This is a genomic window from Lentzea sp. NBRC 105346 (genome assembly GCF_030269605.1).
Taxonomy (GTDB): domain Bacteria; phylum Actinomycetota; class Actinomycetes; order Mycobacteriales; family Pseudonocardiaceae; genus Lentzea.
The window spans coordinates 283,265-340,935 of record NZ_BSTQ01000009.1 but is presented as its reverse complement, the minus strand read 5'-3'; the positions used below and the strand labels follow the sequence as shown (position 1 = coordinate 340,935).

The following is a 57,671-nucleotide window of genomic DNA, read 5'->3' as shown; positions in this document are numbered from 1 at the left end:
CGGGGTGCCTGCGCAGCGCCCGATACCCGAAGATCGGCGCGACGAGCGTGCACAACCCCACCAGGATGATCGTGATACGCGGGTTGATCACACTGGTCGCGATCACGCCGGTGATCGCGACGGCGCCGATGGTTCCCCAGCGAGCGAGCACGGTGCGGTCGGTCAGCGGACGCGCCGCCACGCGTCCGGCGTCACCGAACTGCTTGGTGCTCAGGCTCAGTTGCGTGATACCGATGGCCATCGCGACCGCCGCCGCGGCGAACCCGGCATGCCAGTTCACCCGCTCGCCGAGGTAGCCGGTGATGAGCGGGGCGGTGAGCGCGCTGAGCTGGATTCCCACGTATATCAGGGAGATCCCGGCCTCGCGGTGTTTGCGCGCGCCGAGCAGCATGGTGAGCAACGCCTGGTGGTTCGGCTTGAACAGCCCTGTGCCCGCGGACACCAGCAGCAACCCGACCGGCGTCGTGAACGTGACCGGCAACGCCAGCCCGACGTACCCGAGCGTGATCAGCGCCCCGCCGATCTGCAACGCGGGCCGGGTGCCCAGGACGCGGTCCGCGAGCCAGCCGCCGGGCAGCGACAGCATGAACGTCAGGCCCATCCAGGCGCCGAACAACGCCGCCGCGTCGGCCGCCGGCAGCCCCAGGCCGCCGTCGGTGGTGGGCGCGGCCGCGTACAGGACGAGGATCGCCTGCATGCCGTAGAAGCCGAACCTCTCCCAGAGGTCCGACATGAAGAGCGTGACGTACCAACGGTTCCGGATGGGGAGAGCCGTGGCCTTCGCGGGCAGGGTGGCGGTCATGCCGCCACGGTCGCGGTCCGCGCTCGACAAGCGCTGGTGACGCAAGCAAGAGGTCGTGAGTGGTTTCCGTCGCCATGGCGACGGAAACCACTCACGACCCCACAGAAGCGGGAGGGCCTTCCAGCCAGGGTGCTGGAAGGCCCTCCGGGAAAGCTGATCCGGCCCAGGAAGCCGTAACTCAGGCGGTCCGCGCCGCCGGTTCGCACAACTGCTCGGTGAAGCCGGCCGAGTTGCTGATCGACCGAGCGACCTCCCTCATCGGTCGCCGGAAGCGATAGCTGAAGTCGTGATCGGAGTTGATGTCGACCTCGGCCAGCTGGAACTGCACCAGGTCCTCGAGCACGGACTCGGCCGAGCACTCGTCCGTCCCCAGCATGTGCGACACGTGCCGCCCGGACACGGGACGCCCGAGCGGAGCGACCATGCGGAACACGGTCTGCGCGGTCTCCGGCATCAGCTGGTAGGTGCGCCAGACCGAGGCGTACATGTCCGGGTCGCACTCCTCGAGCCGGCCACCCGAGTGCGCCTGGCTGCGCATCCGGCTGACCTGCCTGCTGATCGGCCAGTGCGGCCGCAGCTCGAGCTGGCTGGCGGCGGTGTTGAGGGCCAACGGCAGCCCGTCGCACAGTTCGACCAGTTCGTCGACGGCCTGCTGGTCCGAGGTGACGCGATAGTCGCCGAGGCTGTCCGTGAGCAGCCTCAGTCCCTCGGCACCCTGGAACGGCTCCAGCGCGATCGTCGCGGCGATCTTCGGGTCGGCCAGCTTGCGGCGGCTGCCGATCACCGTCGCGCAGCCGACGCCCGTGGGCAGGAGCGGCGCGATCTGGCCCATGCTCACCGCGTCGTCCAGCACGACGAGCACCTTGCGGTCCGCGGTCCAGCTGCGGAACACCCGCGCCTGTTCCACCACGGTGTCCGGGATCCGGTTGCCCGGAACCCCGACCGCCCGCAGGAAACCCGCGAGCACGACAGCGGGCTCGACCGGCGTGCCGTGCGGCGTCGTCAGCTCCGCGTACAACTGTCCGTCCGGATAGGACGAACGGATCTGGTGCGCCACCCGCATGCAGAACGTCGACTTGCCGGAACCCGGTGCGCCGGCCGCGACCACCACCGGCGGGGCGAGGCGGTCGAAGTCGGTCAGCACCTCGGTCGCCACGGCGAGTTCCTTGGTGCGGCCGATGAACCGCGGCGCCTCGGGCGGCAGCTGGCTCGGGCTCGCCACGACGGTGGGGCTCACCTGCACGGCCTCCTGCGCCGGCAGGTCGAGCGCGGTGTCCGCCGCGAGCACGCACTGCTGCAGCCGCTGGAGGTCCGGCGACGGCTCGAGACCGAGCTCGTCGGCGAGTGCGTCGCGGGCCTTCTGGTACACGCGCAACGCCTCGGACCGGCGGCCACACCGGTACAGCGCGAGCATCAGCTTGCCCTGGAAGCCTTCGTGCGTCGGCTGTTCGGCGACGATGCCGGTGAGCTCACCGATCAGCTCGTGGTGCCGGCCGAGCCGCAGATCGGCGTCGATCCGCTGCTCCATCACGCTCTTGCGCAGCTCCTCGAACCACACGACGGACGCCCCGAGCACGGGACCGACGGTGACGTCCGCGAGTGCCGGACCCCGCCAGAGATCCAGCGCCTCACGAAGGGTGGCCGACGCGAGCGTCAGGTCGCCCAGGTCGAGCTCGGCTCGCCCGCGTTCGGCGAGGCGGACGAACTCGTCGACGTCGAGCGAGCCCTCGGGCATCCGCAGCACGTAACCGTTGGGCGAGGTGCCGAGCGCGGGCAGGCCGTCAGTCCCGTTTCCCGCGAGGTCGTGCAGCTTGCGCAACTGGTAGACGTAGGTCTGCAGGGTGGTGGTGGCACTGATCGGCGGACGGTCGTCCCACAGCTCGTCTATCAGCTGGTCGATCCGGACCACCTTGTTCGCGTTGATCGCCAGCAAGGCGAGCACCCGGCGAAGCTTCGGCGCCGTCGGCGTCGTTGCGCTGCCGGAGCGCAGCACCTCGAACGGGCCCAGCAGGCGGATCCTCATCGGGACCACCGTCCGAGCGCGCGGCGCGCCGGCAGCGACCGTAATACAGATGTTCTGAAATCGCTTTCCATGTTGATCCCCCAACAAAGTCGCCCGATGCGTGGGACTTCCATAGTTCTTCCGCACGAACGCTCGGCAAATAGAGCCACGAACCTGCAGTGGCTAATTGAACGCATGCCGAGAATTCGACCGGAAACCGCAGAGAACCTTCGCCCCCCTGATCGCCCACACCCTCTCCGAGAACCCTCAGAAGCGGCCGATCAAGCGAACCTTTCCATGCATCGAAGTATCATGATAGGCGCTCGTGATGTCAAGCACACACATCCTGGGGGGTCATAGGTATCAGCTATACGGCATATTTCATGATCGGGTAGGCAGCCGCCAAAGCCGCTACCTGCGCGGAGACTTCTCGCTGGACAGAGGCCGAAAGCTCGTACTCGACATCGGTCAGAGGCCGGACCGCACGCAGGATCCGGTCGACTAGTTCGGCGCATTCGTTCATGCCCGAAGGATCAAACCCGCGCTGGGCCAGCATGTTGGTGCCGAACCGTAGTCCACTGGTCACCATCGGTGACTTGGTGTCGTTGGCGATGCGGTTCTTGTTCGCGAGCACACCGCATTCCTGAAGCGCGGCTTCGGCCACCACGCCGGTCAACCCCTGTTGAAAAGTGTCGACAAGGACGATGTGGTTGTCCGTTCCTCCGGTGAGCACCCGCCAGCCGCGTTCCGTCAATGCGGCGGCCAAGGCACGTGCATCGAGTGCAATCCGTCGTGTCATCTCCGCGAACTTCGGACGTGCTACCAGATCCAATGCGCGCGCCTTCGCGGCAATAGCAGCGGGACTGGGCGTTCCCTGGAACTTGGGGAAAATTCCGCGTTGCACGAGTGCCGCCAGGCCGAGTTTGTGCCCCGGCGGCACGACGTCATGGTCATCCCCAAGCAGGATGATCCCACCTCGCGGTCCGCCGAGTTGCTTATAAGTACTGCACGTTGTGATGTGCGCTACATCCACCGGGCTGGCGAGCTCACCGGTCGCGACCAATCCGGCGATATGCGAAATGTCGGCGAGCAAAAGGGCGGCGACCGAATCGGCGATTCGGCGGAACCGGACGTAGTCGATGGCGCGTGGATACGCGCTGGCCCCCGCGATGATGAGCTTCGGCCGGTACTCCTTCGCGAGCCGCTCGGCGGCGTCGTAGTCGATGAACCCGTGCTCGTCGAGCCCGTAGTGCACCGCGTTGTAGTAGCGACCGGTCACCGACGCCTTGGCGCCGTGCGTGAGGTGCCCGCCGGAGTCCAGGTCGAGGCTCAGCATCGTGTCGCCGGGGTTGAGCAGCGTCATCAGAATCGCGAGGTTGGCCGACGAGCACGAATGCGGCTGCACGTTGGCGTACTTCGCGCCGAACGCGGCCTTGGCCCGTTCGATCGCAAGCCGTTCGACACCATCGAACTGCCCCGCGCCGGGGTGGTACCGCGCGCCGGGGTAGCCCTCGGCGGTCACATTGGCGAGCGCAGACCCCGCCGCGCTCAGCACCGACGGGTCGGCGAGGCTCGCGTACGCGACCATCGGCAACGTGGCGCGCTCGTAGGCGATCTCCGCGCTGAGCAGCCCGTACAGCTCGGGGTCGTCCTGGCGCAGCCGCGCGCTGCCCCGTGCGAGCAGGTCACCGTGGTCGGCGGTCAGGGTCGCCGGCCGGTAGTCGAGATCGGTCACAGTGGCTCCTCCATCCGAAGGTGGCCGTCGGCTGCCCGGATTTCGGCCCACGGCCTGGAGTTCGGAACCGTGCTCAGCGCGGGTGGAACATCGGTCTCAATTCACTGGGGACCACCGTTACGTTGATCGCATGACGTTACGAGTGCTGGCGGCCGCCCTCGTGCTGGCCCTGCTTCCCGCAACCGCCCACGCCACCCCGTCCCGCGGCGTGACGGGCAAGATCCTCGCGCAGAAGACGGTGGGAGATAAGGACTACGTACTGCGCGAGATCACCATCACGCCCGGCGGCAGCACCGGGTGGCACTACCACGACGGGACCCTCTACGCCCTGGTGAAGAAGGGCACCATCACCCGCACGTTCTCCGACTGCACGACCACCGAGGTGCACCACGCGGGCCAGTCGCTGCGCGAGCCCAGCGGCGCCGACCACGTCCACATCGGACGCAACCTCGGCTCGTCCGACATCGTGCTCGAGGTGCTCTACGTCCTGCCGACCGGCAGCCCGCTCGCCCGCGATGCCGCCAATCCGGGGTGCGACTTCGACTGACCGTCTTACTGTGGAGGCATGTGCCGAAACATCCGGGTGCTCCACAACTTCGAACCGCCCGCGACTTCCGCGGAGGTGCAGGCGGCCGCGCTGCAGTACGTGCGCAAGGTCAGCGGATCCACCAAGCCTTCGGCGGTGAACGCCGAGGCGTTCGACCGGGCGGTCCAGGAGGTGGCCTTGGCGACGCAGCGGCTGCTCGACGCGCTGGTCACCACGGCTCCGCCGAAGGATCGGGAGGTCGAGGCCGCCAAGGCCAAGGCGCGGGCGGAGCAGCGCTACGGCACCTGAGGTGCACCTGGCTCGCGAAAGGGCCTCACTCGGGTTAGAGGCTCTAACAGTGAGGGCGGGTCACGGGAGTTAGAGGCTCTAACAGCATGGGCGAGTCGCAGAGGTTAGAGGCTCTAACTGTGAGGGTGAGTCCCAGAGGTAGAGCCTCTAACAGCAGCGAGGCCGCCTCACCATGGTTAGAGCCGCTAACAGCAAGAGCGAATCACGACAGTTAGAGCCTCTAACAGCCGATACGCCCCCTAACGCGCGCTAGTGGCTTAGTGGCTGGGACGCCGCGGTGCGGGTCCAGCGAATCGCGCGCTACTGGCCTAGTGGCTGGGACGCCGGGGATGCGCGTCCAGCACCATCGCCCGCAACTGGCTCTAGTGACGGGAACGCTGCGGATACGCGTCGAGCGCCATGCAGATGAGCTTCGCGGCCGTGCCCGCCGCGCCGATGATGAACGCCTGGTCGGGTCCCAGCAGCACGGCGATCGCCCACAACAGCAGGCCGATCAGCACGAGCAGCACGGTGACCTGCACGGCGTGCGGCCACTGCGACGGATGCGTGGGCAGCTGCGAGGGCTTGCGGGGTTGCGGCACGCTGATCTCGTCCTCACCACGTTCGGGTGAGTGCCGCTTCCGCAGCCCGGCGGTCTTCATCCTGCTCCTTGATGCCTAAGACATCTGTCCTGGTCGCCACCATTGTGATCAGTTGATCTTGTACGGACAGTTACCCGACCCCTCTGTGCGGTGAGCGTTCAGTGAGCGTCGGTGAGCGGCAGACGAACGGTCGTCGAGGTGATCGGCTACTGGCTCGTCACCTTCCGTCTACCGACTGAGGCCGACGCCACGCCTACGCGCATCCTCTAACGGGTGATTCGCCCACTCTCCGTGGTATGGCCCGGTACGGCCGTTCGGAGCAGTCCCGAAATTGTCAGACCCAACGGATAACGTCACATACAGCTGGGAGTACGAGGGGAGATTCCGTTGCTGGACAACGTGTGTGTGACGGCGCTGTCGTTCACCGAATACGTCATGAGCGGTCAGCGGGGGCGCATCAACATCGTGACGGAACAACGCGGCATGTACCTGGCCGAGGACCCACGCGTGTGCGGGTTCTACAACCCGGTCCGGTCCGCGATGCGCCGCGCCGCGAACTCGACCGAGCCGGAGATCGAGCTGAAGCGGGCGGTCCAGGAAGCCAACCGCAACGGGCAGCCGCGGGCGTTCGAGGAGATCGCGGACGGCTTCCTGCCGTGGCTGGAGAAGCTGCGCGCGACCGGTGTGCCGGTCGAGTCGGCGCAGTGGCGCACCGGCGACCTCACGTTGCGGGTCAGGCCGCACCTGGGTCTGCGCAAGCGGGACGGCAGCACGTTCGCCGTGCTCGTGCACACCAAGGAGGTGCCGCTCACGCGGGAGGCGGCGAACGTCGGCCTGCGGATCCTGCAGCACACCGTCGAGGAGACGCTGCCCGGCGCGACCCCGATGATCCTGGACGCGCGGCGCGGCCGGTCCTACACGATGTCCAGCCGCACGAACCTGGCCAAGCTCGATGTCCTCATCACGGCCGAGGCGGTCGGTTACGTCACGCACTGGCGGATGAGCGCATGACGGGAGAGCCCGCCGCTCCTGTCTGTGCCAACGGGGGGTCAGGAGCGGCGGGCCCACTCGCCACCGACGATGGTGGCTACGACCGGAATGTCAGCGATGGACGGTGAAGATCGTGGATCCTCGCCCAGCACCGCGAAGTCGGCGAGCTTGCCGGGTGTGATGCTGCCCAGCCGGTCCTCGAGACGGCACGCGTAGGCGCCGCCGAGCGTGTACGCGGCCAGGGCCTCCTCGACCGACACGGCTTCGTCCGGCCCGACCGAACGCCCACCGGAAGACCGCCGCGACACCATGAACTCGATGGCACGCAACGGCGCGCCGTCAGCAACGGGCCGGTCCGAGCTACCGGCGATGGTGATCCCGTGCTCAAGGAACGACCGGCCGCGGTACATCCACGGCGCGCGCGTCGCACCCATGATCTCCGAGTAGTCGTCGCCGTAGGCCCACAGGAAGGTCGGCTGGAGCACCGGGACCAGCCCCAACGAGGCGATCCGGGACAGCTGATCCGGCCGCACGAGCCCGCAGTGCTCGATCCGGTGCCGCGCGTCGGCACGTGGCCGCAAAGCCAAAGCCTCCGCGACGGCGTCCAAAGCGAAGTCGATCGCCCGATCGCCGATGGCGTGGATCGCCATCTGCCACCCGGCCGCGTGGCCGTCGAGGATGGCGGCACGCATCAGCGACGGTGAGTCCGCCAGCTCCCCGATGTTCGACGTGCCCTCGTAGGGCGCGGTGAGCGCGGCGGTGCGCGCGATCATCCCGCCGTCCGTCCACAGCTTCAACGCGCCGATCGACAGCCGCGACGAGCCGAACCCGGTGTGCAGGCCAAGATCGATGGACCGCGTGATCCCGTCGTCAGCATGCGCCCCAACAGGGTGCAACACATCAGCGGACACCATGAGCTGCACCCGGATCGGCAGCGAAGCGCGTTGGTAGGCGGCGACCTCGACCGGCGTGCTGGCGATCAGCCCGGCGCCCACCCCGGCCTCGGCGCACGTCGTGACGCCCTCGGCGAGCACCTCATCGGCGCTGATCCGCAGCTCCGCCACGACCTCGTCGATCGAGTACGGCAGCCGCAGCGACCGGGCGGCCAGCTGAGAGCCCTCGGTCAGCCAGCCGTCCGACTCGACAACAGGTAGTTCCTTCAGCACCGCGGAGTTCACCACGCACGCGTGCCCGGACACGTCGGCGACATACACCTTGCGACCGCGGCTGATCGAGTCCAGGTCTGCGGCGTTCAACGGCACCGCCCGCCGGTCGTACCCGGACGCCTCCAGCCACTCCCCCGAATCCGGGGCCGCGCCCAGCCGGCTCAGGATCTCCGCGGTCGACGAACACCCCGACAGGGAGACCGTCCGCCGGTTGCGGCCGTTCCATGCGAGGTGCGTGTGCGCGTCGATGAACCCCGGCAGCACGACGGCTCCGTCGAGATCAACGGTTTCCAGTGCGGGCAGCGACTCCACCCAGGAGTCGAGACCGACGATGCGGCCCTGCCAGATGCCGATCGTGTGCGCGGCCGGGTGCACCGGGTCCATCGTGATGGCCCGGCAGCCGGTCAGCTTGAGATCGAGGATCACCTGGTCGCCAGCACGGGCGACTTCGTGTTGGTCAGCACGGAGTCGAGGATCTCACCTGAACGCACGGCCACGTTGGACAACAGCGAGGACGTGATGCCGTGCGTGTGCTCGGTGCCGCCCTGCAGGTAGAGGCTGCCGGCGAACGACGAGGCCACGCGGTAGTCGCGCCCGACGACCAGCCGTCCCGCCGCATCACGGGAGCACGGCAGCGAGCCGATCAGCGGCGACGGGTCGGCCTCGCGGTAGCCGGTGGCGAGCACGACGAGGTCGGCGTCGATCACCTGCTGTTCACCGGTGGTGAGCGACTGCACGACAGCACGCGCACCCGTTCCGGTCTCGGCCGCCGCGACCAGCCGGGACACGTTGAGGAAGCGCAGCCGTTCGCGGCCGAGGACCTTCTCCTGGTACGCGCTTCGGTAGAGCTGGTCGATCAGGTCGGTGTCCACCACGGAGTAGTTGGTGTTGCGGTGGTACGCCATCAGCCGGTCCTTGGTCGCGTCCGGCGCACAGAAGTAGGTGTCGACCGCCTCCGGGTCGAAGATCCGGTTCGCGAACGAGCTGTCGTCGGCCGGGCTGAAGCCGTAGCGGGAGAACACCGAGCACACCTCGGCGTCGGGGAACTCGCGGTGGCAGAAAGCCACGACTTCCGCGGCGCTTTGCCCCGCGCCGACAACGACGACGCGTGACGGCGAGGTCAGCTCGGGCATCCGATGCAGCAGGGAACTGTTGTGCCAAACGTGGTCCGACAGCTCGACGCCGTCCGGCACCAACGGGGTCAGGCCGGTCGCGAACACGAGGTTGCGGGCGCGGTACGAACGGCCGTCCGCCGTCGTGACGGCGAACAGGTCGTCCGCCGCGACGACCGACACCACGTCCGACTCGTAGGCGACGAGGTCGTCGACCTGCGCCGCCGCCCACTCGAAGTAGTCGTGGAACTCGACGCGCAGCGGGAACAGGTTCTTGTGGTTGACGAAGTCGACGAGCCGGCCGCGTTCCTTGAGGTAGCACAGGAAGCTGAAGCGGCTGACCGGGTTCCGCAACGTGACGAGGTCCTTGAGGAACGAGACCTGCATCGTCGCGTCCTCGAGCAACATGCCGCGGTGCCAGCCGAACGCGCCCTGGCGTTCGAGGAAGACCGCGGTCAGCGGGATCTCGGCCTGCTCGTTGTGCTCGGTCAGCGCGATCGCGAGCCCGAGGTTCGAGGGGCCGAACCCGATGCCGACGACGTCGTAGATCGGAACCATGATCCGTGAACTTAGGGCAGCCTAAGCTTACACGCAAGGCCGCATCGGGTTAGCCCAGCCACAACGCTGGCATCCGGGCGAAGGGCTTGAACTGCCTGCCGCTGGGGCTAGAGTGCGCCGCGTGAAATTCGGGGTTCTCGGTCCCCTCGAAGTGACCGATGACGAGGGAAGACCGATCGCGCTGCGCGGACGCCACCAGCGGACGCTGCTCGCCGTCCTGCTCATGCGCGCGGGACGTCAGGTGTCGGTCGACCACCTCATCGACGCCTTGTGGGAGGGCACGCCGCCCAAGTCCTGCCTGTCGAACCTGCACACCTACCTCTCGCGGCTGCGGGAACGCCTGGACGTGCAGATCTCCCACCACGACGGGCGCTACCAGCTCGACGTCGACAACGTTGACGATCTCGACCTGCACGCGTTCCACGAGCACGCGCGGGCCGGCCGCGAGGCCGCCCGGCAGCACGACGCCCCGCGCGCCATCGCGCACTTCCGCGCCGCGCTGGCGTTGTGGCGCGGACGGCCGCTGTCCGACCTGAGCGTCCCGGCGCTGGAACCGGAGATCGTGCAGCTCGAGGGCGTGCGGCTGAACCTCGTCGAGGAGCGCGTCGACCTGGAGCTCGCGGCCGGGCATCACGCCGACGTCGTCGACGAGCTCGGCCTGCTCGCCGCACAGCACCCGTTGCGGGAACGGCTGGCGGGCCAGCTCATGCTCGCGCTGACCGCGACCGGCAGGCAGGCCGACGCGCTCGCCGTCTACCGGTCCACGCGCAACACGCTGGTCGACTCACTCGGCGTCGAGCCGGGTGCCGACCTGCAGCGTGTGCACGAACAGGTGCTGCGCGGCGACGACACGTTCCCGGTGTGCCAGCTGCCGCCGGACACCCCGGACTTCACCGGTCGGGCGGCCGAGATCGAGGCGGCTGTCTCGGAACTGCGGTCGCCGCACACGGTTCCGATCGTCGTGCTGAGCGGTGAGCCGGGCGTCGGCAAGTCGGCGCTCGCCGTGCATGTGGCCCACCAGGTGCGCGGGCACTTCCCGGACGGGCAGCTCTTCGCGCACCTCGCGGGCAAGGAGCCGGGTGAGGTGCTCGCGGGGTTGCTGCGCGCCGCCGGGTGTTCCGGCGCCGCGATCCCCGAGCGCATCGAGGAACGCACGGCCGTGCTGCGGTCGCGGCTCGCGGACCGGCGGGTGCTGGTCGTGCTGGACGACGCGTCGAGCGTCGCGCAGGTGCGCCACCTGCTGCCAGGCACGCCGGGATGTGCGGTGCTCTTGACCAGTCGCAAGCGGCTGAGCGGCCTGCCCGGCGCCCGTGTGTTCCGCGTCGCGCCGTTGTCCGATATGGACGCACGCGACCTGCTCGCGCGCGTCACGTCCACCAGCCGGGTCGCGTCGGAAGCTGTTGCGGCGGACCGGATCGCGACGATGTGCGGCAACCTGCCGCTCGCGTTGCGCATCGCGGCGACGCGCCTGTCCGCGCGGCCGCACCTCAGCCTGCGGTACCTCGCGGACCGGATGGACGACGAGCGCAAGCGGCTCGACGAGCTGTCGGTCGGCGAGCTGCAGGTGCGTGCGTCGCTGTCGCTGAGCTACGACGCGCTGAGCCCGTTGGCGCGCAAGGCGTTCCGCCGCCTGGGCATGCTGTGGCCGTGCACCATCTCGACGTGGATGGTCGCCGCGCTGCTCGGGGTCGACGACGCGGACGGCGTGGTCGAGGAGCTGGTCGAGGCGTCGCTGCTGGAGGCGACCGGCGAGGTCCACCACCGGATGCACGACCTGCTGCGCCTCTACGGCCGCGAGCGTGCCTCGGAGGAGGACCAGACCGCCGAGCAGTCGCTGGTGCACGTCGCGCTCGGGCTCGTGGACGCCGCCGCGCGCCGGGTGCCGCGCACGCTGCTGATCGCGCGGCTCGCGGACGTGATGGACCCGATGCCGTTCGAGCTCGACCTGCCCGCGGACCAGGCGAACCTGATCGCGATCACGCAGCTCGCCCGGCGCAACGGCTGGCCGCAGGCGCCGCTGCTGGTGGAACGCGTGAGCGTCCTGTTGTGGCACGACAGCGCGTGGAACGAGCTCGCCGCCCTGCACGAGGGCGTCGACGACCCGCACTCGCGGTACGTCATCGCGTTGATCCACTACGCCCGCGGCCGGTACGACGAGGCGGAGGCGGGTTTCGCCGCGTGCGCCACGTCGCTGGACGAGCAGGGCAAGGCGTGCGCGCTGCTGGGTCTCGCCCAGGTCGCCGCGGTGCGCGGCGACCACGAGCAGGCGTTCACGCTGGCCGACTCCTCGACCGTCCACTTCGGAGCGACGGACGACCGGCACGGCCAGGCCTCGGCGTTGCGCATGGCCGCGATCGCGGCCGGCCGCCTCGGTCTCGCCGAGGAGTCCCTGGAACGCAGCCGCGCGGCGCTCGAACTGGCCCGCGACCTCGAACCGGGCCACACCGCGCTGGCGTTCGCGGAGGTCGCGCTGAGCCACCTGTTCCGCTTCGACCTGGACAACGCGCGCACGGCCCGCACCGAGGCCGTCGCCATGCTCGGCGGCCACGCGAACCCGTTGCACGACCTGGGAATCGTCGCCGAGCCCGGCGACTCGGACGATCCGGAGACCACGGTGACCAAGCGCATCCTGCTCGGTCTCGCGGGCGGGGGCTGGCACGGCATCGAAGACCCGTGACGCCCCCGCCCTGCGACGCTTCACCGCTTGAGCGCCTTGCGGGCCTCGTTGTACTTGTTGACCGCGGGCAGCCAGATCAGCACGACCGCGATGAGCCCGGCCGTGATGCCGGCGTACCCGGCGATCTTGGTGCCCATCGGCGCCATGTCGCGCAGCACGACCCACCAGGCGAACACCGTCAACGGGAACACCACGGTGAAGAACACCCGGCCGCCGAGGCCACCGTTGCGCAGCAACAGGGTCGCGATCAGCGCGAGCACACAGAAGAACACGACCAGGCCCGCGCGGAACGCCAGCTTGTCGTACGCCTCGGCGAAGACCTCCGCGTACATCGCGCTGCCGAGCGCGTTCTCGGAGATGCCGAGCTCGGCGCCGAAGTAGTCCTTCGCCAGTTCGGCGACCATCTCCTTGCCACCGATGAAGATGACGAGCGCACCCGCGACCCCGGCGAGCACCGAGAGCAGTGCGCTGAAGAAGCCGGCCGTCAGGACACCCGGCTTCTTGACGGCGGCCGGGGCGGTCTGGGTATATGGAATTGCGGACACGAACTGTCTCCTCGTAGTTGGTGGTAGGCGCTGAATCCTCCGGATCGCCGCCACACCGCCACCACACGGAAGGGACCTGGTGATCGTCCCGTGATCGCCATCGCTGATCATTGGGCGCATGAATCGTGCCGCGGTGACGAGCTTGGTCGTGTTCCTGCTGCTCGCCGGCCTCGCCTGGTACCTCAGCGACCTCAAGCCTTCCACGCCGAAGCCCCCATCGGGTAGCGCCGATCTGTCGGCGTTGAAGATCGCGCCCGAGGGGAAGATGGCGGGGTACAGCCGCGACCGGTTCCCGCACTGGAGCTCGCAGGGCAACAACTGCGACACCAGGGAGATCGTGCTGCAGCGCCAGGGAACCGACGTCAAGTCGGACAAGTCGTGCAAGGCGACGAGTGGGAAGTGGACCAGCCCGTACGACGACGTCGTGATCACAGACGGCGGTGACGTCGACATCGACCACACCGTGCCGCTCGCCGAGGCCTGGCGGTCCGGGGCGGACAAGTGGACCGACGATGAACGGTCGAAGTTCGCCAACGACCTGGGCGGGATCCAGTTGATCGCCACGTCGGCGGCGTCGAACCGGTCCAAAGGGGACCAGGACCCGGCCAAGTGGAAGCCGCCCGTCAAGGGCTACTGGTGCACCTACGCCACGCACTGGGTGCAGGTGAAGGTCACCTACCAGCTGACCGCGGACCAGGCCGAGCACGACGCGCTGGCGACCATGCTCGCATCGTGCTGAGGTTGTGAGTGGTTTCCGTCGCCCTGGCGACGGAAACCACTCACGACCTCACTGGAGTCGGAACGTCGCGTTCAACTCCGCCAGCTGACCCGCGATGTCGGTGTGCACGTTGGTCCGCCGCACCCAGGCCTCCGACCCGGACGCCGCGCTCGGCGGCGCCCCCATCGGTGCGACGGAGTCGTCGATCCCGTACTCGAGCCGGTAGGCCACGAGCGCGGTGGCGGCGGCGAGCCAGGCCGAGGGGTCGGGTGACACGATCTCCCCGAGCCCCACCCGGAACCACACCGGCATCCGCGCCCCGGAGGCCATGGCCGACCGCACCCGCGCGGCGGCGAAGTCCTGCATCTCGGCCCGCGCCTTCTCCCCCGCGACGACGGCCTCCTGCCGCCAGTTCTCGGCGGTGGCGGCCGCGTCCGACTCCAGCCGGGCGACGGCGGCCTCGTAGTCGGCCTGGTTGGCGTTGATCTGCCACTCCAGCTGCCGCGCCTCGTGGTCCAGCGCGTCGCGGTCGTACCGCGGCACGCGGCCGTCGAGCTTCGCGCGCAAGGACGCCAGGCGGCTCCTCATGTCCTCGAAATCGGCGACGCCCTGGCGCAGCGCGACCCGTTTGTTGTCGGCCAGGATCTCCTGTTCGGCGTCCCATGCCTGCCGCAGCGCGTCGACCAGGTCGGCGCAGCCGTCGACCGAGTCGAGGTTGATCAGCTCGCCGTCGGCGGCTCCGGACAGGCGCCGCTCCAGCACGACGAGGCGGGCGGTCACGCGGGCGAGCTCGTCGTTGAGCTGCGCGACGTGACTGATCAGGGTGGCGACCTTTGGCTCGATCGCGTCGAGCCGCTCCTTCTCAGTGGGAGGCACGCGAACAAGCGAACCCCATGTGCACGCCGGAAAATGGCCTTGTCCCGCGAATGCACGCGCCAGTGATTGAAGGTTTGCCTGGCCGGGGTAACCCGTGATCACACACGGTCACGGCCCCGTGTGAACTGCGACGAAACAAGGTATGAATAGCTGATGACGACCTCAGTGACTGAAACAGAGCGCAAATATGAGGCCGCCTCCGGAAGTAGCCTCCCCGCGCTGGGCGACGTGCCGGGCGTCGCGGCCGAGGCCGGTCCGGAACAACTAGATCTCGAAGCCACCTACTTCGACACCGCCGATCTCCGGCTGGCGAAGGCCGGTCTGACGTTGCGCAGGCGCACCGGCGGCGACGACGCGGGCTGGCACCTCAAGCTGCCCAAGGGCACCGACAGCCGCGAGGAACTGCGCCTGCCGCTCGGCCGCGCGACCAAGAAGCCGCCGAAGGATCTCGCCAGCCTCGTCCGCGTCCACACCCGTGGCGCCGAACTGGGTCCCGTCGCGCAGATCAAGACCAGCAGGCAGCGCTGGCAGCTCGTCGACGACGCGGGACAGCTGCTCGTCGAGGTCGTCGACGACGTGGTCACCGCGCAGACCATGGGTGAGTCGACGACCACCAACTCGTGGCGCGAGATCGAGGTCGAGCTCGGCGAGAACGGCACGCCGGAGCTGCTCGACACGGTCGAGGAACGGCTCGGCGACGCGGGCATCCACCGATCGGAAGCGACCTCCAAGCTCGCCCAGCTGCTGGGCGACCGCCTCGGTGACAAAACGAGGAAACCCAAGGCGCACAAGAAGTCCACGGCGGGCGACGTGGTGCTGGCGTATCTGCACGAGCAGGCCGCGGCGCTGAAGGCACAGGACCCGATGGTCCGGCGCCAGGAGGACGACGCCGTGCACCAGCTGCGGGTCGCCACGCGGCGGATGCGCAGCGCGCTGCAGGCGTACGGGACGATCCTCGAGCGCGAAGAGACGCAGGACCTGATCGACGAGCTCAAGTGGGTCGCCGGCGTGCTCGGCCGGCAACGTGACCTCGAGGTGCTGCGGATGCGGTTCGAGGACGCGTTGCACGCGCTCGAACCGGAGCTGGTGCTCGGTGACGTCGCCGCACGGCTCACCCGCCACTTCGCCCCGCTGGAGGCCCAGGCGCACAACGACTCCGTTGAGACGCTGGACAGCGACCGGTACTTCGCGCTGCTGGACTCGATCGACCGGCTGCTCGCCGACCCGCCGATCACGGCGCTCGCCGCCGAACCCGCGCGCAAGGTGTTGCCGGAGCTGATCACCAAGACGTACCGGAAGCTGAAGAAACGAGCCGAGCGCGCGCTGTCCGAGGAGGACCCGCACCAGCGCGACCTCGCGATGCACGACTCCCGCAAGGCCGCCAAGCGCCTGCGGTACGCGACGGAGATCGCCGAGCCGGTGTTCGGCAAGCCCGCGAAGTCCTACCGCAAGCAGGCCAAGGACCTGCAGACGCTGCTCGGCGAGCACCAGGACGCCGTCGTGGCGCGGCCCGTGCTGCGTCAGCTGGGCATCGGTGACGAGAACGGTTTCACGTTCGGCCTGCTGCACGGCCGCGAGACCGCCATCGTGGAGAACACGGCCGCGGAGTTCCGGGACCGCTGGAAAGGTGTCGGCAAGCCGAAGTTCTGAGCGATTGGTTCAGACCTTGACAGTCCTCCGGCCGACTGAAACCGTGACCTTTCCGCCGCCCCCGTTGGTTCCCCCCTGGCCAGGAGGATGGCAGTGGTAACTCAGAGAGTGCGGACCGCACTCGTCGCCTTCGTGCTCGGAGCAAGCGGAATGGTCGTCGGTTCGGCGGATGCCGCCGTCAAGTCGTCTCTGCAGGAGCTCGTCCCCGCCCCCGTCCAGGTGGAGGCGCACAACGACATCACGTTCACCCTCGCCGCCGACGCCAAGATCGGAATCGGCTCGCCCGAGGCGACCAAGCCCGCGGAGTACCTCGCGGGCGTCCTCCGTCCCTCGACCGGTTTCGCCCTGCCGATCGAGCACGGCGTCTCCGGCACCGGCATCGCCCTGCTGATCGGCGCGGACGCGCGGGTGGGCGACCACGGCTACCAGCTCGACGTCACGCCCAAGAACGTCGTGATCCGCGCGAAGACCGCGTCGGGCCTGTTCGCCGGCGTCAACACGCTGCGCCAGCTGCTGCCGCCGAAGGTCGAGGCGAAGACCAAGCAGGCCGGGCCGTGGACCGTGCCGGGCGCGAGCATCCTCGACTACCCGCGGTTCGCCCACCGCGGCGCGATGCTCGACGTCGCGCGGCACTTCTTCACCGTCGACCAGGTCAAGCGCTACATCGACCAGATCGCCGCGTTCAAGATCAACTACTTCCACTGGCACCTGTCCGACGACCAGGGCTGGCGGGTTGAGATCAAGAGCTGGCCGGACCTCACCAAGATCGGCGGCAGCACCGAGGTCGGCGGCCGCAAGGGCCAGCTGTTCTACACGCAGGCGCAGTACTCCGACGTCGTGAAGTACGCGGCCGACCGCAACATCACCGTGATCCCCGAGTTCGACATGCCGGGCCACACCAACGCCGCGCTGGCGTCGTACGGCGAGCTCAACTGCGACGGCAAGAAGCGCCCGCTCTACACCGGCACGGACGTCGGCTTCAGCTCGCTGTGCATCGCGAAGGACGTCACCTACAAGTTCATCGACGACGTCGTGCGCGAGATCTCCGCGCTCACGCCCGGCCCGTACTTCCACATCGGCGGCGACGAGGCACTCTCGACGCCGGACGCCGACTACGTGAAGTTCATGAACAAGGTGCTGCCGATCGTCAAGAAGCACGGCAAGACGACGACCGGCTGGCACGAGTTCATCAAGACCTCCACCGACACCGCGCTCGTGCCGCAGTACTGGGGCACGGAGAAGTCCAACGCCGCGGTCGCCGACGCGGCCAAGCGCGGCAACAAGGTGGTCATGTCGCCGGCGAACAAGATCTACCTCGACATGAAGTACAACAAGAACACCAAGCTGGGTCTCAACTGGGCCGGCTACATCGAGGTCAAGGACGCCTACAGCTGGAATCCCGGCTCGTACCTCACCGGGGTCGGCGAGGGCTCGGTCCGCGGCGTCGAGGCTCCACTGTGGACCGAGACCATCAAGACCTCGGCGGACATCGAGTACATGGCGTTCCCGCGCCTGCCGGTGGCCGCTGAGCTCGGCTGGTCGCAGTCTTCGGCGTTGAACTGGGACAAGTTCGCACCGAGGCTGGGCGCGTTCGCGCCACGCTGGAAGATCCAGGGCATCAACTACTACGCCTCTTCCCAGGTTCCCTGGAAGAAGTGAGCTGACTGGGCGCGCCGGGGCCATTCCTGCCCCATAACGACCCCGGCGCGCGTCTCGGGTGGTGCCGTTAAGGCCACCTTCACTGCGTTGAGCGCAGTGAAGGTGGCCTTAACGGCACTAGAAGAAGCCCTGGGCCTGGTCGGAGTAGCTGACCAGGAGGTGCTTGGTCTGCTGGTAGTCGGCGAGCACGGCGCTGTCGGCCGGGTATGCGTGGTAGTTGTTGATCCACACCCGGTCCGCGTGGATCTCGCGGCCGAGCCGGTACGCCAGGTTGCCGTCGCGCGACCACACGCCGGCACCGAGCCCGCGCCGCGTGTCGTTGGCGATCTTCACGGCGTCGTCGAAGTCGTCGAACCGGGTGACCGCGACGACCGGGCCCAGGATGTCCTCCTGGAAGATCCGCATCTTGTTGTCGCCCTCGAAGATCGTCGGCGTGACGTAGAACCCGCCGCCCCACTCGTAGGCCTCGCCACCGCACACCAGCCGCGCGCCCTCGCGCTTGCCGATCTCGATGTACTCCAGCACCCGCTCCCATTGGGTGCGGCTGACCTGCGCGCCGATCATGGTGTCGGTGTCCAGCGGGTCGCCCTGCCGGATCGCCTCGGTGCGCACGGTCGCGGAGTGCAGGAATTGCTCGTACATCGACGTCTGGATCAACGCGCGCGACGGGGTGGTGCACACCTCGCCCTGGTTCAGCGCGAACATCGCGAAACCCTCGAGCGCCTTGTCGAAGAAAGCGTCCCGCTGGGCGGCGACGTCGGCGAAGAAGATGTTGGGGCTCTTGCCCGCCAGCAAGGACTCCTCGCCTGATCCGGTGACCACGTTCACCACACCGGGTGGCAGCAGGTCGGCGATGAAGCCCATCAGGATGTGCAGCGACGCGGGCGTCTCCCCGGCCGGCTCCAGCACGACGGTGTTGCCCGCCGCCAACGCGGGCGCGAGCGTCCACGCCGCCATGAGCAGCGGGAAGTTCCACGGGAGGCGTTGCCGCACCACGCCGATCGGCTCGTGGAACCGGTACGCGACGACGTCGTCCGCGCCGGGCACCGCGCCGCCCTGCTGGGCCCGGATGGCGCCCGCGAAGTGCCGGAAGTGGTCCACGACGAGCGGGATGTCGAGCGTCAGCGTCTCGCGGACGGCCTTGCCGTTGTCCCACGTCTCCGCGACGGCGAGCTCGGTCAGGTTCTCCTCGACGCGGTCGGCGATCTCGGACAGCACGGTCGCGCGCTCGGCCGCCGAGGTGCGTCCCCAGGCGCGCGCGGCGCCGTGGGCGGCGTCCAGCGCTCTGTCCATGTCCTCGGCCCCACCCGCCGCGACCTCGGTGAACACCTCACCGGTGACCGGGCTGACAACCTCGAGGTAGGCCCCGCCGGCGGGCGGGACGTCCTCGCCACCGATGAAGTGGTCGTACCGGGACCGGTACGCGACGACACCGCCGGGCTGCCCCGGTGCCGCGTACTTCGTCATTTCTCGACTCCCGCTTGCTGCCGGTTGGTGGGAAGGTGAGAAGCTACGAGGCAGAACGTTGCATGCTCGTTGCACTATCCGGATGGATCGGTGGCCCACAACCCCGCCCACCACGCGCTGTTGCTAGGCCGGCTGCGTGACGCCGTGCTGAGTGGTACTCGCACGGCTGATGCGCCACGTTCCGTGATCTCGGAGTCGTGGCAGCGGTCACTCGCCGCGAACGTCAACCCGGACCTGCACTCGGCCCCGGTGATCTACCACGCCGACGAGGTCGTGGACATCCGCGAGCAGCACGTCCTGCATCCCACGCTGCCGATGTTGCGCGAGACGCTGCTGGGCTTCGGTGAGGAAGCCCGGCAGATCATGATCATCTGTGACGACCGCGGGCACATCCTCTGGTGCGAGGGCGCCAACGACGTGCGGCTCACCGCGGAGAACGTCGGGCTCGGCGAGGGCACCCGCTGGTCCGAGGACGCGGCGGGCACGAACGCGATGGGCACGGCGCTCGCGGTGAACGGCACGGTCACGGTGCACTCGGCCGAACACCTCGTGCGGACCTATCACGGCTGGACGTGCGCGGCGAGTCCCGTGCGCGACCCGGACACCGGCCGCACGATCGGCGTGATCGACCTCAGCGGCCCGCTGGAGACCATGCATCCCGCGATGGTCGCGCTCGTCTCCGCGTCCGCCCGGCTCGCCGAGAGCCAGCTGCAGGTCCGGCTCGCCCAGCAGGACGAGGCGCTGCGCGCCCGCAACATGCGGCACCTGATCGCGTTGCGCGGTGAACCGGGCGCGCTGCTGAGTCCGACCGGGCGCGTGCTCGCCGCCGAACCGCACGGCCTGCTACCCACGCGCATGGACGTGACCAGCGACCGGATGACGTTGCCGGACGGCCGCGAAGCCGTGCTCGAACCGCTCGGCGAGGGCTTCCTGCTGCGCGTCCCGCGCGAGCGCCGGCCGAACCGGCTGCCCCGGCTGACGCTGTCGTTCCTCGGCATGGACCCGCCGGTCGCCGTCCTCGACGGCCGCGAGATCCCGCTGTCGCTGCGGCACGCCGAGCTGCTCACCGCGCTCGCGTTGCAGGGCGGCGGCCTGACCGCGGAACAACTGGCGTTGCGGCTCTACGGCGAGCGCGGCAACCCGACGACCGTGCGCGCCGAGATGCACCGGCTGCGCGCGCAGCTGGGCGAGGGCGTGCTGCACACCCGGCCGTACCGGCTGCACGCCGAGGTGGGCGGGGACTTCCTCGCCGTCCGCCGCGCGCTGGCGAACGGTGACGTGCGCGAGGCGGCGGACCGGTACCGCGGGTCGCTGCTCGCCCGGTCCGAGGCGCCGGTCGTGCGGGACGAACGCGACGACCTCGCGGCCGGTGTGCGCCGCGGGCTGCTGGCCGGGCAGGACGGGGACGCGCTGTGGCGGTTCGCGCAGACCGACTCCGGCGAGCACGACACCGAGGTGCTGGAACAGCTGGTCAAGCTGCTGCCCAGCAACGACGTCCGGTACGCGCTGGCGGCCACCCGACTGAAGCGAGCACTTCAAGACGGTTGACAAGACTCTCGCCATCTGAATATCTTCCTCACTAAGAGACTTAGTGAGGAGAGAGTCATGCGCGTACTGGTGATCGGGGCGGGGACCGGCGGGCTGTGCCTGGCGCACGGGCTGAAGCGGGCCGGCATCGACGTGACCGTGTTCGAACGGGACAGAGACCCGCAGCATCGGATCCTGGGCTATCGCGTCGGGATCAGTCCCGACGGCAGCCGGGCGCTGGCCGAGTGCCTGCCGCCGGAGGTGTTCGCGGAGTTCGTCCGCACCTGCGCGCGGCCGATCCGGCACATGAACATGCGGACCGAGAAGCTTCGCGAGCTGCTCACCGCCGACGTGGATCCGGGGTCGGACCCGGTGCGCAGCGAGAAGTCGGTGAGCCGCTCCGCGATGCGCAAGGCGTTGCTGATGGGCCTGGACGACGTCGTGCGGTTCGACAAGACGTTCACGAGCTTCGCCCGCAACGACGACGGCACCGTCACCGCGTTCTTCGCGGATGGCACCAGCGCGACCGGCGACGTGCTGGTCGCGGCGGACGGCGCGAACTCCCGCGTGCGCAAGCAGTACCTGCCGCAGGCGCAGGTCGTGGACTCCGGCGTCACCGCGATCGCGGGCAAGGTGTGGCTGGAACCGGGCGTCGAGGTGCCGCCGGGCGCGGACGAGGCGATCACGCTGCTGTTCGCGCCGCGCGGAGCCAGCCTGATCATCCACCACATGGTGTTCGACGGTCAGGACGTCGAGCCCGACTACCTGATGTGGGGCTACTCGGCGTCGAACGACAAGTTCCCCGCGCTGCGCGACGCCACGCCGGAGCAGCTCAAGCAGGTGGTGCTGGACCTGACGCCGTCGTGGCACCCGGCGCTGCGGGAGCTGGTGCGCAAGGCCGACCCGGAGACCGTGTTCAAGATCCACATCCGCACGTCGGAGCCGTTCGGCGCGTGGGAGCCGAGCAACGTGACGCTGCTCGGCGACGCGATCCACACCATGACGCCCGGTCGCGGGATCGGCGCCAACACGGCGTTGCGTGACGCGCAGGCGTTGTGCCGCAAGCTGATCGCTGTTTCGCAGGGCACCGAGGAGCTGATCCCGGCGATTGCCGCGTACGAGGCGGACATGCGGGAGTACGGGTTCAAGGCCGTACTCGAGTCGCGCGACCAGATCGACGGCAGCGCGCCGATCCACAAGCCGGTGATCGGACGCCTGATGCTGGCGGGTTTCCGCACGTTCCTCCGCGTCACGAACCGGGTGCCGGCGCTCAAGCGGAAGTTCATGGCCGCCGAAACCGAACTCCGCGACACGACGGAGCAACTAGATTCGAATCATGAGGTTGTTCGAACCGGGTGACGTGGCGGTGCGCCGGGAGGTCCTGCACGGCCGGGTGTGGTCCGAGATGCCGACACGAGTCGTGGCCGACTCACCGGACCTCCTGGCCGTGTTCGTCGAACCCGGCACACCGCTGAACTATCCGGAGCACCACTACCCGCACCCGTGGGACAAGCCGTCACGCGGGTTCTGGCGCGGCAACGGCAAGCTGATGCTGCACCGGCCCGGCGACGCGTACTCCGTGGACCTGTTCTGGCGCGGGCCGGACCGGGTGTTCAGCGACTTCTACCTCAACCTGCAGGCACCGTTCGAGCGCACGGACGACGGGTTCAACACCCTCGACCACGCGCTCGACTACCGCATGCACCTCGACGGGCGCTGGGAACAGTTGGACCTCGACGAGTTCGAACGCGACGTCGCCGTCGGCAAGTACTCGGCCGCCGAAGCCGAGGCGATCCGGCTGGAAGGCAAAAAGATCGAAGCCATGCTCTCTTCCGGCGACATCTGGTGGGACCTCGCCTGGGTGGACTGGACACCGTGAAGGTTCGCCCCCTGTCCCAGGAGACCTTGGTCTCGGAGTTGGTACAGCGAATAGTTCCGTTGCCGGGCCGGGCTCGGGTGATCATCGACGGCGCGTTCGGCACCGGTGAGCTCGCCGACGCGCTGGTGGAACCACTGCGGACGCTGGGACGCCCGGCCGTGCGGGTGTCCACAACGGACTTCCTGCGGCCGGCCTCGTTGCGGCTCGAACACGGGCGCACGGACCCGTACTCCTACCGGCACGACTGGTTCGACTTCGGCGGGCTGCAACGGGAAGTGCTGGACTCCGGGGACAAGGTGCTGCCGTCGTTGTGGAACGCGGCGACCGACCGGGCCAGCCGCGCGGACTACGTCGAGCTGCCGGACAGCGGTGTCGTGCTGGTCGACGGCACGTTGCTGCTGGACCGGTGGCTGCCCGCCGACCTGACCGTCCACCTGTGGCTCTCCCCCGCCGCGCTGCGACGTCGCACGGATCCCGATCTCCAGTGGACGATCCCGGCCTACGACGACTACGAACCCGTGGCGGACGTGAACGTGCGCTACGACCACCCAGAGCGTCCCGGCCTGGTGGTGTCGTGAGTGTTTTCCGTCGCTATGACGACGGAAAACACTCACGACCTGTAGCCTCGGGATTGTGATGCGACCGGAGAACAGGATGCGCTGGCAGTTGCTGCTGGCCGTGTTCCTGCCCGGCGTGTTCGCCTTCACGTTCTTCCACAACCCGGCCGAGCTGATCGCCGCAGTGGCCGCCATGGCCGTGATCGTGCTGGTCGTGGCCCCGCGCCTGCCGCAGGCCACGCCGCAGCGGGTCCGCTCGCTCTCGTTGCGCGAACGCGCCGAACGCGCCGCCCAACTCCGTCTCCGCGACCCCGACGCCGCGGGTCGTCCCCGTCCACGAGCACCGGGATGCCAGGGCTGATTCCTCGCCCACATCCCAACTCAAGACGGAGAACCAAACCGTGTTCCACGACCTGGGCTCAGCCCTGGCCGGGCTCGGCTCACCCGCGCTCGCCATCGTCCTGTTCACCGTGGCGGTGCGGCTGCTGCTGCACCCCCTCTACCGCGCCGCCGTCCGCGGCGAGAAGGCGAAAGCCAAGCTCGCCCCGGAGATCCGCAAGCTCAACAAGAAGTACGGCAAGGACCTCACCAAACTCACCGAGGAAACCCAGAAGGTCTACAAGAAGAACGGCGTCTCTATGTTCGCGGGCATCCTGCCGATGCTCGCCACAATCCCGTTCTTCATGGTGATGTACCGCCTGGTCACGACACCGAACCCGCTGCTGGACGGACAGTTGTTCGGCTTCTCGCTCGGCATCCACTTCACCAACGGCTACGCGTGGGTGTTCCTGGTGCTGTTCGCTTTGCTGGCCGTGGTCGCGTGGCTGACCGTGCGCTGGCAGAAGGCGCAACAGGATCCGGAGGCGCCGCCGGTGCCGTTCGCGAAGTTCCTGCGGGTCATGCCCTTCGCCACGGTGCTGGTCGCCGCGTGGCTGCCGCTGGCGGCGGGGTTGTACCTGCTCACCACGACCACGTGGACGTTCGCGGAACGGGCGATGCTCTACCGCATCCTCAGCTGAAGCTGGGCGAACAAGCGGACCAGCGGGTCGTTCAGATCGAGATCGATTCGCTTCAACCGGTACCGCAACGTGTTGGGGTGCACGTGCAGCTGCTCCGCGGCGGCTCGCACGTCACCCTGCGCGTCCAGCCACACCAGCAACGTCTTCGCCAGCTCCGGATCCAGGGCGTCGATCCGCGGATCGCGGATGCGCGGGTTGTCCGCGAGCAACGCCAGCGTCTCGCTGACCAGCACCTGTGACCGCACATCGGCGAGCGTCGCGACGTCGGTGTCGAGGTCGCGGCGCATCGCGTCGAGCACGCGGTCGGCCTCCTGCCGCGACGTGCGCACGTCGTCCAAAGTGGACACCGTGGATCCGACCGCGGCCTGTGCCGCGATGCCGAGGTGGCGGCGCGCCGTGGTGACGATCTCGCGCGTGAGCCCGAGAAGTTGTGCTCCTGGCACGAGATCCGGCAGCAGGACGTAGGTGCGGCCGCCGGCCTCGCTGACCAGCGCGCTGCGCCGGTACGCCGCCGCGTGCACGGAGATCAGCCCGGTCATCTCCGCGCGGCGCAGCTCGATCTCGCTGCGGCCGCCCTCGCCGCGCAGCACGAAAACCACTACCGCGGCGGGTTTCGCGGGGTCGGCGCCGATCTGGCCGGCCACGGTCGCGGCGTCCATGCGGCCGTCGAGCAACGCCATCAGCAGGTTTTCGCGGAACCGCGACGTGGGCTGGTTGCGTTGCTGGATCAGGTGCAGCGCGGTCACGCGGGCCGCGCCGAGCAACGCGCGTTCGGCCTGCTCCGCCAGTGGCGTGTCGCCTTCCTGCACCCAGATCGTGCCGAGCGGCTGCGCGCCGGCGTGGATGCCGACCGCGATGCGGCGCCGGATGCCGAGCTCGGGCCGTTCGTCGATGCGCACGACCTCCTCGCCGGAACGCAGCAGGTTGTAGACGCCCCACTCGCGCAGCATCTTCAGGTACGGCTCGGGCCCCTGGCGGCCGAGGATCGAGAGGCGGCGCAGCTCGTCGACCTCGTCGGACGAGCGGGAGTAGGCGAGCACGCGGCTCGCGGTGTCCTCGATGCTGACGATGCCGCCGGTGAGCGTGGCAATCGTTTGCGCGAGCGCGAACAGGTCGCCGAGGACCTCGCCGTCGTCGGTCGCCGTGGTGAGCACGCCGCGGGCCAACGCCTCCAGGTGCTCCCAGCGGACCTCCGGCCGGACGCTCAGCAGTGCCACCCCGGAGTCGGTCGCGGCCTGCTCCAGCGGTTGCGTCGACTCCTTCACCGCGACAGCCGCCGCACCGGCCCGTCCAGCGGCTCTGACCAGTGGCAACGCCGCCCGGCCGCGTGCACCGATGATGAGCACGAGGTCGCCTGGCCGGACGTCCGGCGGGTCGTCCGGATCCATGATCACGACGTCGCGGACCTCGGCCTCCAGGCCGTGCGGCACCACCCGTACCTCGACGAGCGGGTCGCCGAGGGCCATCAGGATCTGACGCAGGCTCATGGTTGGCCGATCGTACATCTCGCCATGCGAAGTTTGGCGAGATGCACAACGGTTACGCCTGCCCGCAGCCCTACATTTCAGGGACCGCGAATGTGAAAGGGAGTTGCCAGTGGACGCCGTGACCCGTGTTCCGTTGCCCGTGAACGAGCCGGTGCTGCAGTACGCCCCCGGTTCTGCCGAGCGCGCGGAACTGCAGGCGAAGCTGGCCGAGCTCCAGAAGGAGCCCCTCGAGCTCACCGCGACCATCGGCGGCGAGCAGCGCATGGGTGGTGGCGAGCGCGTCGACGTCGTGCAGCCGCACAACCACCGTTCCGTCCTCGGTACGTTCGCCTCTGCGACCCAGAAGGACACCGAGGACGCCCTCAAGGCCGCTCGTGAGGCCGCTCCCGCGTGGCGCGCCCTGTCCTACGACGACCGCGCCGCGATCCTGCTCCGCGCCGCCGACCTGCTCGCCGGCCCGTGGCGGCAGACGATCAACGCCGCCACGATGCTCGGTCAGTCCAAGACCGCGTTCCAGGCCGAGATCGACTCCGCGTGCGAGCTCATCGACTTCTGGCGCTTCAACGTCGCGTTCGGCCGCAACCTGATCGCCGAGCAGCCGATCTCCTCCCCCGGCGTGTGGAACCGCACGGACCACCGCCCGCTCGAGGGTTTCGTCTACGCGATCACGCCGTTCAACTTCACCGCCATCGCGGCGAACCTGCCGACCGCGCCCGCGTTGATGGGCAACGTGGTGCTGTGGAAGCCGTCGCCGACGCAGATGTTCTCCGCGCACCTCACCATGCGGCTGCTCGAAGAGGCCGGTCTGCCGCCGGGTGTCATCAACCTGCTGCCGGGTGACGGTCTGGCCGTCTCCGAGGTCGCGCTGAACTCCCCCGACCTCGCGGGCATCCACTTCACCGGCTCGACCGCCACGTTCCAGAAGCTGTGGGGCCAGGTCGGCGCGAACATCGCGTCCTACAAGTCGTACCCGCGCATCGTCGGCGAGACCGGCGGCAAGGACTTCGTGCTGGCGCACCCGTCGGCCGACCCGGACGTGCTGCGCGTCGCGCTGATCCGCGGTGCCTTCGAGTACCAGGGCCAGAAGTGCTCGGCCGCTTCCCGTGCGTACGTCCCGCGTTCCGTCTGGAACGTCATCAAGGACCAGTTCCTGGCCGAGGTCGAGGCGCTGACCTACGGCGACGTCACGGACTTCTCCAACTTCGGCGGTGCGGTGATCGACCGTCGTTCGTTCGACAAGCTCTCGGGCGTTCTGTCCGCCGCGCGGTCCGACTCCTCGCTGGAGATCGCCGCCGGTGGCACCGCGGACGACTCGGACGGTTTCTTCGTGCGCCCGACCGTTCTGCTGGGCGCCAACCCGTCGCACGATGTGTTCACCACCGAGTTCTTCGGCCCGGTGCTCGCGATCCACGTGTTCGACGACACCGACTACGACACCGTGCTGCGCCAGATGGAGAGCGCCACGGCGTACGGCCTCACCGGCTCGATCATCGCGCGTGACCGTCAGGCCGTCGCGCACGCTCAGGCCGAGCTCCGGTTCGCGGCGGGCAACTTCTACGTCAACGACAAGCCGACCGGTGCGGTCGTGGGCCAGCAGCCTTTCGGCGGCGGCCGCGCGTCCGGCACGAACGACAAGGCGGGGTCGATCCACAACCTGCTCCGCTGGGTGAGCCCGCGCTCCATCAAGGAGACCTTCGTGGCTCCGACCTCCCACCTCCACCCCCACCAGGGAGCCTGATCATGCTGCGCAGCACCCTGCTGATGGCGGCGCGTTCCTCCTGCGCCCGCAAGGTCGTCGAGTCCTCTCCGCTGACCAAGCCCGTCGTCGACCGGTTCGTCGCGGGTGAGGACGTCGAGTCCGCGATCCGGACCACCGCGGAGGTGCTCGCGGACGGCCGGCTCGTCACGCTGGACCACCTCGGTGAGGACACGGCCGACGCCGAGCAGGCGACCGCGACCGTCGAGGCGTACCTGAAGCTGTTGGGGCGCCTGGAAAGCCGTGGGCTGACCTCGGGCGCCGAGGTGTCGGTGAAGCTGTCGGCGGTGGGCCAGTTCCTGCCGATCGACGGCGAGAAGATCGCGCTGGAGAACGCGCGCCGCATCTGTTCCGCGGCGGCGGTGACCGGCACGACGGTGACGCTGGACATGGAGGACCACACCACCACCGACTCGACGCTGGGCATCCTGCGCGACCTGCGCGTGGACTTCCCGTGGGTCGGCGCGGTGCTGCAGGCCTACCTGCACCGCACCGAGCAGGACTGCCGCGACCTCGCGTACGAGGGCTCGCGCGTGCGGCTGTGCAAGGGCGCCTACCAGGAGCCGGCTTCCGTGGCGTACCAGGACAAGTCCGAAGTGGACATGTCGTACGTGCGCTGCCTGAAGATCCTGATGGCCGGTTCCGGTTACCCGATGGTCGCCTCACACGACCCGCGGTTGATCGCGATCGCGGCCGAGCTGGCTCAGGGCCGGTCGCTGGACTCGTACGAGTTCCAGATGCTCTACGGCATCCGGCCCGACGAGCAGCGCCGCATCGCCGCCGCGGGCAACCGGATGCGCGTGTACGTGCCCTACGGCGACGAGTGGTACGGCTACTTCATGCGCCGGCTCGCCGAGCGTCCCGCGAACGTCGCGTTCTTCATGCGTTCGCTGCTGACGACGAACTGACTAGTGCTTCGAGGCGTTTCTTCGCCTCCTCGCGATCGTCGAAGGCCTCGACAACGGTGTTGAGGCTTTCGACGGCAAGTTCGAGCTTCAGCGCTTCGTTCTTCAGGCCGCGCATGATCTGTACCGCCTGGTGCGCGAGCGCCAGCGCGTTCTCCAGTTCGTACCGCGTCTCCGCGCACAGCCGGGCGTAGACCGCGAGCACGTCGCCGTACGACGCGGTCTTGTGCAGCTCTTCGCGTGGTTTCGTCATGTGCCACAACACGATCGCGAAGTGCGCCGCCTCGCGTGATGCCTCGAACCGTTCCGCGCCGCGGAGGTTGAGCGCGAGCTGGTGCACGGCCCCGATGTGCGCCGCGGGGTTGCGGTGCCGCAGGCTTCGCCAGATCTCGATGACCTGTTCGGCCACCGCGATCGCCTGGTCGTGATGTTCCAGCTCGGACAGCGCCCGGCCGAGCGTGTGCAGTGATCCGGCGAGGCTGGGCCCGTAGACCCCGATCAGCTGCTGCGGCAGGGTTTTGCAGATTTCCAGCAGCCGGGCGGTCTGGGCGTCGGCCTCGTCGTCCCGTTCGCCGATCAGCAGCAGCTCGGTGTGCTGGGCGATCGCGCGCGCGTAGTTCACCTGGTAGCGCACGGTGTCCTCGGCCGCGAGCTCCTTCAGCAGCTCCATGCACTCCGTGGCCGCGGCGATCTCCACGTCGTAGTTTCGCGTCACCAGAACAACGTTGTGCAACGCCGTGGCGAGCCCGGCACGTCCCTCGGCATCCGTCGCGAGCTCCCGCCACAGCACGACGGCCTCCTCGGCGACCAGCGGTGCCTCGGAGATGTGACCGGTCTCGTCGAGCAGCTGGCTGTGCCGCATGACCGCGTCCGCGAGCTCCCTGGTGAACTCGGGGTTCGCCGGTGCCAGCCTGCGGAACACCTCGATCGCCTCGGCCACGGCCTCGGCGGCTGTCTCGGGTCGTCCGAAGTCGGCGAGGATGCGGCCGGCCAGCGCGAGGTTGCGGGCGAGTTCGGGTTCGTAGCGCGGATCGGTGTGGGTCGCCTCGCGCCAGTGGGCCAGCGACAGCTCCACGGCGTCGGCGGCCTCTTCCTTACGTCCGACCGTGAACAGCCGCCTGGCCAACGCGCTCGCGACGCGGGCGAAGTCCACCCGGAAGAGCGCCGGGTACATCTCCGCCAGTCCCTGGAACATCACCGCGGCGCGGCTGATCGCGTCGACCGCCTCGTCCGGCATGCCGAGCGCGGCGTACCGGTAGCTGATCTGCTCCATCGCGGCGGCGAGCTGCGGCAGCGTCTCCGGGTCCTCCTCGGCGATCCGCTTCCAGAGTTCGATCGCCTCCTCCGACGTCTTCAGGACCTCGTCGTTGCGTTCCAGGGCGATCAGCCGCAGGCTCAGGTCGCCCAGCGCGTCGGCGAGCAGCGCGCGGTTCTCCGGGTCCTGCTCGGCGAGCTTGCGGTAGGCGTCGACCTCTTCATATGACGCGTCGGCGGCCTCCTCGCGCAGCCCGGCGATCGCGGTGCGGGCGCTGAGGTTGCCCCACATCTCGGCCTGTTCGAGCAGGTCCTCGCTGTGCTTCAGGGTGTGGTCGAGGAGCCGTTTCGTGATCATCGACGGCAGTGCGTCCAGCGCGAAGTTCTCGTCGGCGAAGACGCGCCTGGCGACCTGTTCCAGCGCGGGCAGGCCGGCGATGCCGGCGAGCGCGCGCAGGGTGGAGATGTCGACCTCGTCGACCAGTTCCTTGCCCTTGCGGGTGAACAGCTCGTCGACCTTCGGTTTCAGCTGCGGCCACCGGGTCGCGGCGTGGACGAGGAGGTCGGGGTTCTCCTCCGTTGGCGCGACGGCTAGGTAGTCCTCGGCCAGCTTCCGTTGTGGCGTGCCCGTGTCGCGCGCCTTGAGCTGACGGACGAGCTGCGTGCGGTTGACGTCCAGCGGGTCGCCGTGCACCGCGGTGAGCGCCGCCATGTGCAGGTCGAGGACGGTCTCGTCGGCGATCGCCGGCGGTTCCTGCGTTGGCGGTTCGGTGCTCAGCGCCTTGGCGAACGCCTTGCACGCCAACATGAAGCTGCGCTTGCGGTTGTCGAGCGCCGGGCTGAGCGGCCGGTCGGTCACGACGTAGTCGAAGTCCGCGACGCGCTGCCGCGTGGACGACCACCACCAGCCGGTCGTGCGGGACGTGAGCAGCACGCGGTGCGCCCCGCCCCGGATCGAGCTCTGCAGCTCCTTGAACAGGTCGGGCCACGTCCAGCGGTCCGCGTCGTCGATGACGAGCAGCTTCTTGCCGTCGTCGTCCCAGTCCTTCCGGACCTGTTCGACCAGACGCGTCTTGCCCGAACCCGCGGGGCCGTGCACGAGCAGCGCGGCCAGCGGGTGCGGGGCGTTCTTCCATTCGGCCAGCTCCGCGAGCTCGGCGGAGCGGCCGTGGAACGGCACGACCTCCGCACGGGCATCAAGCAGTTCGGCAACGCTTCGTGCTCGATCCACCCCACAATAGTGCGGGCTGTCCGTCGCGTTGGGTACTTGAACCACACGTTCGTGTGGGATTGCCCCTGCGGCCAATTTTCCTTGCCACGTCACGGGATCGATCATTTCTGGTGGAGCCCGTCCACCGTTGCGTTGGCTACTGTGCGTGATCACGCTTGACCCGGTTCGTATCGCAACAGTACTTTCGAAACATGTCTTTCGATAAGGCTCGCGTCCTGACGGCCCAGGACTTGCGCGCGATGAGCCACCCGTTGCGGGTGCGGCTCATCGCGCTTCTCGAGACGGAGGGCCCGCTCACGGCCACCGAGGCGGCTGCGCGGTTGGAGACGACGCCCGCCAACTGCTCGTTCCACCTGCGGCTGCTGGCGCGGCACGGGTTCGTCGAGGAAGCCGCTGGTGGGGTGGGCAGGCAGCGCCCGTGGCAGGTGGTCGAGGAGATCACTCAGATCAAGTCCGACACGCTCGACGAGGAGTCGATGCCGGCGTTGCGCGCCCTCGACGAGATCGAGATGCAGACCTTCCGCGACGCCGTGGCGTCATATCTGCGTACACGCGACCAGTACCCACCGGAGTGGCGCGAGGCGGTCGGACGGTCGTGGGCCACCGTGCATCTGACCGCCGCCGAGACCGCGGAGCTGAAGCAGAAGCTCCACGCGGTGTTCGAGCCGTACATGGAGCTGGGCCGTCCGTCTCGGCGCCGTCCGGGGACGGTTCCGGTGATGGCTCAGCAGGCGTTGATCCCGTTGCGTATGCCGGAGGCCACCGATGTTTGAGATCTCGGAGTCGCCGGACGGCCGCTGGCAGCTGGTGGCCGACTCGTCGGGTGTGCTGCACCTGCTCGACCTCATGTTCCCGGACGAGCCGCCGTGGCCGCTCACGGTGCCCGGAGTGCCCGGTCCGTGGGCGCGTGACTCCTCGGGTTTCTCCTTGCTGACGCCCTCCGGTCCGAGCTTCTTCTCACTGCTCCATGGCTCCGTCCCGAAATTGTCAGACCCCTCCGACACAATCGGAGCGTGCTGATAGCCCTCGTTCCGGAAGCGGACTCCGCAGGCCGGTTGCGCAAGATCTCGGAGGACGGGTCCCCCGCCGGCCCGGTCGTCGAGACTGCCGACCTGCCCGCAGCCGTGTCCTCGATGGAGCGTCTGCACAAACCCAGATGGGTGTGGGCGTCGACGCCGGAGGTGTACCCGGACCTACTGGCGGCCGGCGTGCGCGTAGAGCGCTGCCACGACCTGACGTTGACCGAGGGCCTACTCCTGGCCCACGCCGGCCGCCACCGTGAACCGCGCGAACTCCCAGCCGCCATCGCCCGCGTACTGGGCCTACCCCCACCACCCGACGCCGGCCCACGCAAGCGCGACGCGCAACCCACCCTGTTCGAGCCTGTTCCCGCTTCATTGCCTGGAGGTGTAGACCCACTGGACGCGGTGGGCCGGGTTTTCGGTGCCCAGCAAGCAAACCCGTTGTTCGACCAACTGCGCTTGCTGGTCGCCGCAGACTGCGCAAGCTGGCTGGCCGCATGCGAGATGACCTTCCACGGCCTCCCGTGGCGAGAGGACGTGCATCTTTCGCTCCTGGAGGACCTACTCGGCCCACGCACACCGCCCGGCGTACGCCCCCGCAAACTGGCAGCCCTGGCCGACCGCATCGTCGCGGCGTTCGGCGGTCGCGCGGTGAACCCGGACGCCCCCGGCTCGATCGTGCAGGCGTTCGCCTGGGAGGGCATCGACATCCCGTCGGCGCGAGCGTGGGTGCTGCGTTCCCTGGACCACCCGGCCGTGGCACCTTTGCTGGAGTACAAGGAACTCCAGCGCCTGTGGACCGCGCACGGCTGGTCGTGGCTGGACGCGTGGGTGTCCGATGGCAGGTTCCGCCCGGAGTACGTAGTGGGCGGGGTCGTCTCCGGCCGCTGGGCGTCGAACGGCGGCGCGGCCCTGCAGATCCCGCGCATCCTCCGCACAGCGATCCGAGCAGACCCAGGCCACCTTCTAGTGGCCGCCGACGCCGCCCAACTGGAACCCCGTGTGCTGGCAGCACTTTCCGGCGACCAACGCCTGGCCGAGGCGTGCGGCGACGACGACCTCTACGCCGCAATCGCCAGCGACTCGTTCCAAGGCGAACGCCCCAAGGCCAAAATCGCCATGCTGTCAGCGATGTACGGCGGCACCAGCGGCGAGGCCGGCCCGCTGCTAGCAGTACTACGCCGCCGCTTCCCTTCGGCGGTCGGCTACGTGGAGTCCGCCGCCCAGGCAGGGGAACAGGGCCGCATGGTCCGCTCCCGCCTGGGCCGAACCTCTCCAACCCCATCGGACGCGTGGCGCGAACTGACCGGCGCCGCAGACGACGCCGGCGACTCGGCCGCCCGCTCCCGCCAGGCCGCGCGCAACTGGGGCCGCTTCACCCGCAACTTCGTAGTCCAGGCGAGCGCGGCGGACTGGACCGCCGCCCTACTAGCCGTCCTCCGCACCCACCTACCCCCGGACGCGCACCTGGTGTTCTTCCAGCACGACGAGGTCCTGGTCCACTGCCCAGCCCCTGCCGCGGAGGCGGCGTGCGACGCCATCACGAGCGCGGCGCGCGAAGCAACCAGACTCCTGTTCGGCGACACGCAGGTCCGCTTCCCCATGCGCGCAGTCCCAGTCGAGTCCTACGCGGACGCCAAGTAACCCGCACGGCGAGCACGCCCCACCCCAATGCCGACCGCGCGCCCACGCGCCACTGTCCCAATGCCAACCGCGCGCCCACGCGCCACCGTCCGCACAACGCACCCCGCGCACCCCGGACACCCAGGCACCCGGACATCCAGGCATCCAGGCATCCAGGCATCCAGGCATCCGCCGCAGCCCACCACTGTCCGCTCTCGCCGCAGCCCGCACATCCCGCCGCAGCCCCCGCAGACCGCAGTCGCGCCCGCCGCAGCCCCACAGACGGCAGTCGCGGCCGCCGCAACGCGCACACGCTGCCGTCCCCGCACGCTGGCGCAGGCGTCCCCCGCCCCCAGGGGTCCCCTGCTTTCATTTTTCCATCCACCACCGACAATTCCGGACGCCGCCGGTCCGACGCGAACTCCCCTGCCCCGCTCCGCGCCCGCCGCGCACGCTCTCGCAGGCGTCCCCCGCCCCAGGGCCCTGCCAACATTCTCCCCACTGGCACTGACAATTCCGGACGCCACAGTCCCACCCGAAGGTCCCGCCAACACCCCGGTGCACGCTCTCGCCCCGCCCACCGCGGATGCTCACGCCACACCCCGCGCCCGCCGCACGTGCCCACCCATTCCCCACGTGCGCCGCGCACTCACCTGGCCGCTCCCCCCACCGCGCACCTGCCGCAAGCGCACGCTGCCAACGAGGCCCTACCTTGATTTCCGACCACCACCGACGATCCCCGGACCCCACGGGGTCCCACGCACTCCCCTCCGCGCACGCGTCCGCCCACCGGCACGCGCCTGACCACTCCCCACAGCCGCCGCGCACTTCCCCGCCCACCCGCGCCCGCCGTGCAAGCACCCGCCCGCTCCGCAGGCCCACCGCGCGCACACTTGCCCGCTCGCCGCGCAGGCTCCCGCAGGCGTCCCCCGCCCCAAGGGGCCCCTGCCGCAATCCTCCCACCCACCACTGACAATCCCGTCCCAACCGACCCACCCAAACGCCCCATCCACTCGGCCGAACACCGCACCCCACGCACCCCGCCCACCGCTCCCAAACCCGCAGGCCCCCGCCCCACATCCCGATCTTGATCCCCCACCCCCAGCACGGCATTGCTCCAAACGGGTGCTTCTCTTTTGGTCGTGAGAGCGCTCTCATAGTGGCCAGCACCACACGCCCTGCCCGTGACAAGGAGGTCACTCGCGCATGAGCCGCCGACGCCGCATTCTCGCGGCCACGACCGCACTGCTCGCCGCGATACCCGTCGCGGTCGTCGCCATGTCCGCCCAGGCGGCCATTCCCCCCACGCCGTCCGGCTGGACGTTCGTGTGGGGCGACGACTTCAACGGTGCTGCGAACACGCTCCCGTCTTCGTCGAACTGGATCTTCGATCTCGGGCACGCCTATCCCGGTGGTCCGGGCAACTGGGGCACCGGTGAGATCCAGAACTACACCAACAGCACCAACAACATCAGGCTCGACGGCGCGGGCAACCTCCGCATCACGGCCCAGCGCGACGGCGCGGGCAACTGGACGTCCTCGCGCATCGAGACGCAGCGGTCGGACTTCAAGCCGGCGGCGGGCGGCAAGCTCGCCATCGAGGGGCGCATCCAGATGCCGAACGTCACCGGCCAGGCGGCGCTCGGCTACTGGCCAGCGTTCTGGGCGCTCGGGTCGCCCTACCGCGGCAACTACTGGAACTGGCCGTCCATCGGTGAGTTCGACATCATGGAGAACGTCAACGGCATCAACTCCGTCTGGGGCGTACTCCACTGTGGAGTGAACCCCGGCGGGCCGTGCAACGAGACGAGCGGCATCGCGTCGAACCGCCCCTGCCCCGGTTCGTCGTGCCAGTCCGCGTTCCACACGTACCGCTTCGAGTGGGACGACGGTCTCAAGCAGTTCCGCTGGTACGTGGACGGCCAGCAGTTCCACACGGTCAACCGCGACCAGGTCGGCGCGGGCACGTGGGACCAGATGACGACTCACGCCGGCTACTTCATCCTGCTGAACCTCGCGATGGGCGGCGCCTTCCCGAACGCGCTCGCCGGCCAGACCCCCACCGCCGCAACGGTTCCCGGCCACTCGCTGGTCGTCGACTACGTCGCGGTCTACCGGTCCGGCGGTGGCGGCGGCACCACGACGACGAACCCGACAACCACCACGTCGTCCAACCCCGGCGGCGGCTACAACGCCTACAGCGAGATCCAGGCGGAGAGCGCCCAGGAACGCTCCGGCGGCACGATCGGCACGGTGTCCGAAGGCGGATCGGGCGTGCACCAGATCGCGAACGGCGGTTATCTGAAGTTCTCGGGCGTCAACTTCGGCAGCAGCACGGCCCGGCAGTTCTACGCCCGCGCGGCCTCCGGCGCGACCGGCGGCGTCAGCGGCCTCGTCGAGGTGCGCCTCGACAGCCGCACCGCCGCGCCGATCGGCAGCTTCGCCATCGCCGGCACCGGCGGCTGGCAGTCGTGGACGACCGTCCCGGCGAACATCAGCGGGGTCACCGGCACCCACGACGTCTACATCACCTTCACCAGCGGCCAGCCCGCGCCGTACGTGAGCTTGAACTGGGTGAAGTTCGGCACGTGAGCCTGTGGCGGGGTCCGGATGCCTCCTTCCTCCGGACCCCGCCACGCCCAATCCGAAGGCACCCGCTAGACTCGTTCCGCAACACGGACGATTAGCTCAGCGGGAGAGCACTACCTTGACACGGTAGGGGTCACTGGTTCAATCCCAGTATCGTCCATCGAAAGGGCCTGATCAGGGCCCTTTTTTCGTGCTCGGAACCGGTAGTGCGGCTCGGGACGATCAGACCGGTCGTCGACCTGCCGGGACTTTGAGACGATGACGACGTGTACCGCGAGCACCCCGCGCCCGCCGGGCTGGCCTGCCTGTGGACCCGCGAGTCCACGGAGCCGCACGTCGCGCGCGTCGTGCCGGACGGCTGCACCGACCTGATCTGGGTTCCGGACACCGGCGCCCTGTTCGTGGCGGGCCCGGACACCGAGGCGCACCTGACGACGATCCGGCCGGGCCGCATGTTCGGGGTGCGCTTCCCGCCCGGCGCGGGCCCGGCGGTGTTCGGCGTGCCCGCGCACGCCCTGCGCGACCTCCGCGTGCCGCTCACCGAGCTGGTGCCGGCGGCTCGCCTCACCTCGTCCAACGACATCGTGACGTTCGCCGAACAACGCCTGCGCCCGGACCCGGCGGTCGCCGCGACGGCGCATGCGTTGCGGCACAACGATGTCGCGTCCGTGGCGTGGGAGCTCGGCCTGAGCACGCGCCAGCTGCACCGGCGTTGCCTGGACGCGTTCGGCTACGGACCCAAGATGCTGCAACGGGTCCTGCGCTTCGACCGCGCCATGAAACTGGCCTGGGCGGGCACGCCGTTCGCGTCGATCGCCGCCGAGTCCGGGTACGCCGACCAGGCCCACTTGTCCCGTGAGGTCAAGGAGTTCGCCGGCGTCCCGCTGCGTCAGCTGATCCGCCCGTAGGCCTTCAGCTTGAGCAACGCGTCGATCGTCACGATCGGCCGCCACTCGAAGCGCGTCACCGGCGTCCACGCCGCCCACGGGAAGTCCCAGCCACCGTCTTCCTTTTGCGCCGCAACGAGTTCGTCCAGACTGCGCGCGAACTCCTCGTCGCTGTACCACCGCCGCGCCAGGCTGGTCGGCGTGGGCGCGAAGTCGTGCGGCTTGTGTGCTTCCTCTTCGGGAATGCCGTCCAGGACAAGCTGTTCCCTGACGATCCGCCCCAACCGTTCGGCCGCCTCCTCGGCGCGCCGCCGGTCCGGCACCTCGTCGAGGAACATGCGGCACGCGTTGGCCTCATAGGGATGCGTGCTGGTCAGGCCGTCGATCTGCCGCCAGCAGTACTCGGTCGCCTCGTCGAGCCACGGGTGACTGATCTTCATCTTGTGCAACGCCGACACCACCTGCGCGGTCAGCAACAAGCAGCCCTGACCGTCCATCTCGATCCACGGCGCGTGCGGGTAGTCCCGCCCACTCGTGAGCCCGAACGGCACCCCGTTGTTCGAGATCTTGGTCAGCCAGTCGAGCACCGGCGGCACGTGCACCGACGCGCCCAGTTCACCGAGCAGGTGCAACGCGCTTAGCACGTGCAGCGGCTGACTTGTCGGACCCCGCCCGTCCGGCTCGAGCGCGTGCCCGTAGCCGCCGTCGTCGTTGCGGTACGCGAGCAGCGCCGTCAGCACCGGCTCGGCCGGGCCGCCGTCGAAGAGGAACTCGAATCGCCGCTGCTCCAGGACGCGGGCGTTGTGCCACATGAAGGACCTAGCTCGTTCGATCATGCCTCGAACGTAGGCGCATGCGGCGGCCCCGGTCTTGAACGAATCGGACACCCATCTGGGCGATCCTCCTCAATCGATCAGCCCCACGGGGAACCGGCGCTGTGTAAAAATCCTCTAAGGGAGAGGGCACTGAGGGGAGCTGAGCATGCCTGCGATCGAGTTCATGGCGAGCACGCCGGTCATGGGTCAAGCGGTGGGTGACGTGGTCGGGAGCGGGATCTCCTCGCTCGTCGGCACGTCCCAGACGAAGTTCAGTATCGATCCCGCCGAGGCCCAGAAGCTCATCGACGGCCTGAACAAGGCGAAGGAAGAGCTACTCAAGCTCTACGACGACGCCATGGACATCGCAAACGTCAACTCGCCCGGCAAGGACCTCTACAGCGGGTTCGCGACGATTGCCATTCGCCAGGCGGCTGGGGAACAGGAGGGTGGCTACCGCTGGGCGAATCGCCAGGCCCGCGACGCCCTTGACCAGACCATCCTGAGCATCCAGGACGCGCTCAAGGTCTACCGAGAGACCGAAGCCAACAACACCGCTGTTTTTTAGGGGAAATCACTCGTGAACCGTCTCGCGTTGACCGCTCTGGCCACGATCGCCGCAGCGGGGCTCCTCGTCGGCTGCGACTCGAAGACGCCGGGCACCGCCACGACGGCACCGGGCACGGGCGGCAACACCGGATCCCCGACGTCGACCTCCGCCTCGAGCAGCGGTGAGGCGCCACCCGTCACCGGCACCCCGCTCAGCCTCGACAAGTTCAAGACCGATCCATGCACGCTGCTGACGCCGGAGCAGATCACCCAACTCGGCGACATGAAGCCGGGCGAAAAGCGTGACCGCAGCGGTCAGCCCCAGTGCATCTGGCACCCGAAGGCGCCCACCGGAGCGTTCTCCTTCACGTACACGTTCAGCAAGAGCACGCTGAACGACTACTACAAGGGCAAGAGCAACTATCCGTATTTCAAACCGGCGCAGGTTTCCGGCTATCCGGCCGCGAGTTTCGACGGCATTGACGGCGTCCACGGTGACTGCAGCACCGTCGTCGCATTGTCGGACAAGACGGCGCTGATGGTCCAGGTCAACATGAGTACCAAGACCGCGCCCAACTATTCGACGCCGTGCACCGTGTCGGAAAAGGGCGCGGCCATCGCGATCGAGGGGCTGAAGTGAGGCAGCGATGACGAATCCTCAATCACCGGTCGACATGGATTTGTCAGGCTTCGGCCTGATGACCTTGGGCATAGGGGCCGACAAGATCTACAGCTGGTTCCACGATGGCAAGGGTCCCGAGGCGACGACGGACATGAGCGATCAGGGCTTCGCCAGCCTGTCCAACGGTCACGCGAACGTCGCTCAGCTGATCAACGACGCCGTGCGCGCGTCGGGCGCCAGCTGGGAAGGCGCCGCCGGTGATCAGGCGCGCGCCAACACCTCTCCCCTCGGCACCTGGGCCACCGCGACCGGCGACAGCGCACAGCAAGCGTCGAACGCGAGCTTCGAGATCGGAAGTGCGTTCCGCCAGGCCAAGAACTCGGTCCAACCACCCGTCCAGGTGCCTGACAAGCCCTGGTACCAGCCCGTCGCCTTCTGGGACACGGACTACGACGACGCTCTGGAAAAGCAGCAGCAGGTGAACGAGGCGAACATGCGCGTCCTCAACACCTACGCGAGCTCCGCCAACAGCGCCTCCAGCAATCTTCCGACGTTCGAGTCCCCAGACGGGGCGGGCGCCGAGATCGAGAAGCCGCCGCCTCCGCCGCCACCGATCGAGAACTGGCCGCCGATCCCGCCGCCACCACCGGGCAAGGGAAAGCCCGGTGACGGCACCGGCGACGGCACGGGGGACGACGACGGCACAACGAAGTCGGGCTGGACGCCACCACCTGGCAGCGACGACGGCACGCGGAAGTCGAGCATCGACGATCCGGGCAGGCGCGTCGACCCGCCGACGCCCCCGCCGCTCAACGACCGTGATCGGCCGCTGCCTCCGCCGCCGCCACCGCAGCTGCCGTACGACCCGACGAAGCCGCCTGACCCGCGCAACCCGAACGACCCGCGCAACCGCAACCGGCCGCCTGGTCCCGGCAACCCGAACGATCCGCGCAACCGCCCTGGCGGTCCGGGAGGACCCGGCACGGGGCGTGGCGGCGGTCCGGGCGGTGGCCCCGGAGGCGGCGCCGGCCGCGGCGCCGGTGGCCTCGGCGGGCCTGGCGCCGGCGGGATCGGTGGACGCGCGGCGGCCGGGCAGGGCTTTGGGCCCGGCGGGTCGGCCGGCGTCATGGGCGAAGGCCGTGGCGGCGCGGGCGGCTTCGGGCCCGGTGGGGCTGGAGCGGCCGGACGTGCGGGCGCGGGTGGAGCCGCGGGCATGGGCGGTATGGGCCAAGGCGCCAAGGGGCAGGGGGACGAGGACAAGGAACACAAGTCCGCGTCTTACCTGCAGGAGACCGAGGACATCTTCGGCGACGGCACGATGGTGGCGCCGCCGGTCATCGGCGGATAATGGACACCTGGGGGAAAAGTGCTGCGTAGCAGGGTCGCGATCCCTGTTGTCGCGCTGTACAGCGCCTGGCAGGCCGCCGGGCTGGACGAGCAGCTGCATCGGGCGTTGATCGCGAACGTCGACTTCGACGAGGATCAGCTCGCCGAAGGAGACCTCAGCGGTCTGAGCCGGATGGCCCGCGACAGCTGGGCCGCGCTGGAGCAGCTCGGCCTCGCCCGCGGCTTCCAGGTGCATCCGGATCTCGGGAACTCGTTGCGGCTCATCGTCGAGGCGGGCACGGAGTACTACGCGTTCTTCAGTCACGAGGACGGGCCCACCTGCAGCGCGTTGACCGTCCGAAAAGGAGACGACGCGCTGCGGGTGGTGCGCACGCCGGACAACATGTTCGTGCTGGAGCCCATCCGCGCGGAGGAGACGCCGCAGTCGCTGATCGCCGCGCTTCCGCCTACGCCACCAGGAAAAGGCGGGCCGATCAGCCTGCCGGCGGACGCGCTCAACGAGAAACGGCAGCGCTACGAGGACACCGGCTCGTTCATGCAGCAGAGCCGGCCCGAGAGCACGCCGCACGACCACCAGGTACAGCAGCTCCGCAAGATCATGTCGGAGCCGCGCACCGGTGGCGGCCAGCTCTACGCGGCGTGGCGCGACTCGTACGGGCGCAAGCAGCGGTGCCGGCACCCGTTGACGTACTTCGACACCGTCAGCGGGCGCTACGTGACGCAGAAGGACGGCGACTGGCTGAAGATCCTGTCCGGTGACTTCGGCACGCTGGCGCGCATGACGGCCGAGCTGCCCGGATGACCAAGGGCATCATCGCGGTCGGCGCCGCACTCGCGCTCGGCCTCGTCGGAGTCGTTGCGGTGCAACAGGAAGACCGCCCGACTGTGGACGCGAAGCTGACCGGAGAGATACTGCCGGTGATCGACGACGCGCTGCAGCAGGGCCCCTGGTCCGTCCAGGATGGACGGTGGTTCTGCGCCGAGCACGTGATCGAGGTCCGGCCGGCGGGCGACGGGCTCAAGGTCGGTCTGCAGACCAGGTGCGACGCGTACGCCGCCGACCTGCACGAGGTCGGAGGACAGGTTTCGCCCGTGGTCGTCGCGCTAGCCAAGGAGCCGTATCGGGTCATCCGGATCGAACGCGCCCAAGACGGTGCGGCCGCGGGCCCGTGGCTCCGGAGCAACTTCTCCTCGGCCGGAGCCAGGGAAGTCGACCGATGGGACCACGGGCCACTGGGCGAGCAGGTCAAGAACGAAGCCCGTGAGGCGTACCAGAAGCGTTAGAACTTCAACGCTTCCGGCCCCAGTTCGGCCGGACTGCGATGTCCGGACAGGCCGAGCGTGAGGTCGAAGTCGGCGAGCAGGCTGCGCAGCACGTGCTTCACGCCGACCTGGCCGCCGTGCGCAAGGCCGTATGCGAACGGCCGGCCGACGAGAACGGCCTTGGCGCCCAGCGCCAACGCCTTCACGATGTCCGCGCCCGTGCGGATGCCGGAGTCGAACAGCACGTCGATCTGCTCGCCGACCGCGGCCGCGATCTCGGGCAGCACGTCCAGCGAACCCACGGCGCCGTCGACCTGACGGCCGCCGTGGTTGGACACGACGATTCCGTCCACACCGGACTCGACCGCCTTGCGGGCGTCGTCGACGTGCTGGATCCCCTTCAGCACAATGGGTCCGTCCCAGTGCTCGCGCAGGAACGGCAGCTGGTCCCACGACTTGTCGCGCCCGGTGAACAGCTGGACCCAGCGCAGGATCGCCATCGGCAGGTCCTCGTCGGGTGCTTTCTCCAGTCCCGCGCGGAAGGCCGGGTCGCTGAACGGGATCGCGGTGCCGACCGCGCGCAGGAACGGCAGGTACGCCTGGTCCAGATCGTGCGGCCGCCACGCCAGGGTCCAGGTGTCCAAGGTGACCACGAGCGTGGTGAACCCGGCCTTGCGCGCCCGGTCGAGGATGCTGGCGCACACCTCCGGGTCGTTCGGCCAGTACAGCTGGAACCAGCGCGGGCCGTCGCCGGACGCCTCGGCGACCTCCTCGATGGAGTACGACGACGCGGTCGACAGGACGATCGGCACACCGAGCTCGGCGGCCGCGCGGGCGGTGGCCAGCTCGCCGTCGGGATGCAGGATCGACTGCACGCCAACGGGTGCGAGCAGCACCGGCGCGGGCAGCTCGGTGCCCAGCACGGTCACGCCGAGGTGGCGTTCGGAGGCGTCGCGCAGCATTCGGGGCACGATGCGCACCCGGTCGAACGCCTCGCGGTTGGCCCGCACGGTGGCGCCGGAGCCGGCGCCACCCGCCACGTACCAGAACGGTCCCGGTCCCAGCCGTTCCCGCGCGGACTCCTCCAGCGCGGTGACATCCGTGGTGAACGGCGGAATCTGGCCGCCGAGCCCCTGAAGATAGATCTCGTTCTGGTACGCAGCGAATCCGGTCATGCGCCTACTCTGCCGCCGCGGCCTTCTTCTTTCCAGCCATGACACCGGCCACGATCAGGACGACGCCGAGCGCGCCGGCGCCGAGACCGATGCCCGGCTGGTAGTCGTCAGCCCACGCCAGCAGGCGGATCCGGTAGTCGGTGAACTGGAACAGGATCACCGACAGGAAACCGACGATGGCGAGGAACACACCGATACGAGTCACAACAACCCCCAGAGGTCTCGGGTGAGGAACGCGCGGAGGCTACTCGCTACACCACCGCCCCGTCACGGGAAACCGAAACTCGGCGACGGTTTCGTGACTTGGCCGGCCAGCGGCTCTCCAGGGCGATCACGACCGGGGCCGCGGTGACCACTGTGGACGCCGTGCCCGCGACCAGCCCGACCAGCAGCGCGGTGGCGAAGTCGGCGAGCGAGCCGTCGCCGAGCACGAGCAGCGCGGCCAGCACGAACAGCACGCCTATGCCGGTGTTCACGGTGCGCGGCACGGTCTGCAGCACGGCTGAGCTCACGACCTGTGGATAAGGCGCTTTCAGCCGGGATCCGCGCAGCTCGCGCAGGCGGTCGAAGACGACGACCGAGTCGTTGACCGAGTAGCCGATCACGGTTAGCAGCGCCGCGAGGAACACGCCGTCGGCGGTCTTGCCGAGCCATGCGAACACGCCGATGAGCACGGCGATGTCGGTGAGCAGCGCGACGACGGTCGCCACGCCGAGCCGCCAGTCGAACCGCACCGCGAGATAGCCGAGCTGCGCTGCGACCGCGACGGCGAGCGCGATCACGGCGTTGCGGCGCAGCTCGGAGCCGAGGCTGGGACCGATCAGCTCGTTGCTGGTCTGCTGCGCGCCACCGGCGGCCGAACTCACCACGGAACCGATCCGCGCCGAAGTCGCGTCGTCGATCGGCCCGGTGCGCACGGAGACCTCGTTCGTGCCGGACACCGCGACCACCGCGTCGCGGAACCCCGCGTCGGACAACGCAGTCCGCACGCGACCGGCGTCCACCGCGTTGGTCGTCGTGTAGTCCAGCATCCGGCCGCCGGTGAACTCGACGCCGAGGTCAAGCCCGCGAACGAACAGGCCCGCCAACGCCACCAGCACCAGGGCCGCGGCGCCGAGCAACCACGCCCGCGGGCGCCGGTACAGGGTGACGCCCTGCAGCTTCTCGCGTACCCGGCCGAGCGTGTGCAGGCCGCTCCACCGCGGCCGGTTCTCCAGCAGCCCCATCGCCCACAGCACGAGCACGCGGCTCAGCACGAGCGCGCTGAACATCGACGCGAGCACACCGATGGTGAGCGTGACGCCGAAGCCCTTGACCGGGCCGGTGGCGAGCCAGAACAGCAGGCCGGCCGCGAGCAGCGTCGTCACGTTGGAGTCGGCGACCGCGCTCAGGGCGCCCTTGAACCCGCCTTCGGCCGCACGCCGCAGGTTCCGGCGTTTCGCGTACTCCTCGCGGGCGCGTTCGAAGACGAGCACGTTCGCGTCGACGGCCATGCCGATCGCGAGCACGAACCCGGCGAGACCGGGCAAGGTGAGCGTGGCGCCGACCGCGAGCAACGCCGCGTACGCGACGGCCGAGTAGCCGACCAGCGCGAGGACGGCCAGCAGCCCGGCGAGGCGGTAGGCGACGATCAGGAAGATCCCGGTCAGCGCGATGCCGATGATCGCGGCCTTGGCGCTGGCCTCGATCGCCTCGGCGCCGAGCGTGGCGCCGACCGTGCGTTGCTCGACGACCTGCACCGGCACGGGCAGCGAACCGGATCGGATGACGAGCGCGAGCTCCTCGGCCTCCGGCTTCGGGAACCGGCCGGTGATCGTGGTGCTGCCGCCCGCCTGCCCGACGCCACACGGCGTGTCGGCGCTGACCTCGGGCGACGACACGGTCTCGCCGTCGAGGACGAACGCGATCTGCCGACCGGGATTGCCGGACGGGACGCAGGCGGCCTCACCGGTGACCTTCTGCCACGTCCGGGGTGCGTCGCCCTGGAACTTGACGTTGACCACCCACCCCGCGCCCTGCGGGTTCGGTGCCGCCTGGGCGTCGGAGATGCCCTCGCCGGTCATGATCGTCTGGCCTAGCCGTTGCACGGTCAGCTGGGCGGTGCGGCCGAGGACTTTCACGGCCTCCTGCGGGTCCTGGACGCCGGGCAGTTCGACGAGGATGCGATTCTCGCCGGACCGCGCCAGCACGGATTCGGCGACGCCGAGCTCGTCGACGCGGCGCCGCAGGACTTCGACCGCGCGGTCGGTGGCCTCGGCGTCGCCCTGGGCCTCGAGGACGATCTGCGTGCCGCCCCGGAGGTCGAGACCAAGGCGTGGTGCGGTGGTGAGCAGCAGATATGCGGACGCGACGAGGACGGCGAGGGACAACAACCCGCGCACGAGCAGACCTCGTCGCGCGTTGGGGCGCGACATGGTTTTCCTTCCAGAAGAGGTGAGTGGTGGCTCAACTTCCGGAAGGGCGGGGCGGCGCACGGTTGCCGTGCCGCGAGGTGTGCAGCTCGTCGGGCGTGCGGTGCATCCGCTTCGCGGCGCCCACGAGGAAGCGCAGCGACCGCGGCATGCCGGCGACGGGCGGGTGGTCGGCGGGCAGGTGCCCATGCGGGACGTACGCGGCGTGCTCGTTGTGCGGCCGCGGCGCGGCACCGGTCTGATGCGCGACGTTGCCGGCGACCGTGACCGACGGGCCGTCGGCCTTCGGCTGCGAGCCGGGACTGGTCAGCAGGAAGGCGCCGAACAGCGCGAAGACGAGCAGGAGCGCGTAGCGCCGCCCGTTCCTCACCGCTTGCCTCCAGTTGCGAACACGAGTGCCCCCGCGACCACCGCGCACAACCAGGAAATCACAAGTGGCTGCATCGTGGTGGCGCCTAGCGCCAATCCCACGGTCCAGCCCGCGTTCAGCAGGACGGACACGCCCAGCAGCGAGACCATCGCGGCCAGCTTGGGCACCTGGACCAACGACTTGAACGGCCGCAGCCGCAACGTCTGGGTGAGACACGCGATCACCAGGGCACCGGAGAGCCACGCGAGGTAGCCCGTCGGCTTCGGCATACCCGCGAGCAAGAGCAACAGGCCGCCCGCGACCTGAATCACCGAGATCCGGCTCAGCGCGCGCCACGCCTTGCCGGTGTTCAACGGTTTCTCGGGCTTCTGCTTCGGGGATCCGGCCCGCTTGCGCTGCACGGTCCTGAGGTTCGCCTCGGTGTCCGAGTCGGCGGGGTCGAGCTTGAGGCAGGCGCGGTAGGCGTGCTCGGCCAGGCCCCAGTCCTTGACGCGCATCGCGGCGTCGCCGAGCACCTGGAACGCCCGCGCCTCACTGGGCGCGAGCCTGGCCGCGTGCTGTGCCACGTCGACCGCGTCCTCCGCCATGCCCGGTGCGACGGACAGGACCTCGGCGAGCACCACCTGGCACCGCCAGTCCGACGGCTTGCGCCGCACGGAGTCCCTGGCAGCGCTGATCGCCTCGTCGTGCCGGTCCAGGTCGCTCAACGCCATCGCCTTGAGCCGGTTCGGCCACGCCGGTTCGACGTCGAGCTCCAGCGCCCGCGTCGCCGCGTCCAGCGCGGCCTGCGCCTCGCCCGCGTCGAGGTGCGCGGCGGCGAGCCGGCACCACGCCTCGGCGTGGTGCGGATACGTCACCAGCACGGGCCGCAGCAGGTCGATGGCCTGCTGGGACTTCCCCGCGGCGGTGAGCTCGGCGGCCCGCAACAGCACCGCGGTCATCGGCTCGGACACGGGCACAGTGTGCCAGCGCGACTTTCGCTGCTCTATCGGGTGAACGAATGGCGCGTGGCCTGGGCTTTCGCCGCCGAAACTGTCAGACCTCGTCGATACGCTGGAAATCGGGGGGACCCCCGGCGGGCCGGAGTTCGTCGCGGGGCGCGCGAAGGTGGAACTCGGGTGCACAAGAGTGGGACTCGAGGTGTGTGAAGGTGGGACTCGCCCGCACGATACGCGAAGCGCGAGCCACGGGAACGTACGCGCGCCAGCGCGCACAACCACCAGGTGGTGGGCCCTTCCCGTCGCATCGCAGGCGAAGCCCTGCCGCATCCGAGACCCCAGGTCAAGCACGCTTTTCGCTTGACCTGGGGTCTCGGATGCGGCTGCCTCAGGTGCGATGCGACGGGAGGGGCCCACCACCCCAACGCAACCAGACCACGGCTGGGCCCCTCTTTGAGCTGAGCCGGGGTCCGGGGCGGAGCCCCGAGCAGTAAAACGCGACCACGCACCAAACCGGCAGCCAAGGAAGTCAGCGCGGCAGCGCAAACGCAAGCACGCGGGGGTCAGGCGCGCCGCTTCACTGCGCGCAAGACCCCCGCGCGTACGGCTGACCAGATGGAGTGATCAGCCGCAGCTCGCCGCGGTCGGCGGCGCTTGGCACAAGCGCGCCGCGTACCCGCCGTTGCGAGCGACCGGGACGGTCAGGGCCTCGCCGGCCGTGACCCGTTTGGTGTCGAACGCTATCTTGCCGGTAGGACTGTCGTGGTACACCTCGACGAGCCATGAACCCGAGCCGAGAAAACTCGTCGGCACGGTCAGATCACGAGCATCACCCGCAACCCCGGCCCCGATGAACCACCGAGCACCGGACCGCCTGGCGAACACGGCCAACTTGCCGGGATCGCCGGCCACGAGCTGAGTCTCGTCCCACACCGTAGGCACACCGCGCAGGAACTGCTCGGCGACGGGATAGCCCGTGTAGCTGTCGACCTTGTCCGCGAAGTGCTGCACCCCGGACTCGAACAACACACTCAACGCGAGTTCAGCGGCATCACTGTTAGGTCGAACGCCGGTGAACGTAACGGGCGTGAAGTCCATCGGACCGGTGAGATTGCGAGTGAACGGCAACGTCAGGTAGTGCTCGATCGGGAAGGGTTCGCGTCCGGGACGCGGTTTGGTTCCCTCGGCACCCTTCACGGCCTCGACGGACATGACGTGCGGCCACGTGCGCTCGGTGCCGCGTGGGATGGGCGCGCCGTGGAAGTTGAGCATCAGGTGGTACTTGGCCGCGGCCGCGAGCACCGCGTCGTACCAGCGCATCCGGTCCTGCCCGTCGGACTCCACGAAGTCGATCTTCAGACCGACCACGCCCCACGACCGGTACTGCGCGAAGAGGCGTTCCCGCTCGCTGTCGGTGTCGATGGTCTGCCAGCGGACCCAGATCCAGGTGTCGACGCCCTTGGCCTTGGAGTGCTGCACGAGCGGCGGGATCCAGTCGGCGGCCCAGCCGGAGTCGACGAGGTTGTACTCGTAGCCCTGCTTGGCGGCGTAGTCCGCGTACTTCTTCTGCAGGTCGAGGTTGCCGGTGCCGTCGCCCCACCACGACCACACTGCCCGGCCGGGCTTGATCCACGACGTGTCCGAGATCTTCGACGGCGGCGCGAGATCCGTGATCAGGTCGCTTTCGGTCACGGTCGGGAGGTCGCCGACGATCATCGTGCGCCACGGCGTCGCGAGCGGACCGTTGGCGGTCTCCGCCGGGTCGGGCAGCGTCAGGCGATACCGCGAACCGTCGTAGGTGAGGCGCGAACCGCCGTAGCGGCCGTCGACGTCGGACTCGGCGATCAGCAGCCACGTGTCCTTGACGTTGAACAGCGACGGATAGCCGTACTCGACGCCCTGCTCCGGCGCGCGGACGTGCGCGGACTCGTAGTCGCTGCGCCCGTTGTCGTACGGCAGCAGGAAGTTCGACACACCCGCCGGCACAGCGAACTCGGACGCCTCACCGAGCACGGTCGCCCAGCGCTGCTCGGGCAGGACGTACCGGTAGGCGACGCCGTCGTCGGACACGCGCACGACGAGGTCGAGGCGCGAAGCCTTGCGCTGCAGGTGGAAGGTGTTCTCGGTGCCGGTGTACTCGTGCTTCAACCGGCGACCGGTCGTGGTCGTGTACTCGTCGTGCACCAGGCGCGTGTCGAGGCCGACGAACCTGAGGCCGTCGGTGAGGTCGGCGTCTGCGGTCCTGATCCCCAGTGCGGACGGTTCCAGCACGGTGGTCGCCCCGCGTTTGACGGACAGCGTCAGCTTGCCGCGGTCAAGCTTGACGACTGCTTCGGGACTGGTGGATCTCGATGGTGCGGTGACCCGCCACTCGCCGGACTGAGCCGCGAGCGCCGGCGTGGTGCCGATCAGACCGGCTCCGGCCGCGACCACGCATACCGCCGCCAGTAAAGCCGATCTCTTGCGAGACCCCATCTGTCGTCACTCCCCACAGCGGCGGCGGTAGGTCGGACAGTTCGTGCACGAGTCAACAGGGTCGAACGCAATCAGACAAGCTTCGGGTCAGAATTCGACATCACGCGACGGCGAGCTCCTTCACGACGCGGTGCGCGTCCGCGAGGGACTCGACCGCGATCTCCCGGAACTGGGCGAGCTGCGGGTTGACGTTGGCCATGGTCATCTCGGCGTGCACGAACTCCAGGTTCCGGTCGAGCCCGGTCAGGCTGAGCACGGACCGCAGGTACGGCTCCTGGTGGTCGAACCCTTCACGCGGCGTGCCCGCCTTGTACGAACCCCCGCGCGCCGTCACGACGACGACCCGCTTCGCACCGAGCGGCGCCACGCCGTCCTCCCCGACGAAGACGTCCTTGACGGTGAACTGGTCGATCCACGCCTTGAGCGTCGACGGGATCGCGAAGTTGTACATGGGCGCCCCGATGACGATCGTGTCGGCCGCTTTGACCTCGGCGATCAGCTCGGGGTGCGGCGTCCCGTCGACGTGCGGCACGGGGTTCGCGCTGAGGTCTCGGTAGACGTACTCCCCCTCGGGGTTGGCCGCGCGCCACGCGTCCGCGAAGGCCCTGGTGACCTCGCGGGACACGGATCCCTCGTACCGGATGCTCGAGTCGATGTGCAGCAAGTTGGTCATGCCACGAACATACGAGTGAAGAAGTTCCGAGTCAAGAAGTTCTCAACTCAGAACATCTCACATCAGAGGTAGGATATGGCCATGGAACCCGTCCCGACGTGCGCGAAGGCCGCTGGCTGCGCGGAGAAGTTCGACCTGAACTGGCTGCTGCACCGCGCCGCGCAGAAGCTCGGCTCGGCGTTCCAGGACGAGGCCCTCAAGCACGGCGTGAGCATCCGCGGTCAGCTGGTGCTCCAGGCCCTGAACAGCGACGACTTCCAACGCACGCAGCTCGCGCTGGGCGCCGCGCTCGGGCTCGACAAGACGACGCTCACGAGCGAGCTGGACAAGCTGGAACGCGACGGGCTGATCGTGCGGCAGCCGGACCCGCGGGACCGGCGGGTGCGCACACCGGTGATCACCGACGAGGGCCGGGAGCTGACCGGGAAGGTGGCCATCGCGCTGAGCGAGGTCGAGACGCGGTTCCGGGCGGACCTCTCGGCCGAGGAGTTCGCGCTGCTGCGGGACCTCCTCGGCCGGCTGATCAACACCGATCCGGTGCCGGGTTCCTGCCTCTAGGCGAGGTCGCCGAGGTCGGCGGTCTTCAACTGCTCCGGCGTGACGGCGGCGTGCGAGTCGACAAGCGCCTTGAGAGCGGTCCCGTCGTCCCACATGTTGACGTTCATCGCGGCCTGCAACCGCCCGTCGCGCAACCAGAAGGCGATGAACTCGCGCTTGCCGAGGTCCCCGCGGACGACCAGCTCGTCGTGCTCGGGATCCGCGAGCCCGCGGTACTCCATGCCGAGGTCGTACTGGTCGGAGAAGAAGTACGGGCTCTGCACGTACGGCTCGTCGGTACCCAGCAAGGGACCGGCGACGTAGGTGCCCTGGTCCTTGGCGTTCGCCCAGTGCTCGACGCGCACCCGCTTGCTGTAGCGCGGGTGGTCGTGCGCGGCGATGTCGCCCGCGGCGTAGATGTGGGGGTCGGACGTGCGCAGCGTCGCGTCCACCGCGACACCGCCGTCGGCGAGCTTCAGGCCCGCCGCCTCGGCGAGCTCCAGCCGCGGGGTCGCGCCGACACCGAGGACGAGGACGTCTGCGAGCAGTTCCTCGTTGCCACTCAAGATGACGCCGTGGTCGGTGAACCCCTCGACGCCCACGCCGAGGCGCCAGTGCACTCCGTGCTCGGCGTGCAGGTCGCGGAACACCTCGCCCATGCGTTCACCGAGAACCCGTTGCAGCGGAAGGGGTACCGGGTCGATGACGGTGACGACGGCGCCGTGTTTGCGCGCGGCGGCGGCGACCTCGCAGCCGATCCAGCCGGCACCGACGATGACCACCTGTTTGCCCTCTGCAAGCTTTTCGCGCAGTGCCAGCGAGTCGTCGAACGTGCGCAGCACATGCCCCTTCGCGCCGGGGAGTACGCGGGGGCGTGAGCCGGTGGCGAGAAGCAGCCGATCGTACGAATGCACTGCTCCGTCCGAGTCCACGACGGTCTGGTCGGCGGGCCGGACCTCGGTGATCGGCGTCCCGGGGCGGAAGTCGATTTCGTTGTCCGCGTAGAAGCCGATGTCGTGGACCCACGTGGGCTCGTCGGCGTTGCCGAGCATGATGTCCTTCGACAGCGCGGGAAGTTCGTAGGGGCGATGCACTTCCTGGCCGTACATGGTGATTTGTCCGCCATACCCGCGTTCCCGCAGCGCGCCCGCTGCCGAAGCACCGGCAAGGCCTGAGCCGACGATCACGATGCGTTGCGGTTCAGCCATCTTTCACCCTCCCAGGTGACTGGCACGGATGTCACATGCGACGCTATCCGTAGCTCGGCACGGTTGCCCGGCGGACATCGCCGTCATGGCGCCAAACCGCGTGCGTCTCATCCCCGCGAGCGCCCGGATTGGTCCGAGCACACGTGCCGAGACAGCAGGAGGTCGGGGGCCAGTGTCAGCCAGCAAGGAGTGGCAGGTCAGTTGCCGCGACATCGCTTCGCGCCGACGGGACATGACCGTGTTCGTGAGCCAGGGACACGTCGTGATCACCGTTCCGCCGGGTGAGGCGGCCGTGCTGACACCGCTCGAGGTCGGCCGGTTGCGTGCCGCATTACGCGACGCCGTCGTGAGCGCGTCGACGACGCCCGAGGTCTAGGCCCGCCGCCGCGTCGCGGCCAGGGCCAGTCCGGTCAACGCTTCCCGCACGTCACCGGGGATGTGCGCGGTCTCCAACGCGGTCAGCGCGGCGACCGTGTGAGCGGCGATCAGCTCCTCCACCTCGGCCAGCGCACCGGTTTCCACGATCAACGACTGCAGCCGTTCGACGCCGTCCGGGTCGCCGAGCAGTGCGTCTACCTCCGCCGGCGCCTTCTCCCGCGCCAGCGTCACGAGCACGGTCCGCTTGCCCTCCCGCAGGTCGTCGCCCGACGGTTTGCCCGTTTCCGCCGGTTCGCCGAACACGCCGAGGATGTCGTCGCGCAACTGGAACGCCTCGCCGATGGGCAGGGCGAACCGCGAGTAGGTGCGCAGCAGTGCCGGTGACCCGCCCGCCAGGAGTGCGCCGATGCGCATCGGGTTCTCGACGGTGTACTTGGCGGTCTTGAACAGGATCACCCGCCGGGCCCGCGCGACGGTCGTCGTGCCCATGGCCTGTTCGACCAGGTCCAGGTACTGACCCGACATCAGCTCGGTGTGCATCTGGTCGAGCAACGCCTTCGCCGCGCCACCCGGCAGGCCCGCCGAGTCGAACATCCGGGCACACCACATCAGGCAGTAGTCGCCGAGCAGGATCGCGACCGCCCGGCCGAAGTGCGCCGCGTCGCCGCGCATGCCGTGCTCACGGTGCAGCGCCTCGAAGACGCGGTGCATCGACGGCCGCCCGCGGCGGGTGTCCGAGGCGTCCATGATGTCGTCGTGGATCAGCGCACAGCCGTGCAGCAGCTCGAGCGCGGCGGACGCGACGATGATGCCCGGCGCGTCCGGTGCGCCACCGGCGCCGCGCCAGCCCCAGTAGCAGAACGCGGGACGCATGCGTTTTCCACCGGCAATCATGAAATCCACGAGTTCCCGCGCGACGGGCTCCAGCACCGGGCTGACATCCAGGATGTCGGTCACGCGCGCACCCAGAAAATCGCGCAGCGCCTCGTCGAAACGCTCGGTCAGTGTCGGCACGACAGGCGCTTTGTGCAGCGGTTTCAGTACCACGACGACTCCCTGAGGCAGGCGCGTCAACAGTACCGATAAATACCGTCACGAAAAGGTGCGTCTCTTTTGGAGAGAATTCCATCGCATTTCGCGACTTTCGACCACTCTCATTCACGGAAACAACATGTGACCGGCGCCACACCATCCGAACAGGTTCGAACTCTTCCTACTCGCCGGTAGGTAGTGTCACCATCGGGGCCATGCTGACCCACGTCCGCGCCCTGGTGACGCTGGTCCGAGCCGGAGTGATCCGGCCGATGGGACCGCGGGGGCTCAGCGGCGCCGCACGCGGGTATGCGCACTGGGACATCACGCTGGCCTGGGGTTACGCCACGGGCGCCGCGCGGCACCCGGACCGGCCGGCGATCATCGACGACGAGGGCACGCTGACCTACGCACAGGTCGACGAGCGCACGACCCGGCTGGCCAACGCACTCCGCGCCGAACCGAAGCAACGGGTCGCGATCCTGTGCCGCAACCACCGCGGCGTCATCGAGACCATGACCGCGTGCGTGAAGATCGGCGCGAGCACGGTCCTGCTCAACACAGGACTCAGCGCGGCGCAAGTGGCGAAAGTGCTGGAGGAGCAGAACGTCGCGCTGGTCGTCGCGGACCCGGAGTTCCGCGACATCGTCGGCCACGACAACATCATTTGGACCGACGAGCTCGACGACCTGATCGACAAGGCGCCGGCCACTCCCCTGCCCCGCCGCCCGCCGCGCGGCCGGCTCATCGTGCTCACGTCCGGCACGACCGGCGCCCCGAAAGGCGCGCAACGGCCGGAGCCCGCGAGCCTGCTGCCCGCGGCCGCGCTGTTGTCACGGATTCCCTTGCGGCACGGGGAGGTCATCGCGATCCCCGCGCCGCTGTTCCACACGTGGGGCCTCGCCGCGTTCCAGATCGGGCTCGTCCTCGGCGCGACGCTCGTGCTGCGCCGGAAGTTCGATCCGGAACAGACGCTCCAGGACGTCGAGGACCGAAACTGCACGACCATGTTCGTCGTACCCGTGATGCTGCAACGCATGCTGGAGGTCGGCAAACGGCCGAAGCTGCGCATCATCGCGTCCAGCGGCTCGGCGCTGCCGCCGCCGGTCGCGACGCGCACGCTCGCCGAGTTCGGCCCCGTGCTCTACAACCTGTACGGCTCGACCGAGGTCTCCTGGGCGAGCATCGCGACGCCCGACGAGCTCGCCCGGCGGCCCGGTACGGCCGGTCGGCCGCCGATCGGCACCCGAGTGGCCATTGTGGACGAATCCGGGAAGCCGCTACCGCCGGGACGAACCGGACGGATCTTCGTCGGCAACGAGATGCTGTTCGAGGGTTACACCAACGGCGGCAACAAAGAGGTTCTCCACGGACTCATGTCCACAGGGGACTTGGGCTATCGAGACGACGACGACCTGTTGTACGTCGCGGGCCGCGACGACGAGATGATCGTGTCCGGCGGTGAGAACGTTTACCCGCGTGAGGTCGAGGACCTGCTCGCGGCACTGCCGGGGGTTCGGGAGGTCGCGGTCGTCGGCGTGTCCGACGACGAGTTCGGGCAACGGCTCGCGGCCTACGTCGTGTGTTCCTCCGAGATCACCGCGGATCACATACGTGAACATGTCAAGGCCAACTTGGCCAGGTTTTCCGTCCCTCGGGACGTGGTGTTCCTCGACGCGTTGCCGCGCAACGCAACCGGGAAGGTTTTGAAACGCCAACTCCACCCGTGAGTCGTTACGCTGCACGATCATGAGCGGACCCGTGTTGTTCGCGGACGAGATCGACCACCGCGAGGTCGCGTCGGTGTCTGGACTGAGTCATTTCGCGCGGCCGGCGCCCCCTAGGGCGCCGGCCGCGCGAAATCACGAGGGAAGACACCGACTTCCGGCGACCTCGCCGCCCGAGCGGAGCGAGGGCAATTGAACACAGATCCGAGGGCCAACGCCGTTCTCAACCTTCGTGAAGCGCGGATCGCACTCGACGAGGGCAGACCCGGCGACGCCTTGGAGTTCGCCGAGAAAGCGGTTGCCGCGTTCGCCTGGCTGGACGACATGGAGGGCGTCGCGGAAGGCGTGCTGGCGCAGTCGGTCGCACTGGGCAAGCGCGGCTTGTGGCCGAGCGCGCTCGACACGATCGACCGCGTGCAGCAGATCGCGTCGGCCAACCGGCACATCGGACTGCAGGCGCGGTGCAGTTTTTCCCGTGCGGTGGTGGAACTGCGTCTTGATTCGCGCGAGCGGTCCTACAACTCGTTCGCGCGCGCCCTCGGCCTGGCGGAGCTGACCGGCGATCCGGAGCTGATCGGCTCGATCCTGTTCGAGCAGGCCAGGGTCATGCGCACGCAGTACCACGAGCACTGCATGATCCGCACCGAGGAAAGCCGGTGCAGCCTCGACGGAGAACCTTGCGTGCGCAAGCTGCGCCGCGCGGAGGCATTGTGCGCGCAGGTTCGTGATCGGTGGAAGCAGCTCGGTGACCCGGTGCGGCTCGCGATGGTGAATTTGTTGCTGACGCACGTAAGGATCGATCTCGGCGAGATCGATCGCGCGCACCGGTCGTGTCATCGCGCGGAACAATTGTTGTCCGGACGGGACCGTCCGGTCGCACACGCCGAGCTGCTGATGGCGTGGGCGCGGCTGAGCGGGGCACGCGGACGGCACTCCGAGCAGATCACGCAACTCAACCAGGCGGCGGAACTCGCGATGAGCTGTCTCGCCCGCGAGGTCGCGGTGCACGCGCACGCGGCGTTGAGCGAGGCGCACGAACGCGCCGGTCAGCTCGACCTCGCGCTGCGGCACGCGCGGCTGCAGCTGGAGCAGTACCGGTTATGGGAGCTGCAGGAGGGACGCGATCTGCTGCGCATGCGCGAGCACGACCTGTCGTCGCGGCTCGTGGAACAGTTGGCGCACCACAGGTTCGAGCCGAAACGTGAAGACACCGTCGTTCGCGTTCACACTGCTGAACTTCACGACACCGGCACGGCGGAACAGACGAACACGCGCATCGCGCGGGCGTTGCGCGCGGGACTGACCAAACGGGGCATCGAGGTGCTGCGGCTCGTGGCCGCGGGAGCGAGTACATCGGCGATCGCGGAGAAGCTCGAACTGTCCCCCAAGACCGTTCAGAACCACCTGCAGCGCATCTACGCGACGCTCGGCGTGAAGGGCCGGGCCGGCGCGGTCGTCTGGTGGGTCAACCTTGTCGAGCCCTAGTCAAGCTCAGTCAACTTCTTGACTCAAATCTGAACGGATCATCGGGCCATTCGCCCGTTCGGTGGCTTGCTGGCGACGGGTGATCGCGCGGGTTTGGGGGTTTTGCCCATGCCGACGCGGTACAACTGGGTGATGAGTCGGGTAACTGGTCTGTGTCATGCTCCGTTAACAAGCTGACCGGGGTGAACAGGGACACATTCAGTGCTTGCGCAGCGCGATTCGCGCGACATCACGCCACAGGAGCGGGTCGACTCCCTCGGGGTTGATCCGGTCCAGCAGCGCGGCCAGCTCGAGCCGCGCCGCGTCTGCGCGCCCGCTGTCGTCGACCTCGTCGGCGGCGCGGACGAGCAGCAGGCTGCAGCGCAGCTGCTGTTCCTCGTCCAGTTCCCCGGTGGCGAGTGCCCGCTCGGCCAGTTCGCACGCCCGGTCGACCTCGCCGTACCGCAACGCCAGCTCGCCGCGCAGCGCCTGGGCGTGCGCGACGATCTCCGCGGGCTTGCTGATCACCGCGACGGTCGCCTCCACGACGTCGAGCAGACCGGCCACCTCGTCGAGGTTCGCGCCGGGTGTGCGCAGCGCGATGGACGCGGCCGCGAGGCGCACGCGGCACCGGAACTCGGGGTCGCCGTCGAAGTCGTCGAGGAGCGCCACGGCCTCCCGGATGCAGTGCGCGGCCTCGGTGCGGTCGCCGAGCCGGTCGGCCACCCTGGCGCGCACCCACCACGTGGAGATCGCGAGCCGGTCGCGGCCGAGCTCGGGCAGCCGAGCGGCGAGCTGTTCGACGACCTGTTCGGCGTCGGCGAGCCGGCCCGCGGCGGCGAGCTCCGAGCACAACGCGATGAGCGCGCGGGTGTGCACGCGGCGGACGCGTTCCCCTTCACCCGTGGCGAGTTCGACGGCGTCGGTCGCGGCGCGCACGGACTCGGCGCTGCGGCCCAGGCGCCGCAACGACTGCGCACGCATCACCTCGACGAGCGCGTCGACGGCCGGACCGGGCGACCACGACTTGCGCAGCTTCGCCGCGGCGAGCAGCAGACCCTCGTGGTCGCGCTGCCGCGCCAGGAACACCAGCCGCGTCCAGCGCACGCACCAGCCGAACATCTCCTCGTCGGACCGCTTGCCGAGGGTCTCCAGCAGGTCGACGGCCATCAGCAGATCGCCGTCGTGGTACGCGAGCAGCGCCTCGCACCACGCGAGCGCCTCGTCCTGCATCGCGGTGCGGTCCTCGTCGACCATCAGCTCGTCCGGGTCGACGCCGAGCACGTCGGCGAGCCGGCGCACCACGGCCGCGGACGGCACGCGCTCACCGGACTCCAGCCGAGAAACGTAGCTCATCGACACACCCGGACACGCCAGGTCCTTTTGCGACAGACCACGCTGCTGGCGCGCGGCGCGCAGACGCGCCCCGAACCTCGTCATGGCATTCCTGCCCTCATCCACGGCCGCCACCAATGATCGAACGGAGCTCGATGATGATTGTGAACACTATCGCCAGAATCGCCGCCGCAGTGATCCTCATTTCGAGCGCACTGTTCCTGGCGGCGGGTCCGGCGTCGG

52 protein-coding genes and 1 tRNA gene (2 of these 53 running past the window's edge) are annotated in these 57,671 nt (G+C 69.0%); 31 read left to right on the top strand and 22 right to left on the bottom strand.

All coding sequences use genetic code 11. From position 1 onward, the window contains the following. The 3 genes from QSK35_RS21495 to glyA all read right to left on the bottom strand — a co-directional run. Window positions 1-802, bottom strand: partial view of a peptide MFS transporter gene (locus tag QSK35_RS21495; protein WP_285748906.1) — the 5' portion only. Its footprint begins 617 nt before the window's first position; only the first 802 of its 1,419 coding nucleotides appear in the window; its start codon is at window positions 800-802; its stop codon lies beyond the left edge, outside the window. Window positions 803-980: 178 nt separating this feature from the next. After that, window positions 981-2,825, bottom strand: a complete 1,845-nt coding sequence (locus QSK35_RS21490) for an AfsR/SARP family transcriptional regulator (RefSeq protein WP_285748904.1) — start codon at window positions 2,823-2,825, stop codon at window positions 981-983. Between the two features lie 346 nt (window positions 2,826-3,171). Continuing rightward, complete coding sequence (gene glyA / locus QSK35_RS21485) at window positions 3,172-4,539, bottom strand: serine hydroxymethyltransferase (protein WP_285748902.1); 1,368 nt, start codon at window positions 4,537-4,539, stop codon at window positions 3,172-3,174. 130 nt (window positions 4,540-4,669) lie between these two features. Between glyA and QSK35_RS21480 the strand changes: the two genes are divergently transcribed. Next, on the top strand, window positions 4,670-5,086 hold the full coding sequence (locus QSK35_RS21480) for a cupin domain-containing protein (protein WP_285748900.1): 417 nt from the start codon (window positions 4,670-4,672) through the stop codon (window positions 5,084-5,086). A gap of 18 nt (window positions 5,087-5,104) precedes the next feature. Then, on the top strand, window positions 5,105-5,374 hold the full coding sequence (locus tag QSK35_RS21475) for a DUF2277 domain-containing protein (RefSeq protein ID WP_285748898.1): 270 nt from the start codon (window positions 5,105-5,107) through the stop codon (window positions 5,372-5,374). 362 nt (window positions 5,375-5,736) lie between these two features. Here the strand turns inward: QSK35_RS21475 and QSK35_RS21470 are convergent, their stop codons facing one another. Then, window positions 5,737-6,015, bottom strand: coding sequence for a hypothetical protein (locus tag QSK35_RS21470; RefSeq protein WP_285748896.1), 279 nt, complete (start codon window positions 6,013-6,015; stop codon window positions 5,737-5,739). A 327-nt stretch (window positions 6,016-6,342) separates the two neighbouring features. On the opposite strand from QSK35_RS21470, the gene QSK35_RS21465 reads away from it, so the two are divergent. Beyond that, complete coding sequence (locus QSK35_RS21465; protein ID WP_285748895.1) at window positions 6,343-6,966, top strand: hypothetical protein; 624 nt, start codon at window positions 6,343-6,345, stop codon at window positions 6,964-6,966. Between the two features lie 38 nt (window positions 6,967-7,004). On the opposite strand, the gene QSK35_RS21460 is transcribed toward QSK35_RS21465, so the two are convergent. Both QSK35_RS21460 and QSK35_RS21455 read right to left on the bottom strand, forming a co-directional pair. Continuing rightward, a complete protein-coding gene (locus QSK35_RS21460; protein ID WP_285748893.1) occupies window positions 7,005-8,537 on the bottom strand; it encodes an amidohydrolase in 1,533 nt (510 codons plus the stop codon). After that, the gene (locus QSK35_RS21455) at window positions 8,534-9,781 is read right to left on the bottom strand and encodes a lysine N(6)-hydroxylase/L-ornithine N(5)-oxygenase family protein (protein WP_285748891.1); all 1,248 of its coding nucleotides are present in this window, start codon (window positions 9,779-9,781) and stop codon (window positions 8,534-8,536) included. Before QSK35_RS21455 ends, QSK35_RS21460 begins: the two co-directional genes overlap by 4 nt. A 121-nt stretch (window positions 9,782-9,902) precedes the next feature. Between QSK35_RS21455 and QSK35_RS21450 the strand changes: the two genes are divergently transcribed. Beyond that, complete coding sequence (locus QSK35_RS21450; RefSeq protein WP_285748890.1) at window positions 9,903-12,458, top strand: AfsR/SARP family transcriptional regulator; 2,556 nt, start codon at window positions 9,903-9,905, stop codon at window positions 12,456-12,458. 20 nt (window positions 12,459-12,478) lie between these two features. Here the strand turns inward: QSK35_RS21450 and QSK35_RS21445 are convergent, their stop codons facing one another. Continuing rightward, on the bottom strand, window positions 12,479-13,003 hold the full coding sequence (locus QSK35_RS21445; protein WP_285748888.1) for a hypothetical protein: 525 nt from the start codon (window positions 13,001-13,003) through the stop codon (window positions 12,479-12,481). Between the two features lie 133 nt (window positions 13,004-13,136). Between QSK35_RS21445 and QSK35_RS21440 the strand changes: the two genes are divergently transcribed. Next, window positions 13,137-13,742 carry an HNH endonuclease family protein gene (locus QSK35_RS21440; protein WP_285748886.1) on the top strand — a complete coding sequence of 202 codons (606 nt, stop codon included), beginning with the start codon at window positions 13,137-13,139 and terminating at the stop codon, window positions 13,740-13,742. Between the two features lie 48 nt (window positions 13,743-13,790). On the opposite strand, the gene QSK35_RS21435 is transcribed toward QSK35_RS21440, so the two are convergent. Further along, window positions 13,791-14,597 (bottom strand): hypothetical protein, encoded by an 807-nt coding sequence (locus QSK35_RS21435; protein WP_285748884.1) that lies wholly within the window; start codon window positions 14,595-14,597, stop codon window positions 13,791-13,793. A gap of 165 nt (window positions 14,598-14,762) precedes the next feature. On the opposite strand from QSK35_RS21435, the gene QSK35_RS21430 reads away from it, so the two are divergent. Together QSK35_RS21430 and QSK35_RS21425 are read left to right on the top strand one after the other, a co-directional pair. Beyond that, window positions 14,763-16,247, top strand: a complete 1,485-nt coding sequence (locus QSK35_RS21430; protein WP_285748883.1) for a CYTH and CHAD domain-containing protein — start codon at window positions 14,763-14,765, stop codon at window positions 16,245-16,247. An 87-nt stretch (window positions 16,248-16,334) separates the two neighbouring features. Beyond that, window positions 16,335-17,906: a beta-N-acetylhexosaminidase gene (locus tag QSK35_RS21425; RefSeq protein ID WP_502881694.1), complete on the top strand. Its 1,572-nt coding sequence runs from the start codon at window positions 16,335-16,337 to the stop codon at window positions 17,904-17,906. Window positions 17,907-18,023: 117 nt separating this feature from the next. Here the strand turns inward: QSK35_RS21425 and QSK35_RS21420 are convergent, their stop codons facing one another. Next, window positions 18,024-19,373, bottom strand: coding sequence for an aldehyde dehydrogenase family protein (locus QSK35_RS21420; protein WP_285748881.1), 1,350 nt, complete (start codon window positions 19,371-19,373; stop codon window positions 18,024-18,026). A gap of 90 nt (window positions 19,374-19,463) precedes the next feature. Here QSK35_RS21420 and QSK35_RS21415 point away from each other — a divergent pair, with 90 nt between their 5' ends. The 6 genes from QSK35_RS21415 (at window position 19,464) to QSK35_RS21390 (ending at window position 24,355) form a co-directional block, all read left to right on the top strand. Beyond that, on the top strand, window positions 19,464-20,921 hold the full coding sequence (locus tag QSK35_RS21415) for a GAF domain-containing protein (protein WP_285748879.1): 1,458 nt from the start codon (window positions 19,464-19,466) through the stop codon (window positions 20,919-20,921). A gap of 57 nt (window positions 20,922-20,978) precedes the next feature. Further along, window positions 20,979-22,259, top strand: coding sequence for an FAD-dependent oxidoreductase (locus QSK35_RS21410; protein ID WP_285748877.1), 1,281 nt, complete (start codon window positions 20,979-20,981; stop codon window positions 22,257-22,259). After that, a complete protein-coding gene (locus QSK35_RS21405) occupies window positions 22,237-22,779 on the top strand; it encodes a ribonuclease FAU-1 family protein (RefSeq protein WP_285748876.1) in 543 nt (180 codons plus the stop codon). The genes QSK35_RS21410 and QSK35_RS21405 overlap by 23 nt, the downstream gene beginning before the upstream one ends. Then, a complete protein-coding gene (locus tag QSK35_RS21400; RefSeq protein ID WP_285748874.1) occupies window positions 22,776-23,357 on the top strand; it encodes a nucleoside/nucleotide kinase family protein in 582 nt (193 codons plus the stop codon). The genes QSK35_RS21405 and QSK35_RS21400 overlap by 4 nt, the downstream gene beginning before the upstream one ends. A gap of 76 nt (window positions 23,358-23,433) precedes the next feature. Next, window positions 23,434-23,697 (top strand): DUF6412 domain-containing protein, encoded by a 264-nt coding sequence (locus QSK35_RS21395; protein ID WP_285748872.1) that lies wholly within the window; start codon window positions 23,434-23,436, stop codon window positions 23,695-23,697. A 40-nt stretch (window positions 23,698-23,737) separates the two neighbouring features. Next, window positions 23,738-24,355 (top strand): YidC/Oxa1 family membrane protein insertase, encoded by a 618-nt coding sequence (locus QSK35_RS21390; protein ID WP_285748870.1) that lies wholly within the window; start codon window positions 23,738-23,740, stop codon window positions 24,353-24,355. Here QSK35_RS21390 and QSK35_RS21385 read toward each other — a convergent pair. After that, on the bottom strand, window positions 24,337-25,842 hold the full coding sequence (locus QSK35_RS21385; protein ID WP_285748867.1) for a PucR family transcriptional regulator: 1,506 nt from the start codon (window positions 25,840-25,842) through the stop codon (window positions 24,337-24,339). The genes QSK35_RS21390 and QSK35_RS21385 overlap by 19 nt on opposite strands. A gap of 109 nt (window positions 25,843-25,951) precedes the next feature. On the opposite strand from QSK35_RS21385, the gene pruA reads away from it, so the two are divergent. Next, window positions 25,952-27,580 carry an L-glutamate gamma-semialdehyde dehydrogenase gene (gene pruA, locus QSK35_RS21380; RefSeq protein WP_285748866.1) on the top strand — a complete coding sequence of 543 codons (1,629 nt, stop codon included), beginning with the start codon at window positions 25,952-25,954 and terminating at the stop codon, window positions 27,578-27,580. 2 nt (window positions 27,581-27,582) lie between these two features. Next, window positions 27,583-28,506 (top strand): proline dehydrogenase family protein, encoded by a 924-nt coding sequence (locus tag QSK35_RS21375; protein ID WP_285748864.1) that lies wholly within the window; start codon window positions 27,583-27,585, stop codon window positions 28,504-28,506. Here the strand turns inward: QSK35_RS21375 and QSK35_RS21370 are convergent. Next, a complete protein-coding gene (locus QSK35_RS21370) occupies window positions 28,478-30,988 on the bottom strand; it encodes a P-loop NTPase family protein (protein WP_285748862.1) in 2,511 nt (836 codons plus the stop codon). The genes QSK35_RS21375 and QSK35_RS21370 overlap by 29 nt on opposite strands. A 191-nt stretch (window positions 30,989-31,179) precedes the next feature. On the opposite strand from QSK35_RS21370, the gene QSK35_RS21365 reads away from it, so the two are divergent. The 6 genes from QSK35_RS21365 to QSK35_RS21340 all read left to right on the top strand — a co-directional run bounded on the left by QSK35_RS21365 (window position 31,180) and on the right by QSK35_RS21340 (window position 37,130). Then, entirely contained in the window at window positions 31,180-31,761 is a 582-nt protein-coding gene (locus QSK35_RS21365) for a winged helix-turn-helix domain-containing protein (protein ID WP_285748860.1), read from the top strand. Continuing rightward, complete coding sequence (locus QSK35_RS21360) at window positions 31,754-32,008, top strand: hypothetical protein (protein WP_285748858.1); 255 nt, start codon at window positions 31,754-31,756, stop codon at window positions 32,006-32,008. Before QSK35_RS21365 ends, QSK35_RS21360 begins: the two co-directional genes overlap by 8 nt. Next, window positions 32,002-33,654 (top strand): bifunctional 3'-5' exonuclease/DNA polymerase, encoded by a 1,653-nt coding sequence (locus QSK35_RS21355; RefSeq protein WP_285748855.1) that lies wholly within the window; start codon window positions 32,002-32,004, stop codon window positions 33,652-33,654. Before QSK35_RS21360 ends, QSK35_RS21355 begins: the two co-directional genes overlap by 7 nt. A gap of 1,185 nt (window positions 33,655-34,839) precedes the next feature. Further along, a complete protein-coding gene (locus QSK35_RS21350) occupies window positions 34,840-36,225 on the top strand; it encodes a carbohydrate-binding protein (protein ID WP_285748853.1) in 1,386 nt (461 codons plus the stop codon). Window positions 36,226-36,310: 85 nt separating this feature from the next. After that, window positions 36,311-36,382: transfer RNA gene (locus tag QSK35_RS21345), tRNA-Val, on the top strand. Between the two features lie 106 nt (window positions 36,383-36,488). Beyond that, window positions 36,489-37,130 carry a DUF6597 domain-containing transcriptional factor gene (locus QSK35_RS21340; protein ID WP_285748851.1) on the top strand — a complete coding sequence of 214 codons (642 nt, stop codon included), beginning with the start codon at window positions 36,489-36,491 and terminating at the stop codon, window positions 37,128-37,130. On the opposite strand, the gene QSK35_RS21335 is transcribed toward QSK35_RS21340, so the two are convergent. Continuing rightward, window positions 37,112-37,945: a hypothetical protein gene (locus tag QSK35_RS21335; protein ID WP_285748849.1), complete on the bottom strand. Its 834-nt coding sequence runs from the start codon at window positions 37,943-37,945 to the stop codon at window positions 37,112-37,114. The two genes, QSK35_RS21340 and QSK35_RS21335, sit on opposite strands and share 19 nt — an antisense overlap. 145 nt (window positions 37,946-38,090) lie before the next feature. On the opposite strand from QSK35_RS21335, the gene QSK35_RS21330 reads away from it, so the two are divergent. Genes QSK35_RS21330 through QSK35_RS21310 form a run of 5 tightly spaced genes read left to right on the top strand, consistent with a single transcriptional unit; the run spans window position 38,091 to window position 41,726 of the window. After that, complete coding sequence (locus QSK35_RS21330; RefSeq protein WP_285748847.1) at window positions 38,091-38,492, top strand: hypothetical protein; 402 nt, start codon at window positions 38,091-38,093, stop codon at window positions 38,490-38,492. A 12-nt stretch (window positions 38,493-38,504) separates the two neighbouring features. Next, complete coding sequence (locus QSK35_RS21325) at window positions 38,505-39,113, top strand: DUF3558 domain-containing protein (RefSeq protein WP_285748845.1); 609 nt, start codon at window positions 38,505-38,507, stop codon at window positions 39,111-39,113. A 58-nt stretch (window positions 39,114-39,171) separates the two neighbouring features. Then, the gene (locus tag QSK35_RS21320) at window positions 39,172-40,443 is read left to right on the top strand and encodes a hypothetical protein (protein ID WP_285748844.1); all 1,272 of its coding nucleotides are present in this window, start codon (window positions 39,172-39,174) and stop codon (window positions 40,441-40,443) included. A gap of 18 nt (window positions 40,444-40,461) precedes the next feature. After that, window positions 40,462-41,244, top strand: a complete 783-nt coding sequence (locus QSK35_RS21315; RefSeq protein ID WP_285748842.1) for an ESX secretion-associated protein EspG — start codon at window positions 40,462-40,464, stop codon at window positions 41,242-41,244. After that, window positions 41,241-41,726, top strand: coding sequence for a hypothetical protein (locus tag QSK35_RS21310; protein WP_285748840.1), 486 nt, complete (start codon window positions 41,241-41,243; stop codon window positions 41,724-41,726). Before QSK35_RS21315 ends, QSK35_RS21310 begins: the two co-directional genes overlap by 4 nt. Here the strand turns inward: QSK35_RS21310 and QSK35_RS21305 are convergent. The 7 genes from QSK35_RS21305 to QSK35_RS21275 form a co-directional block, all read right to left on the bottom strand. Then, window positions 41,723-42,880 (bottom strand): lactate 2-monooxygenase, encoded by a 1,158-nt coding sequence (locus QSK35_RS21305; protein WP_285748838.1) that lies wholly within the window; start codon window positions 42,878-42,880, stop codon window positions 41,723-41,725. The two genes, QSK35_RS21310 and QSK35_RS21305, sit on opposite strands and share 4 nt — an antisense overlap. A 4-nt stretch (window positions 42,881-42,884) precedes the next feature. After that, complete coding sequence (locus QSK35_RS21300) at window positions 42,885-43,085, bottom strand: hypothetical protein (RefSeq protein WP_285748836.1); 201 nt, start codon at window positions 43,083-43,085, stop codon at window positions 42,885-42,887. 46 nt (window positions 43,086-43,131) lie between these two features. Further along, on the bottom strand, window positions 43,132-45,294 hold the full coding sequence (secD, locus tag QSK35_RS21295) for a protein translocase subunit SecD (protein ID WP_285748835.1): 2,163 nt from the start codon (window positions 45,292-45,294) through the stop codon (window positions 43,132-43,134). A 31-nt stretch (window positions 45,295-45,325) separates the two neighbouring features. Next, on the bottom strand, window positions 45,326-45,661 hold the full coding sequence (locus QSK35_RS21290) for a hypothetical protein (protein ID WP_285748832.1): 336 nt from the start codon (window positions 45,659-45,661) through the stop codon (window positions 45,326-45,328). After that, the gene (locus QSK35_RS21285; protein ID WP_285748831.1) at window positions 45,658-46,614 is read right to left on the bottom strand and encodes a tetratricopeptide repeat protein; all 957 of its coding nucleotides are present in this window, start codon (window positions 46,612-46,614) and stop codon (window positions 45,658-45,660) included. The genes QSK35_RS21290 and QSK35_RS21285 overlap by 4 nt, the downstream gene beginning before the upstream one ends. 609 nt (window positions 46,615-47,223) lie before the next feature. Then, entirely contained in the window at window positions 47,224-49,074 is a 1,851-nt protein-coding gene (locus tag QSK35_RS21280; RefSeq protein ID WP_285748829.1) for a glycoside hydrolase family 97 protein, read from the bottom strand. A gap of 100 nt (window positions 49,075-49,174) precedes the next feature. Then, the gene (locus QSK35_RS21275; protein ID WP_285748827.1) at window positions 49,175-49,747 is read right to left on the bottom strand and encodes an FMN-dependent NADH-azoreductase; all 573 of its coding nucleotides are present in this window, start codon (window positions 49,745-49,747) and stop codon (window positions 49,175-49,177) included. A gap of 81 nt (window positions 49,748-49,828) precedes the next feature. On the opposite strand from QSK35_RS21275, the gene QSK35_RS21270 reads away from it, so the two are divergent. Further along, entirely contained in the window at window positions 49,829-50,305 is a 477-nt protein-coding gene (locus QSK35_RS21270) for a MarR family winged helix-turn-helix transcriptional regulator (RefSeq protein WP_285748825.1), read from the top strand. Here QSK35_RS21270 and QSK35_RS21265 read toward each other — a convergent pair. Next, window positions 50,302-51,492 (bottom strand): NAD(P)/FAD-dependent oxidoreductase, encoded by a 1,191-nt coding sequence (locus QSK35_RS21265; protein WP_285748823.1) that lies wholly within the window; start codon window positions 51,490-51,492, stop codon window positions 50,302-50,304. The genes QSK35_RS21270 and QSK35_RS21265 overlap by 4 nt on opposite strands. Before the next feature lie 172 nt (window positions 51,493-51,664). On the opposite strand from QSK35_RS21265, the gene QSK35_RS21260 reads away from it, so the two are divergent. Beyond that, window positions 51,665-51,868, top strand: a complete 204-nt coding sequence (locus tag QSK35_RS21260) for a hypothetical protein (protein ID WP_285748821.1) — start codon at window positions 51,665-51,667, stop codon at window positions 51,866-51,868. Here QSK35_RS21260 and QSK35_RS21255 read toward each other — a convergent pair. Next, entirely contained in the window at window positions 51,865-52,884 is a 1,020-nt protein-coding gene (locus QSK35_RS21255; protein ID WP_285748819.1) for a polyprenyl synthetase family protein, read from the bottom strand. The two genes, QSK35_RS21260 and QSK35_RS21255, sit on opposite strands and share 4 nt — an antisense overlap. Before the next feature lie 233 nt (window positions 52,885-53,117). Between QSK35_RS21255 and QSK35_RS21250 the strand changes: the two genes are divergently transcribed. Beyond that, window positions 53,118-54,632, top strand: coding sequence for an AMP-binding protein (locus QSK35_RS21250; protein ID WP_285748817.1), 1,515 nt, complete (start codon window positions 53,118-53,120; stop codon window positions 54,630-54,632). A gap of 189 nt (window positions 54,633-54,821) precedes the next feature. Next, window positions 54,822-56,114: a helix-turn-helix transcriptional regulator gene (locus tag QSK35_RS21245; protein WP_285748815.1), complete on the top strand. Its 1,293-nt coding sequence runs from the start codon at window positions 54,822-54,824 to the stop codon at window positions 56,112-56,114. A gap of 198 nt (window positions 56,115-56,312) precedes the next feature. Here QSK35_RS21245 and QSK35_RS21240 read toward each other — a convergent pair whose 3' ends face one another. Beyond that, window positions 56,313-57,533, bottom strand: a complete 1,221-nt coding sequence (locus QSK35_RS21240; RefSeq protein ID WP_285748813.1) for a helix-turn-helix domain-containing protein — start codon at window positions 57,531-57,533, stop codon at window positions 56,313-56,315. A gap of 53 nt (window positions 57,534-57,586) precedes the next feature. On the opposite strand from QSK35_RS21240, the gene QSK35_RS21235 reads away from it, so the two are divergent. Then, on the top strand, window positions 57,587-57,671 hold the 5' portion of the coding sequence (locus QSK35_RS21235; RefSeq protein ID WP_285748810.1) for a hypothetical protein. 47 nt of this gene lie beyond the right edge of the window; the window shows 85 of its 132 coding nt (coding positions 1-85); it begins with the start codon at window positions 57,587-57,589; the stop codon falls past the right edge of the window.

Coding starts and splice junctions, on each gene's coding strand:
- QSK35_RS21490 (WP_285748904.1), bottom strand. CDS start 2,825: ATGAGGATCCGCCTGCTGGGCCCGTTCGAGGTGCTGCGCTCCGGCAGC.
- QSK35_RS21480 (WP_285748900.1), top strand. CDS start 4,670: ATGACGTTACGAGTGCTGGCGGCCGCCCTCGTGCTGGCCCTGCTTCCC.
- QSK35_RS21475 (WP_285748898.1), top strand. CDS start 5,105: ATGTGCCGAAACATCCGGGTGCTCCACAACTTCGAACCGCCCGCGACT.
- QSK35_RS21470 (WP_285748896.1), bottom strand. CDS start 6,015: ATGAAGACCGCCGGGCTGCGGAAGCGGCACTCACCCGAACGTGGTGAG.
- QSK35_RS21455 (WP_285748891.1), bottom strand. CDS start 9,781: ATGGTTCCGATCTACGACGTCGTCGGCATCGGGTTCGGCCCCTCGAAC.
- QSK35_RS21425 (WP_502881694.1), top strand. CDS start 16,335: ATGGCAGTGGTAACTCAGAGAGTGCGGACCGCACTCGTCGCCTTCGTG.
- QSK35_RS21420 (WP_285748881.1), bottom strand. CDS start 19,373: ATGACGAAGTACGCGGCACCGGGGCAGCCCGGCGGTGTCGTCGCGTAC.
- QSK35_RS21410 (WP_285748877.1), top strand. CDS start 20,979: ATGCGCGTACTGGTGATCGGGGCGGGGACCGGCGGGCTGTGCCTGGCG.
- QSK35_RS21405 (WP_285748876.1), top strand. CDS start 22,237: ATGAGGTTGTTCGAACCGGGTGACGTGGCGGTGCGCCGGGAGGTCCTG.
- QSK35_RS21395 (WP_285748872.1), top strand. CDS start 23,434: ATGCGCTGGCAGTTGCTGCTGGCCGTGTTCCTGCCCGGCGTGTTCGCC.
- QSK35_RS21385 (WP_285748867.1), bottom strand. CDS start 25,842: ATGAGCCTGCGTCAGATCCTGATGGCCCTCGGCGACCCGCTCGTCGAG.
- QSK35_RS21375 (WP_285748864.1), top strand. CDS start 27,583: ATGCTGCGCAGCACCCTGCTGATGGCGGCGCGTTCCTCCTGCGCCCGC.
- QSK35_RS21365 (WP_285748860.1), top strand. CDS start 31,180: ATGTCTTTCGATAAGGCTCGCGTCCTGACGGCCCAGGACTTGCGCGCG.
- QSK35_RS21360 (WP_285748858.1), top strand. CDS start 31,754: ATGTTTGAGATCTCGGAGTCGCCGGACGGCCGCTGGCAGCTGGTGGCC.
- QSK35_RS21350 (WP_285748853.1), top strand. CDS start 34,840: ATGAGCCGCCGACGCCGCATTCTCGCGGCCACGACCGCACTGCTCGCC.
- QSK35_RS21335 (WP_285748849.1), bottom strand. CDS start 37,945: ATGATCGAACGAGCTAGGTCCTTCATGTGGCACAACGCCCGCGTCCTG.
- QSK35_RS21330 (WP_285748847.1), top strand. CDS start 38,091: ATGCCTGCGATCGAGTTCATGGCGAGCACGCCGGTCATGGGTCAAGCG.
- QSK35_RS21320 (WP_285748844.1), top strand. CDS start 39,172: ATGACCTTGGGCATAGGGGCCGACAAGATCTACAGCTGGTTCCACGAT.
- QSK35_RS21310 (WP_285748840.1), top strand. CDS start 41,241: ATGACCAAGGGCATCATCGCGGTCGGCGCCGCACTCGCGCTCGGCCTC.
- QSK35_RS21305 (WP_285748838.1), bottom strand. CDS start 42,880: ATGACCGGATTCGCTGCGTACCAGAACGAGATCTATCTTCAGGGGCTC.
- secD (WP_285748835.1), bottom strand. CDS start 45,294: ATGTCGCGCCCCAACGCGCGACGAGGTCTGCTCGTGCGCGGGTTGTTG.
- QSK35_RS21280 (WP_285748829.1), bottom strand. CDS start 49,074: ATGGGGTCTCGCAAGAGATCGGCTTTACTGGCGGCGGTATGCGTGGTC.
- QSK35_RS21275 (WP_285748827.1), bottom strand. CDS start 49,747: ATGACCAACTTGCTGCACATCGACTCGAGCATCCGGTACGAGGGATCC.
- QSK35_RS21270 (WP_285748825.1), top strand. CDS start 49,829: ATGGAACCCGTCCCGACGTGCGCGAAGGCCGCTGGCTGCGCGGAGAAG.
- QSK35_RS21265 (WP_285748823.1), bottom strand. CDS start 51,492: ATGGCTGAACCGCAACGCATCGTGATCGTCGGCTCAGGCCTTGCCGGT.
- QSK35_RS21250 (WP_285748817.1), top strand. CDS start 53,118: ATGCTGACCCACGTCCGCGCCCTGGTGACGCTGGTCCGAGCCGGAGTG.
- QSK35_RS21240 (WP_285748813.1), bottom strand. CDS start 57,533: ATGACGAGGTTCGGGGCGCGTCTGCGCGCCGCGCGCCAGCAGCGTGGT.